The sequence below is a fragment of the Centipeda sp. (in: firmicutes) genome (assembly GCF_057271695.1).
On record NZ_DBHIVL010000008.1, the window covers coordinates 1 to 46,127 of the forward strand.

At 55.8% G+C, this 46,127-nt stretch carries 46 protein-coding genes, 5 tRNA genes and 1 pseudogene; 50 read left to right on the forward strand and 2 right to left on the reverse strand.

Features of this window, described 5'->3' with window-relative positions:
• The 27 genes from ACO6BQ_RS02420 to ACO6BQ_RS02550 all read left to right on the forward strand — a co-directional run.
• The coding region (locus ACO6BQ_RS02420) for a single-stranded DNA-binding protein (protein ID WP_489119345.1) at positions 1 to 188 on the forward strand (188 nt) is incomplete at its 5' end.
• A 227-nt stretch (positions 189 to 415) separates the two neighbouring features.
• Entirely contained in the window at positions 416 to 916 is a 501-nt protein-coding gene (locus tag ACO6BQ_RS02425) for a hypothetical protein (protein ID WP_489119346.1), read from the forward strand.
• Positions 917 to 1,018: 102 nt separating this feature from the next.
• On the forward strand, positions 1,019 to 1,156 hold the full coding sequence (locus tag ACO6BQ_RS02430) for a hypothetical protein (protein WP_489119347.1): 138 nt from the start codon (positions 1,019 to 1,021) through the stop codon (positions 1,154 to 1,156).
• Positions 1,157 to 1,360: 204 nt separating this feature from the next.
• Entirely contained in the window at positions 1,361 to 1,585 is a 225-nt protein-coding gene (locus ACO6BQ_RS02435) for a helix-turn-helix domain-containing protein (protein ID WP_489119348.1), read from the forward strand.
• A 384-nt stretch (positions 1,586 to 1,969) separates the two neighbouring features.
• Positions 1,970 to 3,001, forward strand: a complete 1,032-nt coding sequence (locus tag ACO6BQ_RS02440; protein WP_489119349.1) for a DNA-methyltransferase — start codon at positions 1,970 to 1,972, stop codon at positions 2,999 to 3,001.
• An 83-nt stretch (positions 3,002 to 3,084) separates the two neighbouring features.
• Positions 3,085 to 3,528: a hypothetical protein gene (locus tag ACO6BQ_RS02445; RefSeq protein WP_489119350.1), complete on the forward strand. Its 444-nt coding sequence runs from the start codon at positions 3,085 to 3,087 to the stop codon at positions 3,526 to 3,528.
• Positions 3,529 to 3,623: 95 nt separating this feature from the next.
• Positions 3,624 to 4,094, forward strand: coding sequence for a phage terminase small subunit P27 family (locus tag ACO6BQ_RS02450; RefSeq protein ID WP_489119351.1), 471 nt, complete (start codon positions 3,624 to 3,626; stop codon positions 4,092 to 4,094).
• A 58-nt stretch (positions 4,095 to 4,152) separates the two neighbouring features.
• On the forward strand, positions 4,153 to 5,898 hold the full coding sequence (locus ACO6BQ_RS02455) for a terminase large subunit (protein WP_489119352.1): 1,746 nt from the start codon (positions 4,153 to 4,155) through the stop codon (positions 5,896 to 5,898).
• Between the two features lie 5 nt (positions 5,899 to 5,903).
• On the forward strand, positions 5,904 to 7,124 hold the full coding sequence (locus tag ACO6BQ_RS02460) for a phage portal protein (RefSeq protein ID WP_489119386.1): 1,221 nt from the start codon (positions 5,904 to 5,906) through the stop codon (positions 7,122 to 7,124).
• Positions 7,117 to 7,875 (forward strand): head maturation protease, ClpP-related, encoded by a 759-nt coding sequence (locus ACO6BQ_RS02465; RefSeq protein WP_489119353.1) that lies wholly within the window; start codon positions 7,117 to 7,119, stop codon positions 7,873 to 7,875. The genes ACO6BQ_RS02460 and ACO6BQ_RS02465 overlap by 8 nt, the downstream gene beginning before the upstream one ends.
• Positions 7,875 to 9,002 (forward strand): phage major capsid protein, encoded by a 1,128-nt coding sequence (locus tag ACO6BQ_RS02470; RefSeq protein ID WP_489119354.1) that lies wholly within the window; start codon positions 7,875 to 7,877, stop codon positions 9,000 to 9,002. Before ACO6BQ_RS02465 ends, ACO6BQ_RS02470 begins: the two co-directional genes overlap by 1 nt.
• A 15-nt stretch (positions 9,003 to 9,017) precedes the next feature.
• Positions 9,018 to 9,317 carry a head-tail connector protein gene (locus ACO6BQ_RS02475; protein ID WP_489119355.1) on the forward strand — a complete coding sequence of 100 codons (300 nt, stop codon included), beginning with the start codon at positions 9,018 to 9,020 and terminating at the stop codon, positions 9,315 to 9,317.
• On the forward strand, positions 9,314 to 9,637 hold the full coding sequence (locus ACO6BQ_RS02480) for a head-tail adaptor protein (protein WP_489119356.1): 324 nt from the start codon (positions 9,314 to 9,316) through the stop codon (positions 9,635 to 9,637). The genes ACO6BQ_RS02475 and ACO6BQ_RS02480 overlap by 4 nt, the downstream gene beginning before the upstream one ends.
• Positions 9,630 to 10,076, forward strand: coding sequence for an HK97-gp10 family putative phage morphogenesis protein (locus tag ACO6BQ_RS02485; protein WP_489119357.1), 447 nt, complete (start codon positions 9,630 to 9,632; stop codon positions 10,074 to 10,076). The genes ACO6BQ_RS02480 and ACO6BQ_RS02485 overlap by 8 nt, the downstream gene beginning before the upstream one ends.
• Positions 10,073 to 10,471, forward strand: coding sequence for a DUF3168 domain-containing protein (locus ACO6BQ_RS02490; protein ID WP_485656770.1), 399 nt, complete (start codon positions 10,073 to 10,075; stop codon positions 10,469 to 10,471). Before ACO6BQ_RS02485 ends, ACO6BQ_RS02490 begins: the two co-directional genes overlap by 4 nt.
• A gap of 13 nt (positions 10,472 to 10,484) precedes the next feature.
• The gene (locus ACO6BQ_RS02495) at positions 10,485 to 10,976 is read left to right on the forward strand and encodes a phage tail protein (RefSeq protein ID WP_489119358.1); all 492 of its coding nucleotides are present in this window, start codon (positions 10,485 to 10,487) and stop codon (positions 10,974 to 10,976) included.
• 15 nt (positions 10,977 to 10,991) lie between these two features.
• Positions 10,992 to 11,342: a hypothetical protein gene (locus ACO6BQ_RS02500; protein WP_489119359.1), complete on the forward strand. Its 351-nt coding sequence runs from the start codon at positions 10,992 to 10,994 to the stop codon at positions 11,340 to 11,342.
• Between the two features lie 316 nt (positions 11,343 to 11,658).
• Positions 11,659 to 15,273, forward strand: a complete 3,615-nt coding sequence (locus ACO6BQ_RS02505) for a hypothetical protein (protein WP_489119360.1) — start codon at positions 11,659 to 11,661, stop codon at positions 15,271 to 15,273.
• A gap of 15 nt (positions 15,274 to 15,288) precedes the next feature.
• On the forward strand, positions 15,289 to 15,900 hold the full coding sequence (locus tag ACO6BQ_RS02510; protein ID WP_489119361.1) for a DUF2460 domain-containing protein: 612 nt from the start codon (positions 15,289 to 15,291) through the stop codon (positions 15,898 to 15,900).
• A complete protein-coding gene (locus tag ACO6BQ_RS02515) occupies positions 15,900 to 20,669 on the forward strand; it encodes a baseplate hub domain-containing protein (RefSeq protein ID WP_489119362.1) in 4,770 nt (1,589 codons plus the stop codon). The genes ACO6BQ_RS02510 and ACO6BQ_RS02515 overlap by 1 nt, the downstream gene beginning before the upstream one ends.
• A 14-nt stretch (positions 20,670 to 20,683) precedes the next feature.
• Positions 20,684 to 21,115: a C40 family peptidase gene (locus ACO6BQ_RS02520; protein WP_489119363.1), complete on the forward strand. Its 432-nt coding sequence runs from the start codon at positions 20,684 to 20,686 to the stop codon at positions 21,113 to 21,115.
• Positions 21,115 to 23,370, forward strand: coding sequence for a phage tail protein (locus ACO6BQ_RS02525; RefSeq protein WP_489119364.1), 2,256 nt, complete (start codon positions 21,115 to 21,117; stop codon positions 23,368 to 23,370). The genes ACO6BQ_RS02520 and ACO6BQ_RS02525 overlap by 1 nt, the downstream gene beginning before the upstream one ends.
• Complete coding sequence (locus ACO6BQ_RS02530) at positions 23,370 to 24,239, forward strand: DUF2793 domain-containing protein (RefSeq protein WP_489119365.1); 870 nt, start codon at positions 23,370 to 23,372, stop codon at positions 24,237 to 24,239. Before ACO6BQ_RS02525 ends, ACO6BQ_RS02530 begins: the two co-directional genes overlap by 1 nt.
• A 17-nt stretch (positions 24,240 to 24,256) precedes the next feature.
• A complete protein-coding gene (locus ACO6BQ_RS02535; RefSeq protein ID WP_489119366.1) occupies positions 24,257 to 24,529 on the forward strand; it encodes a hypothetical protein in 273 nt (90 codons plus the stop codon).
• Positions 24,526 to 24,702, forward strand: a complete 177-nt coding sequence (locus ACO6BQ_RS02540) for a hypothetical protein (RefSeq protein ID WP_489119367.1) — start codon at positions 24,526 to 24,528, stop codon at positions 24,700 to 24,702. Before ACO6BQ_RS02535 ends, ACO6BQ_RS02540 begins: the two co-directional genes overlap by 4 nt.
• A complete protein-coding gene (locus ACO6BQ_RS02545; RefSeq protein ID WP_489119368.1) occupies positions 24,702 to 25,346 on the forward strand; it encodes an N-acetylmuramoyl-L-alanine amidase in 645 nt (214 codons plus the stop codon). Before ACO6BQ_RS02540 ends, ACO6BQ_RS02545 begins: the two co-directional genes overlap by 1 nt.
• Positions 25,339 to 25,953 (forward strand): glycoprotease, encoded by a 615-nt coding sequence (locus ACO6BQ_RS02550; RefSeq protein ID WP_489119369.1) that lies wholly within the window; start codon positions 25,339 to 25,341, stop codon positions 25,951 to 25,953. Before ACO6BQ_RS02545 ends, ACO6BQ_RS02550 begins: the two co-directional genes overlap by 8 nt.
• Positions 25,954 to 26,177: 224 nt before the next feature.
• On the opposite strand, the gene ACO6BQ_RS02555 is transcribed toward ACO6BQ_RS02550, so the two are convergent.
• Positions 26,178 to 27,023 carry a polysaccharide deacetylase family protein gene (locus ACO6BQ_RS02555; protein ID WP_489119370.1) on the reverse strand — a complete coding sequence of 282 codons (846 nt, stop codon included), beginning with the start codon at positions 27,021 to 27,023 and terminating at the stop codon, positions 26,178 to 26,180.
• Positions 27,024 to 27,344: 321 nt separating this feature from the next.
• Here ACO6BQ_RS02555 and map point away from each other — a divergent pair, with 321 nt between their 5' ends.
• From map to rplL, 15 genes are all read left to right on the forward strand, one after another.
• The gene (map, locus tag ACO6BQ_RS02560; protein WP_489119371.1) at positions 27,345 to 28,217 is read left to right on the forward strand and encodes a type I methionyl aminopeptidase; all 873 of its coding nucleotides are present in this window, start codon (positions 27,345 to 27,347) and stop codon (positions 28,215 to 28,217) included.
• Complete coding sequence (locus ACO6BQ_RS02565; protein WP_489119372.1) at positions 28,214 to 29,482, forward strand: DEAD/DEAH box helicase; 1,269 nt, start codon at positions 28,214 to 28,216, stop codon at positions 29,480 to 29,482. Before map ends, ACO6BQ_RS02565 begins: the two co-directional genes overlap by 4 nt.
• A 172-nt stretch (positions 29,483 to 29,654) precedes the next feature.
• Complete coding sequence (gene pfp / locus ACO6BQ_RS02570; protein WP_489119373.1) at positions 29,655 to 30,917, forward strand: diphosphate--fructose-6-phosphate 1-phosphotransferase; 1,263 nt, start codon at positions 29,655 to 29,657, stop codon at positions 30,915 to 30,917.
• A gap of 121 nt (positions 30,918 to 31,038) precedes the next feature.
• Positions 31,039 to 31,114, forward strand: a tRNA-Met gene (locus ACO6BQ_RS02575).
• Positions 31,115 to 31,130: 16 nt separating this feature from the next.
• A tRNA-Tyr gene (locus ACO6BQ_RS02580) sits at positions 31,131 to 31,216 on the forward strand.
• A gap of 8 nt (positions 31,217 to 31,224) precedes the next feature.
• Positions 31,225 to 31,300, forward strand: a tRNA-Met gene (locus ACO6BQ_RS02585).
• A 16-nt stretch (positions 31,301 to 31,316) separates the two neighbouring features.
• Positions 31,317 to 31,402: transfer RNA gene (locus ACO6BQ_RS02590), tRNA-Tyr, on the forward strand.
• A gap of 2 nt (positions 31,403 to 31,404) precedes the next feature.
• Positions 31,405 to 31,481: transfer RNA gene (locus ACO6BQ_RS02595), tRNA-Met, on the forward strand.
• Positions 31,482 to 31,629: 148 nt separating this feature from the next.
• The gene (gene rpmG / locus ACO6BQ_RS02600) at positions 31,630 to 31,779 is read left to right on the forward strand and encodes a 50S ribosomal protein L33 (protein ID WP_006693408.1); all 150 of its coding nucleotides are present in this window, start codon (positions 31,630 to 31,632) and stop codon (positions 31,777 to 31,779) included.
• A 12-nt stretch (positions 31,780 to 31,791) separates the two neighbouring features.
• Positions 31,792 to 31,977, forward strand: coding sequence for a preprotein translocase subunit SecE (gene secE / locus ACO6BQ_RS02605; protein WP_489119374.1), 186 nt, complete (start codon positions 31,792 to 31,794; stop codon positions 31,975 to 31,977).
• Between the two features lie 14 nt (positions 31,978 to 31,991).
• Positions 31,992 to 32,543, forward strand: coding sequence for a transcription termination/antitermination protein NusG (gene nusG, locus ACO6BQ_RS02610; protein ID WP_489119375.1), 552 nt, complete (start codon positions 31,992 to 31,994; stop codon positions 32,541 to 32,543).
• Positions 32,544 to 32,579: 36 nt separating this feature from the next.
• A complete protein-coding gene (gene rplK, locus ACO6BQ_RS02615; protein ID WP_273107744.1) occupies positions 32,580 to 33,005 on the forward strand; it encodes a 50S ribosomal protein L11 in 426 nt (141 codons plus the stop codon).
• 54 nt (positions 33,006 to 33,059) lie between these two features.
• On the forward strand, positions 33,060 to 33,743 hold the full coding sequence (rplA, locus tag ACO6BQ_RS02620; RefSeq protein WP_021684286.1) for a 50S ribosomal protein L1: 684 nt from the start codon (positions 33,060 to 33,062) through the stop codon (positions 33,741 to 33,743).
• A gap of 161 nt (positions 33,744 to 33,904) precedes the next feature.
• Positions 33,905 to 34,441 carry a 50S ribosomal protein L10 gene (gene rplJ, locus ACO6BQ_RS02625; RefSeq protein ID WP_489119376.1) on the forward strand — a complete coding sequence of 179 codons (537 nt, stop codon included), beginning with the start codon at positions 33,905 to 33,907 and terminating at the stop codon, positions 34,439 to 34,441.
• Between the two features lie 52 nt (positions 34,442 to 34,493).
• Complete coding sequence (gene rplL, locus ACO6BQ_RS02630; protein WP_489119377.1) at positions 34,494 to 34,868, forward strand: 50S ribosomal protein L7/L12; 375 nt, start codon at positions 34,494 to 34,496, stop codon at positions 34,866 to 34,868.
• An 88-nt stretch (positions 34,869 to 34,956) separates the two neighbouring features.
• Here the strand turns inward: rplL and ACO6BQ_RS02635 are convergent.
• Positions 34,957 to 35,081: pseudogene (locus ACO6BQ_RS02635) on the reverse strand (secretion protein HlyD).
• 174 nt (positions 35,082 to 35,255) lie between these two features.
• Here ACO6BQ_RS02635 and hrcA point away from each other — a divergent pair.
• From hrcA to ACO6BQ_RS02675, 8 genes are all read left to right on the forward strand, one after another.
• On the forward strand, positions 35,256 to 36,290 hold the full coding sequence (gene hrcA / locus ACO6BQ_RS02640; protein ID WP_489119378.1) for a heat-inducible transcriptional repressor HrcA: 1,035 nt from the start codon (positions 35,256 to 35,258) through the stop codon (positions 36,288 to 36,290).
• Positions 36,284 to 36,856 carry a nucleotide exchange factor GrpE gene (grpE, locus tag ACO6BQ_RS02645; RefSeq protein WP_489119379.1) on the forward strand — a complete coding sequence of 191 codons (573 nt, stop codon included), beginning with the start codon at positions 36,284 to 36,286 and terminating at the stop codon, positions 36,854 to 36,856. Before hrcA ends, grpE begins: the two co-directional genes overlap by 7 nt.
• Before the next feature lie 38 nt (positions 36,857 to 36,894).
• Positions 36,895 to 38,754: a molecular chaperone DnaK gene (gene dnaK, locus ACO6BQ_RS02650; protein WP_489119380.1), complete on the forward strand. Its 1,860-nt coding sequence runs from the start codon at positions 36,895 to 36,897 to the stop codon at positions 38,752 to 38,754.
• A 9-nt stretch (positions 38,755 to 38,763) separates the two neighbouring features.
• Positions 38,764 to 39,912, forward strand: a complete 1,149-nt coding sequence (dnaJ, locus tag ACO6BQ_RS02655) for a molecular chaperone DnaJ (protein WP_489119381.1) — start codon at positions 38,764 to 38,766, stop codon at positions 39,910 to 39,912.
• A 129-nt stretch (positions 39,913 to 40,041) separates the two neighbouring features.
• Positions 40,042 to 41,592 carry a hypothetical protein gene (locus ACO6BQ_RS02660; protein ID WP_489119382.1) on the forward strand — a complete coding sequence of 517 codons (1,551 nt, stop codon included), beginning with the start codon at positions 40,042 to 40,044 and terminating at the stop codon, positions 41,590 to 41,592.
• A 13-nt stretch (positions 41,593 to 41,605) separates the two neighbouring features.
• Positions 41,606 to 41,992: a peptidase M48 gene (locus tag ACO6BQ_RS02665; RefSeq protein ID WP_489119383.1), complete on the forward strand. Its 387-nt coding sequence runs from the start codon at positions 41,606 to 41,608 to the stop codon at positions 41,990 to 41,992.
• A gap of 193 nt (positions 41,993 to 42,185) precedes the next feature.
• Complete coding sequence (locus tag ACO6BQ_RS02670; RefSeq protein WP_489119384.1) at positions 42,186 to 45,797, forward strand: autotransporter outer membrane beta-barrel domain-containing protein; 3,612 nt, start codon at positions 42,186 to 42,188, stop codon at positions 45,795 to 45,797.
• 17 nt (positions 45,798 to 45,814) lie between these two features.
• The coding region (locus ACO6BQ_RS02675) for a hypothetical protein (RefSeq protein ID WP_489119385.1) at positions 45,815 to 46,127 on the forward strand (313 nt) is incomplete at its 3' end.

The following is a 46,127-nucleotide window of genomic DNA, read 5'->3' on the forward strand; positions in this document are numbered from 1 at the left end:
GACAGAAGATCGCCGTCGAGGGGCGCATCCAGACGCGCAGCTATGACGCGAAGGACGGGACGAAACGCTATGCGACAGAGGTCGTTGTGCAGAGCATGGAATTCTGTGAGAGCAGAAGAAACAGCAGCGCAGGGGGCGCGGGCGACTATCCCGGGACACCTGTGCCGGATGAGGATATTCCGTTTTGAGGAGACATCTAATGACATCGGATGAACAGACGTTATACTTCTTCGCCTTTCGCTATGCCCTTCCGCGACAATCCTATGCACTGTCTCTTGTGTCTCATCTCATCTTGGAGCGCGGTGTAGCACAGGCGGTATAAGAAAAAAGAGCGGTCATGCGCCGCTCTTTTGGTGCGTTCGGAACATATTGGTGACGACAACAACATGACGTGATTCGGATCGGAGGTAGTGGCGTGAGGGCATACGGCGACTATATCAGGGAGACAAAGCGGCTTCTGCGCAGCTACAACAAAATGAAGGTCGCAGCCCTCAATCTCACGGAGGAGATCGAGGCGATGGAACGCCTTTTAGCGGATGAGGGGATTGCGTCCGTACGGTACGGAGATGATACGACGGGCGGCAGGGGAGAACTCACGGCGACGGAGGCGGCTGCGGCGCGGCGGATTCGGATAGCGGGGCGCATCGCTAGTATGCGAGTACGCAAGGAGGAACTTAGGGCGACATTGCAAGCGATAGACCGCGCTCTTTCATCTTTGGACGAGGTCGAAACAGCAGCGGTGCGGGGTCACTATATCGAAGGGGCGACGTGGAACGATATCGCTCTGCGTCTCTCTTACACAGAGAAATGGACGAAGGAGCGCGGATGGAAAGCCCTGCGCGATGTTGCACTCATGATTTTCGGTGTGCAGATGCGTCCCATACAGCTAAAACTGTATCATGAAAAAAGCCCGTAACCCCTTGCAAATAAAGGAGTTACGGGAAAATATTTTGCATAGAATACTTGACAAAATACCCGAAATAGGGTATAATTAAATCATCGAAAGGGGGTGATATAGATGGACAAAGAAGATATAAAATGGATTGCCCAGTTGGTTGTAACAATCATCGTCGGGTTGATTCAAGCACTGGCAACGATGAAAGGAGGACAAAAGAAAAAGCCTAGCCGCAACAAACGCCATAGCAAGCAGAAATAGCGGTTAGGCTGAACCGGACGAGGGGCGAAAGCCCCTTGTCTCAACCTCATTATACATGATTGGAGGAGGCAAAACAATGAAAATATCAAAAGCCCTGCTCTTGGATGTTGTCGTTTGCGTTCTGTTGCTCTATGGAAATTATCTCGTACTTGATTGGCAGTGGAGCAATGTGAAGTCATTTATTTCGGGAGGAGTGATCGGCGTATGGCTCACCATGCGAATCCACTATTGGAGGTCATGACAACAAAGGAAGCGGCGGAGCGATGGGGTAAGGAACATAGCTCTGTGAAGCATCTTTGCACCGGCATACAGGGCAGACCGCCGCGCCTTACGCCCGATGAGTGCAGGAAGTCCGGCGGGACATGGCTCATTACGCGAGCGGGGATGGAGCGGCTCTATGGAGCAGAGAAAGGAGAAAAATCAGAATAAAAAAAGAATAGAATCGGAATATAAAAAGGATGACACGAAAACCGCCCTGCATTCATGCAAGGCGGTTTTATCATAAAATGTATACAGTTGTGGATAACTCGAACGTTTTTCCAACGGTGTTTTTTGTTCCCTTTTACTTCCTTTTTTTCGCGGAAAAACCTGCTATACTGTTAGTGTGGGTGGTTTGGACGAGCCGCCTACCTCTTCCCTCCTTCCTATACGGATACCTCCTTGCGGATAGCCGTCTCAATCGAGGCGGCTTTTTTGTTGGGGGGAATGAGACGTAAATTTCTGCGATTTTTTATAGATCGTCGGCGGGAGATATAAATTTTTATGGGACACGGCTGCGGCGGTGTCCTTTTTGATTGCAGAGGAGGCGGATGTGTGGACGATATAACCCTGCTCCGTGGGGATTGTTTCGAGCGGATGAAGGAGATAGAGGACGGGAGTGTCGCCCTTGTCATTGCAGACCCGCCGTATAATATCGGTGTTCAAACGGAAACGAAAGGGAAGAGGAGAATAAACGCATGGGACAGGATCGACGACTATCCCGCCTTTATGTGGCGTTTCTTTGAGGAGTCCGCCCGTGTGCTGAAGGAGAACGGCGTTCTCTATATGTGGCACAATGACATGACGCAGATCGCGGAAATTATTCATGATGTGCATGAGCGCGGGCAGTTTCGTCTCGTAAGTTTCTGTATCTGGGACAAGGACAAAGGCTATCGGGCACATTCCTGGCTGAACCGCAAGCCGGGGCAGCTGCGCAGCTGGTTCAACCGTTGCGAGTACTGTCTGCACTTCTTCAAAGTGGGGACGGGGGTATGGGCGCATTCTATAGGAGTAGATCGAATCAACAGCAACCCCGACTGTTACCGTTCGATAAAGGATTGGTACGTTACTGAGAAAAAACGCCTTGACCTCACAGATGATGACATCTCCGCCGCTTATAAGACTACAACGGGGAAAGAAGCATATATGATTTCAAGACATTATTTCAAAGATTCCCAATTTGCAATTCCGACGCGTGCAGTGTGGGAGGCTGTTTATGAGCCGTTGGGCTTCGGCAAGAACTACGAGGAGCTGCGGCAGGAGTATGAGGGACTGCGGCGAGAGTATGAGGGATTGAGGCATACGCACGTAAACGATGCGGCGCACTGCAATGTGTGGGAGCGGGCGGTGATTCCGTCGCAGAAGCGTTTCCACACCTGCGAAAAACCCGTTGATATTCTCTCGCGTACCATCCGTACAAGTTCACGTACGGGTGATACCGTTCTTGACCCATTCATGGGCAGCGGATCAACAGGCGTTGCCTGTGTGCAGGAGGGGCGGCGATTCATCGGGATGGAGAAGGAAGAGAAGTATTTTGAAGTCGCAAAGAAGCGCATAGAGGAAGCGCGGGGCGGGTTATTCGTATAAAAGAAAGATCCGCTCCCTTATGAATTGGAAGGAGAGCGGGATACATTTCATTGTTTCTTGCGTCCTTTTTTGTGGGTGAAATGATGCTGAAACGAATCTGTGATATTTGCGGGCGAACGGTGAAGCAGGGGAAGCCCTGCCCGTGTCGCGTGTCCCGCCATCGGGACTATGACATTATGCGGCGGGACAAGAACAAGGCTGCATTCTACCACGGGAAAGCATGGCAAAGAACCGCCGAGGCGGCGCGGCGGCGTGCGCAGTATGCAGATGAGGTTGTCTTTGCCGAAACAGGGCGATTCGTTCGGGGGAATATCGTGCATCATATTGAGCCGATTGGAGAGAATCCCGCGCGCAAATTGGACATGGAAAATCTTATTTTTGTATCGGCACAAACACATAAGAAAATCCACGATGCCTATAACAAGAATCCACGCGCTAAACGGGAAATGCAGGAAAGACTGACAGCGATCCGTCGGAAAAGAGATGAGGCGGGGGCGGGTCAAAAAAGTTTTGAGCAGGAAATATAAAACCGCGACTGGTCCTTTTTCTTGGAAAAACCCCCTAAATGAAATTTTTAGGGACGATTGAAATAATACAGAACAACGAGAGAGGAGGGGCAGCAATGGCGGGACGCCCGCGAAAATCGGTAACGGTTCACAAAGGGAAAAGGAGCAAGGAAGAGCGACTGAACCGCAAGATACAGGAATCGAAAATCAAGGTCGATCGCCTCCAACTCGAGGCGGGTGCGCCGGATTGGCTTTCGCCTGATGCGGCTGAGGAGTATATGCGTATCGTCCGCGAGGCGGGAAAGATTGACCTCTTGGACAACATTGACCGCGCATTCCTTGCCATCTATGCAGACAACTACGACCGCTATACGAAAGCAAGTGCCGCACTGCAAAGAGAGGGCTTGATCGTTGCAACGGAAAACGGAGCGTATTTGTCCCCATACATCAAGATTGCAAGCGATGCGGCGACGCAGATTCATCGCTGCTCCACGAAGCTGGGGCTTGCGGCGACCGACCGCTTGAAGTTGATTGTACCGACGGCGACGGATGACAAGCCGACGAATAAGTTTTTGGAATATCTGTAGGAGGTGACTACATGGAGAAGAAGCGCCGCCGCTCGCCGCCCGTGGAGGAAGAGAGCAGATGATGACCGACAGAACAACGGCATATGCCCGTATGATTGTCGCGGGGCGGAAGATTTGCGGGCGGGCAGAGTATCAGGCGTGCAAGCGTCATCTTGACGATATGGCGGATAGGGATTTTCCATATATCTTTGACGTGAAAGCGGCAGAACATCACATCGACCTTGCAAATCATCTCACCATCGGCGAAGGACGGACGGCTGCGCGACTCACAACGCGCGGATTTCAGAATTTCATCATCGGAAGTCTGTTCGGATGGCGGAGGAAACGATCAGACCTGCGCCGCTTTCGAGAGGGATATATCCAGCTTGCACGGCAAAACGGGAAGTCATTTCTTGCAGGCGAGATGTGCAATGACTACGCGACCTTTGCGGGTTATCAGCATGGTCGCGTCTATTGCACGGCGACGAAGCAGAAACAGGCAAATATCGTATGGGAGGAGGTTGCCAAATTCATATCCTCCGACCCTGATCTTGCCGAGCTCTACAAGGTACGCGAGTATGACCACACCATCCGCTCTCTTGTTACGAATACGACCATAGAAGCCATTGGCAGAGACACAAAGTCCGCCGATGGCTTTCGCTCGATTCTGGCAATCGTGGACGAATACCATGCGCACCCGACCGACCAGATGTATAAACTCATGCTGGACGGTCAGATTGCCGTGAACAATGCGCTCACGCTTGCCATTACAACGGCGGGATTTAACCTGAACGCACCGTGCTATGCGCAGTATCAATTCTGTAAAAAAATCTTGTCGGGCAACGTCCGCAAGGATTCGCTCTTCATCTTCATCACGGAGATGGATGAGGATGATGATATATGGGAGCCGAAGAACTGGGCAAAGGCGAACCCGCTGAACCTCTGGAATCCCGATGATACGCTAAACGATGAGATGATTGCCCGCATGGCGGAGAAGGCAATCGACGCGCGTGAGAAGCAGGGGAATGACCTTGTGAACTTCCAGACCAAGACACTGAATCGTTGGGTGGAGTACACGGGCGGCGGACTTCTTGATCTTGCAGCGTGGCGTGCGTGCGCGTCGGACGAGACGCTTGCAGATATGCGTGGGCGTTCGTGCTATCTCGGGATTGATTTGTCGAGCGGCGGCGATCTCACCAGTATCGCCCTGCTCTTTCCCGGTGAAGATGAGGAAGTCTATCTATGGTCACACAGTTATCTGCCGGAACTGCGTCTCGCCGAGCATATCCGCACGGATGACGCGCCCTATGGCATCTGGAAAGATGCGGGGCTGATTACCCTTACAAGCGGTATCTATGGGGTAAAGACAGATTACAAATACATCATTGCCGACCTCGTGCGCATCATGGAGGAATACGGGATTGAGATCATCGGTTGTGGCTATGACAATCACAATGCGAGCGCGTTCCTGTCTGATCTTGAGGCGGTTCTTCCCTGTGACATCACAGAGGTCAAGCAGTCGGCGCGTGCACTGAACGATGCAACGAAGGATTTTCAGCTGTCCGTGAAAGCAGGTAAGGTGCGCTATGACCGTCAAAATGCACTCCTCACATGGAGCATGGTGAATGCGGTCATATCCGCACCGAACTCGTTCGGGGAGATCAAGATTGACAAGATGACGCAGACGAACCGCATTGATCCGTGTGATGCAGTCATGGACGCATGGGCGGTGTATTTCCACGGACATAACAACACCGTTGTGGACGCAGAAGAGGCGTTGTCTGTTTGGCTGGATGTAACGGGAGGAGGTGAAGAAGAAGATTGAAATTCATGGAGAATGTGAAGCGTCTCTTTCGCAATGAAGCGGAAGGGGGCGTAAAACTTGTGGATATGCACGATTTTTTCTTTCGCGGCGGCAGCACGGGGGATAGTCCCGACCTTTCAGAGATCACCTATTTTACCTGTCTTAAAACGCTGGGCGAATCCATCGGTAAAATGCCCGTCTACCTCATGGACAGCAACAAAGAGCGTGTCATGGAGCACGAAACGACGCGGCTTCTCAGTGTGCAGCCGAACAGCATCATGACACAGCTCCAATTCTTCACAACACTTGAATATCACCGCAATCACTACGGGAATGCCTATGTGCTGATTGAGCGTGAATGCGCACGTCTCAAGAATCTGCATATCCTGCATCCACAGCGCGTGCAGGTGTGGGTGAACAATACAGACGCCTATACCGACCGCCGCTATTTCTACCGATACGCTGACAACCAAACGGGGAAAGAGTATTGGATTGCGCCCGAAGATATGCTTCATCTGCGGGCATGGATTACGGATGATACGGGGCTGGTCGGTAAGTCCGTGCGGCAGATACTCGCCGAGAATATGGCGGGGAATAAGGCGTCACAGAAGTTTTTGAGTGAACTTTATCGCAAAGGACTGACGGCGAATGCGGTTGTGAAATATGTCGGCGACCTGAAAAAACCGGGACAGGACGCGATGCTCAAACGCATTGACGAACAGGCACGTGACAATTCGCGGCGACTTATCACACTGCCCATCGGGGCGGACATCCAGACGCTTGACCTAAAACTCACGGATGCGCAGTTTTACGAACTGAAACGCTATTCCGCGCTGCAGGTCGCCGCTGCGTTTGGTGTCAACCCCGACCATCTGAATGATTACACGAAGTCCAGCTACAACAACAGCGCCATGCAGAACCTTCAATTCTACGTGAACACCCTGCTCTATAATGTCTCACTCTATGAACAGGAGATGAACCGCAAGCTCCTCACGGAAAAGGAGCAGATGGCGGGGAAGGGCTTCAAGTTCAATGTGTGGGTGATTCTGCGCGGCGACCCGTCACAGCAGGCGGATATCCTGCAAAAGATGGTACAGTCGGCAATCTACAGTCCGAATGAGGCACGGGCAAAATTGGACAGCCCGCCGTGCGCGGGCGGGGATGTGCACATGGTCAACGGTTCGTATGTGCGTCTTGAGGATATCGGAAAGGCATACGCCGGCAGGGGAGGTGATACAAGTGATTGAGATACGAAATGAGACGGCAAAAAGCGCGGAACTCTACATTTCCGGAAACATCATCGACGACGACACAGGCGGGGTGATTGAGGAGTGGTATGAGAACAGTGCGGGCTATCAATGGCCGGATAAAATTCGTCAACAGCTGGACGGCTTGCGCGGGAAAGATCTGACCATCTATATCAATTCGGATGGCGGCAGTGTTCCTGCGGGCGTCGCAATGGCGAACATGATTGCGCGGCATGAGGGGCATACAACAGCAATCGTCGATGGCTGGTGCTGCTCTATTGCAACGCAGATTTTCTTTGCGGCGGATGTGCGCAGGATTCCCGCGAACGCCTATCTGATGCTTCATAAGCCCGCCGTATGGAACACAGGAGGCAATGCGAACGATCTGCGCCGGCAAGCGGATGTGCTGGACACGATCCAGCAGGGGCTTGAAGCGACCTATCGGAGGGCGGCGCATGAGGATGTGACCGATGCGGACATTCATGCGATGGTCAATGAGGAGACGTGGCTGACAGGGGAGCAGGCGGCGGCGTTTTTCCGTGTGGAGGTGTTGGAAGCCGTGCGCATGGCGGCATGTGTCGGCAGCGTGAAATTCATGAAAGATGTTCCCGCCGATGTGCGTCTTGCGCCGCATAAAGAGGACGCTGCCAAAGGGCAGCAGGATGAGGAGAATGGCTGCCAAAAGGCAGCGCATGTAAGCAAGGCAAGGGCGGCAATCGCCCTTGCAATCGCGAAAGGAGCGACAATCTAATGAAAAAGTCGGATGAACTCAAGAAGACCGTGGACGAACTGCGTCGCGAGGTCGAAAATCTCCAGCAGGAAGAGAAGTATGAGGAGGCTGCAGCACGAGCAAAGGAACTGACAAACGCCGTACATCTGTACGAAGCTGCAGTTTCCATGGAGACGGCGCAGCGTACGGACTTTGCGGGCGGTGCCGCGCCGATTCAGACGGCATCTGTGAGCGATGCGGTCATGCGTAACCGTGTGTTCAACAAGCTTGTTCTGGGGCGTACGCTTGACGCACAGGAACGTGAGTTTGTGAATCAGATCGGCTCGCCGGGCATGGTGGAGGGAACGCCGGGCAAGGGCGGATATCTTGTACCTGAGGAGCAGATGACGCAGATTCGCGAATATCGCAAGGCGTACACCGCGCTCAAAGATTTCGCGCATGTCCAGCACGCAAACAGCACGTCGGGCAAGATGCCGACGCTCGGCGATGAGACGGGAAAGCTCGTCGCGTTCGAGGAGCTGAACAGCATCCAGCAGTCGGACTTTGATTTCGGTCAGCTGAAATATGAGATCAAGGACTATGGCGATATCATCCCCGTATCGAACCAGCTGCTTGACGATGCCAATGTGAATATCACGGCGATTATCGGACAGCGGTTCGCACGCAAGGCGGTCAACACGGAAAACGATGAGATTCTGAAACTCCTGAAGAAGCTCACGGCAGTGGACGTGACAGACGCGAAGGGATTCATGAAAATCCTCAATGTGACACTTGACCCTGCCTATTACGCGAATACGCGCATCCTCACGAATCAGGACGGCTTTCAGTGGCTCTCCGAACTCGAAGATGCGCAGAAGCGTCCCCTGCTCGTGCCCGATGTTGCCGCGCCCGACACGTACCGCTTCCGTGGCAAGGAGATCATCGTTGTCTCGAACGGGACGCTTGCGACGACGGCAAATAAGATTCCGTTCTACATCGGCAGCTTCGCGGACTATGTCGCGTTCTTCGAACGTGTGGGCGTTGAGATTGCCGTCTCGCAGGACTTTCTTTTCGACAAGTACGCGACCGCGCTGCGCTGCGTGGAACGGTTCGGTGTCGTTGCAGACGACAAGGATGCCGTAAAGCTGGCACAGGTCACGCTGCCCTAAGGATGGAGGTGTGTTATGGCGGTGACTCTGGAACAGGTCAAGGCGTACCTGCGCGTTGACCTTGACGTGGAAGATGACCTTATCCGGCAGTGCATGAATGGCGCGGAATCGTACCTTGTGAATGCGATTGACAGCTTCAAGGAACACTGCAAAAACGAGGATTTTGAAGCCTCGGCGGATATCCTACGCTTTGCGGTCATCGCTGAGATGTATACCCGACGGGACGGACTCGACGAGAAGGTGCAGGAGTTTCCGTACTTCATCCGTTCGATGATCACGCAGCTCCAGAACTATGTTCCGGCAGGTGCGTCATGATTCGTGCGGCGCGGCTTCGGCATCGCATCGAACTCTTGCGACCTGTCTACGGTGAGGATGCGGGATTCGGCGGGGTGGAGGGCTACGCATCCGAGGGTATGGCGTGGGCGGAGTTTCTGCGCCCGCGCTTTACGCAGTCGGATGCGATGGGCAGCGGGGTCGCGACGGAGATTACGCAGGGGATACGGATTCGCCCGCGTCCGATTGAAAAGGGGTGGAAAGTGCAACGCGGCGCAGATACATTCTATGTTCTCCACGTCGATGACAGCACGGCGGGCGAACTCATCCTGACGACGAAAGGAGTTGACCCGGGTGGCTAAAGAGATTCGGATATACGCAAATATCCGAGAAGAAGTCTTTCGCGTGATGGTCGATGTGAGAAAGTACGACGAAAAAACGCAAGCCGCTATCAAGAAAGCGACGAAGGAAGGCATCCAGGCCGTTCATGCCGCTGCCGTACGAGCCGCGCCAATTCGGGCGACAGGAAATCTCCGCAAGGGAATCAAGCAGAAGTTCGACGAGGCGACGTGCTCGGGCGAAGTGCGGGCGGAAGCACCGCATTCCCATCTCGTGGAGTTCGGCACGATGGAGCGCATAACGGCGCCGACAAAGAAGAAACTGGCGCTGAAAATCAACGAATCCTTTGTGCGCGGCTGGATCTTTACGGGCAAGATGCCGAAGAAGCCGTTCATGCGCCCTGCCATAGAGAAGGAACGCGCAAGGCTTGAAGCGAGCATCGAGAGGGCGATGAAGCCATGAGAGTGATACGCGAAGTGCCGATGGTCGCCCATCATGAAGCTCTTGTGAAACTCCTGCAGAAAGGGCAGGACTGCCCTGTGCACGGCGCAGTTCCTCTCAAGGCGAAACGTCCGTACATCACGGTGGGAGATGCGACCTTCAAGCCAAATGGGACGAAGGACTGCCTGATCTGGCGCATATCCACCGTGATTGACGTGTGGGCGGCGAGAGAGCAGAGGAAAAAACTCAATGAGATCATGAACGACGTTTCGACGCTGCTCACGGGATATTGGAACAAACTCCATGTTGAAGGATTTCGCGTCATGGATTGCGACATCGACTTTTTGGAAACGTTTGAAGAAGCGGAGGGCGGGCATCACGGCATCGTGACGCTCGTGACCGATTTGCAGAAATAAGGAGGCTGAAATTATGTTGACGGAACAGGAACTGAAGAAACTGCCGGACAATCCGGCCAAGGCGACGGCGTCTCCAGGCAAAGACACTATGCTCCACATCAACAAGGGGACGGCGGAGTTGCCTATTTGGGTACTGATTGGCGGTCAGCGCAACACGCCGCTTTCGCGCAAGGCGAACACCCTCGACGCATCGCACAAGGCATCGGGCGGCTGGGGCGCAAAGGTGCCGGGGCTGAAGGATTGGTCGATTGAATACAGCGGGCTGATGATCGAGAGCGATGAAGCCTTGCAGATTCTCGATTACTGCTTTACGCAGGGCAAGCAGGTCAATATCAAGCTCGCGTACCCGAATGGCAGCTACCGTACGGGCTGGGGCTACATCACCGCCTACAATGATGATAACGCACATGATGCCATTTCGACGGTCAAGATCACGATCGAAGGAAACGGTCCGATCAGTGAACTTCAGAAACCTTCGGGCGGCAGTGCACAGTCGGGACCTTGACAAGGAGCATGACACATGAAGAAAACAGTTGAGATGACGGCGGCGGGGAAGAAGTGGGAACTCTGTTTCACGATTCGTTCGCTTGCCGTCTTTGAACGCAAGATTGGCAAATCGGTGATTTCGCTCATTGCGGGCGGCGTTGTCCATATGGTTGAGCGGATGGACATTGACGCGACTGTTGCAGGGCTGCGCTGTGCGCTCTCACTCTCAGAGGATGCGGCGTATGACCTCATTGATGAAGTATGTCAGGGCGGCGGGAATCTGGACTACATCAACGGTTGTATCCTTGAAGCCATTCGTGCCACGGGGCTTTTCGATCCGATGGAACAGGATGCGGAGGCGGAGGACGTGGCGGGAAAGCAGTAAGCTCTTTCGGACAGTGGGTAGAGGCGGCGGAGGAGATAGCCTACGCCGAACTCGCCCTAAAACCGAAAGAGTTTGAGGAACTGCAGCCGCATGAATTTCATGCACTCATCCGAGGGTGGAAACGACGCGAAAAGGCACGGGATTACAAGGAAGCCTATTTCGTCGCGTGGTTGATTTCACCGCACTTGAAAGAACCTGTGGGGGCGGAGAAAATCGCGGCACCGCTCTGGTATGACCCTATAGAGGAACGGCGCAAGCAGGAAGAAGACCGCCGTATCCTGCGTGAAGAGTTCGGACTAGAAGAAAGGAGGTAACGATGGCGACACTATCCGAGATGGTGATAAAGATCGGCGCAGATGCGTCGGGACTGAGCGCGGGGCTGAACAAGGCACAGCAGGATATCAACAAGACATTTTCTGTGAATCCGGTCAATGAGTTCTCAGATGCGCTCACGGGGACGACGGGGAAGGTGGACAAGCTCATCGGCTCGTTCTCTTCGCTTGCGAAAATTGCGGCGACGGGGTTCGGGCTGTCGAGTCTCATATCCGGCGCGGTAGATGCGGGCGAAGCTGCCTACCAGCTCGCGAACCGTCTGAAAATATCCTATGCCGAAGCGGGGAAACTCTCGCGCATTCTAAAACTCACAGGCGGGGATGCCGACACCTGTGGTGCGGCATTTATGCGTCTGGACAAGACACTCATGTCGGATGGTGAGGCGGGCGAACGGGCACGCACAATGCTCGATGCGGTCGGCGTTTCCCTCACAGATAGTGCGGGGAAGATCCTACCGCTGAACGAGCAGCTGAAGAATTTATCAGAGGGCTACAAGAAAGCCGCCGACGCGGGCTATGGGCAAGAGTTCATCATGAACACGCTCGGCGTGCGTGGCATGGCACTCACAAAGACCCTGCAAAACTACACCGAAGCGGCTGAGAATGCTGCAAAAATCAAGAGCATTGGCATTGACCCCGAGGAAATGCACCGCATCAGTCAACAGCTGAAACTTGTCGAAATGCAGGCGGGACAGCTGAAAAACGTCGGCGGTGCGGTCATCGCTCCCATTGCCGCCGATGTTTTCCCTCCGATCATTGCGGGGCTTGCAAAAACGGCACAATACGTCGCGGAGAACAAGAAAGAACTGAAAAGCCTTGCAAAGACGGGGCTGGAAGTTGTCGCAGTCTACAAGACCATGCAGGCGGCGGCGAAAATCAGCGCGGGCGTAGCGGCGGTATGGCGGGCGGCGCAGGTGGCGCAGATGGCGCAGAGTGCTCCACAAGTCGACCTTGCCGCACTCACGGCAACGCAGGAAAAGAGCATCGCACGCCGTATGCGGCGCATTGACCAGCTCACTGAAAAAGAAATCAAGGCGATGGAAAAAACCGTTGCTAAGATGGCGATTTCGGAGGAGGAGAAAGTGCGCATTGCCACAACGTCTGCAATGCGTATCGAACAGGCAGCGGCGCAGCGGGCGGCGCAGGAACAGCTCTACATGACGGAGATGTACCGAAAGACCAACCTGCAAGCGGCACAGAGCGCACAGGCTCAGATTGCGGCGATGCAGACCGTACGCGTGGAATCAGCAGGGGCGGCGGCACAGCTTGTAGGAGATCATACCCGCGCAGGAGCGGCGGCGAAGGCGGCGGGTGCGCAAAGCGTTGTGGCACATGAGGCGGGAGCAGCGGCGGCACGTGTACACGCGAGTGCGGTACAGACCGTTGCGGCGGCAAATGTGACTGCAGGGACAACGGCGATGGGCGCGGGTGCGACAACCGTAACGGCGATGGGAACGGCTTCGCGCATGGTACGCAGTGCGGCATCGGCGGTGTTTGCGCTCGCAGGCGGGTGGATTGGTGTTGCGGCGGCAATAGGATACGCCACCTATAAGCTCTGGGAGTACAACAAAGAGCAGGCTGCCGAGCGCGAAAAAAACACCTACGAAGTCAATGGACAGAAATATCTCGAACGAGATGGAACGTTCTATCGACTGGAACAGGACGTTGACCCCATAGCTGTCGCCAATGGCAATATGATGGGCTCTATGACCCGCGAATATGAGGTACATGAGACCGATGCGCGAACACTGGAAGACCTTAATGCAGCGTGGTACGAGCGGCACAAGAATGATGAGGACTATCTTTTTGAGCTGCAAAAGGAGGCGGCGGAAAAACAGAACGAGGCGGCGGATTTGGCACTGCAAGAAGCGATGCGTCGCCTAAATGACGATGCGGGAGAAAAGAGTGCCGCATTGCAAGAAGAAAAAATTAAGACCTACGAAATCGAGGTGCAGATCGGGGAAGAGGTCTTGGACGAAGCTCGTGCCCGTATCGGTGCGGACTATGAGCTTGGAGCGTTGGGGGACGATGGCGGCGGGCTTGCGTATGATTGCGGAAAGCTCGTATTGGACGCATTCAAGGCGGCGGGCGTTGCTTTTGAGAACCGTTATGTCCCCGACATGATTGAGGAAGCAAAGCGAAAAGGCGCATGGCATGAGGCGGGTGACGGCTATGTGCCGCAGGCGGGAGATGCCGCCGTTGTGCTTGGAGACGATCACGTTGTCCTGTCTAATGGAAAGGGCGGATACGTCGGTGCGAACAGCAGTACGGGGGTTGTCGAAAAAGACAGCATCGCTGCAGATTTCGGCGCGGTGACGGGCTACATCTCTGTATCTGAGCTCACGGGCGGTGCGACGATTAAGAAAACGGTTGGTGAGAGTGACAAGGCGGCGCAGGAGGAAATCAAGAAGCTCAATCAGGCAAAAGCGCAAGCAGTACGGCTCTTTCAGGAGATGGAGAGCGAGATTACAAGCGAGACGAGAACTGCCTATGAATCGGGGATGTCAAAGATTGCAGAGAACGTCCGCGCCAAACAACAGGAAATCAACAAGATTGCACAGGCGGGCATAGATACGACCGAACTGCAAGCCGAGCTTGCGGAATACGAACACGTTCTCAAAGAAAAACTTGTCAATCAGCAGAAAGAGGCGTTGCAAGGGGTACAAAGGGAGGAGAAGAAAATTACCGCCGAGATGGCGGGGGACTATGCGGCTCTTGCAGAGGCACAATATCAAGAGACCGTCGCACGGATTGAAAAAGAGCGCAAGGAGAAATATAAGGCGATTGCCACGGATAAAAACATCTATGAGGAAGAACTTGCGCTGAATCAGTGGTATAACGCCGAACTGCTCCGAGCCGCCAAAGAGCGGGAGGATGCCATGCGCGAGATCAATAAGAAGCGGCTGCAGGATATGCAGGAGCGCGGCGATGTCATGGGTGTGAAGAACTATCTCGCAACGCATGGCAAAGCACAGCAGACGGATATTGACCTCGCAGGACAGCAGGAACTCGCGCGTGCATACGTCAACATCTGGAACGATGCACATGCAAGCGTATACGCAGGTGTCGCATCGGCAATGCAGACGATGAATACATCTATGGCGAAGTCGTTCGAGGAGGTCATTATGGGAACGAAATCTGCGAAAGAGGCAGTCGCGGACTTCGGCAAAAGCGTGATTTCTATGATTGTCCAGATTGCGGCACAGAAGATGGCGGCAAATATTGTCGGTGGACTCTTTGGAAATGCGTTCGGCGGAATCTTCGGCGGCGCAGGTATGGCCGGGGGAACTGCCGCGCTGTCTGCGAGTGCGGGGATGGTCGGATGGGGAAAGAGTCTGCCGGGCATTCAACCGTTTGCCGACGGTGGCATTGTGACCGCGCCGACACTCGGGCTGATCGGCGAGAAGGGCTACCGTGAGGCGGTGATTCCTCTGACGCGCGGGCACATGAAAAAGCTTGGAATCGGTCAGCCACGTGAGACGGCGCGTCCGATTCAGGTCATCGTTCAGACACCCGATGCGGGAAGTTTTCGGCGTTCGGAGGCACAGATCGCAGCGAGTGTGCGCCGTGCCGTAAATGCGGGGCAGAGGTTTTCGTAACGAGGAGGGGACAAAATGGCGGTTGCTTTTCACGAGGTGCGATTTCCCGAAGATATATCCCATGCGAGCTCGGGCGGTCCCGCCTACTCGACGGATATTGTCACCATGAAGAACGGGAGCGAGCAGCGAAATGTCAACTATACGCAGCCGCGCTGTAAGTACAATGCGGCACTGGGGGTGAAGACGGCCGCACAGATGACAAAGGTCATTGCATTCTTTCACGCACGCAAGGGGCGCGGCTTCGGTTTTCGCTATAAGGACTGGTCGGACTACCGCCTCGACCGTGAGCTGATCGCCGTCGGCGACGGCGCAAAGAATCGCTTCCAGATCATCAAGACGTATACGAGCGGCGGGTTTTCAACGGTGCGTAAAATCCGAAAGCCTGTGAGTGAAACCGTCACGGTCTATCTGGATTCCACGCCTGCCACAGACTGGACGGTGGACTACACCAGCGGCGTTATCACCTTCAAGAATCCGCCGCCGCCCGGTAGGGGCATCTATTGCACCTGTGAGTTTGACGTGCCTGTGCGTTTTGACACAGACCATATGGACGTGAATCTGGAGGAGGCGGATCATTTCGCATGGGCAAGCATCCCCCTCATTGAACTTAGAGGGAGTGGCGGCTGATGGCAGAAATCATTGAGCCGTCAGGATTCCTACAGGTATACACAAACCAAACACACGCAGGGTTGAACTACAAGAATCTCAAGGAACAGTATATTCCGGCGGCAGAATTCTCCTATGAGGAGAACTATGTTCATCCGATCACCAAGAAGAAGATCAAAGGCTCGTGGTTCTTCGACGAAGGCTATGAGGTCATGTCTGTCGAGCAGCGTGAACCGCGTCACTACTGCATCAAGGGGCGAGCTACCTTTTCCTTCACAGGAACGAATCTCATTATACGCCTCATGCTGGACAGCGGACAGGGGCGGGCGGATATTCTCATCGACGGAAAGAAGCCGTCAGAGGTTGGCACATACGGTGCTGTGGACGTGCTGGACTGCAACCTCGACCACTACGCATTCGGCGACGGGGCGACGATGCAGTACCACGATGTGACCGTTGCGGAGGGGCTCACGGACGGTACGCATATCTGCGACATTCTGGCGAATAACAAGGCGGGGGTTTACTTCCTCCTTGGCGGCGCGAAAATCCGTAGACATGAGATAGACACGTTCAATATTCACGGCTATCATGCGCGTGCAACCCTGCCACACAATCAGGCAACCATTCGCCTTGTCAACACAGCAAAACATGAGGTGCGGAATCTCGTCATAGACATTCCTGCGCGCTATATCAATCGTGCGAACGGTAAGCCATTTCCACAGCCGTACACCGTCGCGGAGCTCGCAGCAGGCGAACAACTGCCCCTTCTCCTGTCTGTGGATGGCATGGGATATGAGGATGCGGTGGATTTGTCCATCGGTATGACGGCGGACTACGGCATGCCCCTCCGTGAGGGGTATCCGAGCGAGATGCGAGAAGTGACGCTTCTCCCACGCGACAAGCGGCTTGAATATGCAGGGGACTGGATGTTTGAGGAACTTGGTGGTGAGAGCTTGCTTTTCGCACATACGGATACGTGGGGCGACCGCGTAGCCATCCGCACGAATGCAAGCCGCATTGATATGGATATTGAAATAGACTGGGGCTATCATTACATTTGGGTAGACGTGAACGGGAAAGAGGCGGCAGGCTGGAGTCTGCATGCGGAAGAAAGAGCCGTCAGAACATATACGGTGGACAACCTCGGATATGAAGATAAGCTGGTGACATTCTCGAATCAGCGGCAGGGTGTACCCTCTGTTGATTTCCGCTATGACTTCGGCTTTGCGTTTGTTCGCATCATCCTGCGTGAAACAGTAGAAATTGTTGAAACGACGGGAACAGTGCAGAGCGTCAAAACGCAAGAACGTGAAGTAATCCTGACACCCGATAGCGATCGTCTGATCTATGAGGGGGACTGGTCGTTTGGAGCGGTCGGCACAAAAAACATTCATTGTGCGCATACGGTGAAGGAATTCGCTGCACTGACACTGTATACAAACGCAAGAGATATCATCGTGGAGTGCATCGCAAACTGGGGAAGGACGCCGTTCATTATTGAAATCGACGGCAAATATAAGGGAATGCAAGCCACTCCCGAAGCATATGAAACGGAAACCTCGTGGGGGAGTACCGTCAAGCAAGAACGTATTCAGACGTATGAGGGACGGCAGCCACCCGCAGAAGAGCCACCGACGGTCAAGAAAATCAAAATCTATACCGAAAAACGGCGGGCGTGGAATATATATGGTTTTGCTGTGGAAGGTGTGAAGCTGGATGAAAACGGGAAAAACGAGATTCTCCCTGCGAACAGTACGCGCCTTGTATATGAGGGAGACTGGCGCATTGCTCCGATCGGGAAAGAGGGCGCGATCTGTGCACAAACGGAAACAGAGGGCAGCAGTGTGTCTTTTGGGACAACAGCACGAAATGTAGAAGTTCGTCTAAAAGAATCATGGACACTTGATTATTATGATGCATCGCATTTTGTTGCAACGGTCAATGGGGAACCTGCGGGAAAGTGGAATTGGGGCGAGCATATCCTGAAGCTCGAAAATATGCCCGTAGGAAACAAGGCAATCAACATCACTTATAAAGTTGTGCCGTATCAGCAGAGCTATACGTTCGCATTCTCCAAAGTCGTATTGCATGAAGCGGTCTCCTACTTGAAAAAGAGTGAACGCATCCCTATCCGCATGACATTCGACTACATCAAGCCGTTTGGCATTGAGGAACTGACGCTTGTCAAAAATGGTGCATATGTCAGTTATGGCACGGAAAGCACGGATGTGCTGCGTCAAGATGACCGCATCCCACGCAGGAACGAGGGCGCGAAAGAGGTAAAGGTCATGCGCCGCTATCCGACGTTCGCGCTCAACTACAGCGATAAGCACCATGAGAACCTCAAATACTATGACCTCATCGTTGTCGACCCCGGCACGGTGACGCGCAAAGAGGTCGCTGCATGGCAGAAGATGGGTATCAAGGTGTTTGGCTATGTTTCGTTCGGTGAGGAGGATGGTGTTCTCATTGACCCGTGGGATGTGAAGTCTGGCAATCGTCCGCATACGGATGACGGCAAGGGGGTTGGCGGCTACGCCTCTTACTACAACAAGGGGGGCAACGGCTACGCCGAGCTGAACCAATGTCTGCACGACGGCTTGATTGAAACGGGTGAGAAGAAATGTCTGCTGGGCGATGCGCATTATTTCACGGGAACAGGATGCTGTACGCGTGTGTGTCGACATGATAGCCGTACAGGTTATACAACATGGGAGAGCGGCGGCAAATGCGGCGGCGGCTACACGAAAAAGAATCACTGGAAGCGCACGGGTGATGAGGCGTGCACCAATGAGAAGTGCCCGAAATACGCGCCCTATCATGGCGGCTGTCCGCATTATGCGCATCATGACGGCTGGGGGCAGGATCTCAACTACACGACCCCGGATTTCCCCGACCAAAACGGGATCTGGGGCAGCTCCTACATCAATCCGCTCGCCCCGCGCTGGAAGGAAAAGCTAAGTACGTTCTACCTGCGTCGCGTGTTCGGTCTGCCAAAGCTCGTCACGGAAAAGGTCAAACTAAAGGCATACACCTCCGATCTCGTTGGGACAAGCTACATTTTCAGGTCTTCCGAATACCCCATCGACAAGGACGAACCTGTGCATCTCTACTCTGCTGACGGGCGCGAATATCGCAGCCTCGCGTACAACTTCGATCCTACGACGGGGGCGTTTCAGGTAGAGAAGGAAGATGTGGAGGCATTCGGCGATATCGACGCGGAGGTCACAGTCTCTTATCATGTGGTCGGCATGGGTGCGGACGGTGTGTTTATGGATACGCTGGATACGGTGGACGTGTATCCCGGAAAAGCGTTTCAACAGGGCATGGCAAAGATGATTAACGAGCTCAAGGCAGAATACCCGAGCAAACATTTTCTTGCCAATCGTGGCTTTACCATCATGAAGGACATCATCGCGTCCTGCTCCTATGTCATGTTCGAGACGTTCATCTCAGAATACGATTGGGAAACAAAGACCTACTACAAGCTCACCGATCCTGCGACTCTTGCGTTCAATGAGGAGATCAAGGAGCAGCTGCGCGACCTGCGCCGCAATCATGTTTTCGAGGTGTTGGCACTCAACTACTGCGCAGATGGACCCGAAGGAGATGAGCTGCGTGAGCAGATCGCCCAAGAATGCTACGCTGAGGGCTACCTGTCATGGTCGTCAAACATCCTGCTGAACGATGTACTGCCGCCGTATCTTGTGAAGTCTGATGCGTGGAAGAATCACATTAAGCCCGGCAATCCATTCTTTGGTGATGTGCCGGCGGTAGATTCGGGCTGGGTGGTGCGTGTACAGAATGAGGTTGAAATTTGCGGCGACTATGCAGAATCGAACCGTGTATGGCAGCGTCTGCCGGAGGTAGAAAGGGATGATTGGTATGAAATCCTGCGGTTTCCTGTGGTAGGCGGATATCTGGAGCGTGAGGTGACGACGCTCGCGTGGTGCTGGCGGCTGGAACTTACGGACGGGCGTGTTATGGGCTTTACCTCCTGTGACATAGATCTTCTCATTGACGGGGAGACTTACGAATCCTGCACGGGATTCGCCCCGACGGCGGTATCCTCTTCCAATGACCTTGCAACGGACAACCTTGATGTGGATGGGATTGTCTCAAGTGATCGCATCACAGAGGAGGATATTTTTCTGGGGGTTTATGACAATGCGAAGATTCGTATTTTCATTTGCGACTATGAGCACCCCGAGAATCACTTTATCCTACGCGAGGGGACGGTGGGCAAGATCACGGCGGGAAAAACTGCATTCAAGGCGGAGATACGTGGGCTCATGGATGCCTATCAACAACAGGTCGGTCGGACGTACCAGCGCAAATGTCGTGCACAGCTCGGCGACGGTGCGTGCAAATACAACATAGGGCGCGACACGGTCACGGGCAAAGTGACGGCTGTCCGTGACGATGGCTCTGTCTTTACGGACGTTTTTCGTGCAGATGATTTCTTTACCTACGGTGTCATCACCTTTACCTCCGGTTTGAACAAGGGCGCAGCGTATGAGGTTGAAAAGTATGCTTCCCGCAACGGGCAAATCCGCCTTTTTGCACCGCCAACACATGAAATCGTAGTCGGTGATACGTTCCGCATTGTGCCGGGGTGTAACGGGGAACCGAGTACCTGTAAGAAGAGGTTTCATAATTTCATCAATTTCAGGGGTGAGCCGTATATCCCCGGCAATGACTACGCCGTAGGGTATCCGATCAAGACGGGCGGCAACATCGTTCCCGTAGGACACTCAGTACAGCTGCGCAGCTTTGAATTCCAGACGTGAGAGGAGATAGGACAATGACGCGGGAGGAAATTGTAAACGAAGCACGGCAGTGGATCGGGTGCAAGTGGATTCATCAGGCGTGCGTACGCGGCGTGGCGTGCGACTGCGTGGGACTTGTGCGCGGCGTACATGCGCACCTCACGGGGGATGCCTTTGTCGGAGACTATGACTATCCTGCGACATGGCATCTCTTCAAGGAGGATGAAAAACTCTATCAGGAGTGCAGGAAGTATCTTGATGAAATCCCTGTTACGGAGGCAGGGGCGGGGGATATCCTCCTCTTTGGCTTCCGTGAACGATTCCCAGCGCATCACCTTGCCATTCTCACGGGCGATGGGACGATCATTCACTCCTATATGGATGTCGGGGCGGTCGTGGAGACGGCGTACAACGAGGAGTGGCGGCACATGGCACGCTTTGCATTCCGCTATCGGGAGGCACTGTAATGGCGACGATTGCGTTGACCGCAATCGCGGGCAGTCTTGGTGCGAATGCGTTCTGGCTGGGCGTTGCGGGATTTGTCGGAGGGATGCTCGACCAACGATTTTTTGGCGCAAAAATCAACACGCATCAGGAAATCGGCAAACAGAGCGATCTCAAGATGCAGACCGCGAGCATGGGCGCACCGATTATCACAGGCTACGGCAGGGCACGTGTGGCGGGGAATATCATCTGGGGGACGAAATTCACGGAACATGTGCACACGAGCTCCCAAAGCGTTGGCGGCAAGGGAGGTGGCGGAGACGGTGGAACAATCACCACGACAACGTACAGCTACACCGTATCCTTTGCAACGGCAATCTGTGCGGGACCCATCAAGGATGTTTTGCGTGTCTGGGCGGACGGTGCTGAGATCAAGATACGAGGCTCGGATGTACCGATTGACTACACGCTCTATCGCGGGGATGAGGTGCAGCAGCCTGACCCGTTCATGGTAGGTATTGAGGGGGCAGGCAATGTTCCGGCATATCGGGGGCTTGCCTACATCGTCGTGAAGAATCTTGACGTTGGCAAATTCGGCAACCGCATCCCGTCCCTTACCTTTGAGGTGGAGTTTCCTGAGAACAAGGTCACGCAGATCATTCAAAACGTATCTATGGCGGCGGGGCTGGATGCGGCGAAAGTCAAGCTGGAGGGGCTTGCGGATATGCAGGTGGAGGGCTTCACCATTGCAGGGGATAAGACCTTTCGCAGTCAAATCGAAGCCCTTCAGACGGCGTTTCCATTCGACGGTTTTGAATACGATGGAACCGTTATTTTTCGTAAACGTGGGATGGGCGATGTTGTCACAATTGACGCAGATGACCTCGGCGCACAGGAAAACGAGAGTGAAGAATCCGCACTGACCGCCGTACGCACCCCCGATATTGACTTGCCGAAAACGGTCAAGCTCGCCTATATCTCAAAAGACCGCAGCTATCAGGACGGGACTGCCTCCTATACCAAGGCAGTGGCGCATGGTGTCAATGAGGTGAGCCTGGATACAAGCCTCGTTCTAAAAGACAGCGATGCAGTGATGGTCACCGAACAGCGGATGAAGGAATACTGGGCAATCCGTACGTCCTTTTCGTTCAAACTCTCCACCAGATACGCGACGGTACAGGCGGGCACCCTCATCGACCTTCCCTACAACGGCCGCAGCGTCAAGGCGATGGTGACAAACGTCAGCTATGGACAACCAGGGCTGAATGAGATCACGGCACATCTCATTCACGGGCAGACCTTCGCGGCGGTGAAACGTGACCTGGATACGGCAGGCAAGGAGCTCGTGCCGCCCACGCCGACAGAGGTGCGCGTGGAGCTCATTGACACGGCGCAGCTTCCAAACATCGAGGGGGCGGGGGTCGTCTTTATCGCCGCCGCTTCGAAAATCTACTATGGGGCGCATCTGTATCGGAGCGTCGATAACGGCGTATCCTTTTCCCTTATCAAGTCCGACATTCGTGCGGGTATTATCGGAGACACCGTCTCTGCTCTTGGTGTGGGAACACCATACACATGGGACAACCGCAGCAGTGTCGACGTTCGCCTTGTGAGCGGGACGCTTGAGAGTCGGCAGGAGATTGATGTACTGAACGGTGCGAATCTCTGCATCATCGGTGAGGAACTCGTGCAGTACCGCTCGGCGGTGTTGATTGCAGAAAACACCTATCGGTTGTCAGGTCTTTTGCGCGGACGGTTCGGGACGGAGCACCATATCAAAGGGCATATACCGGGGGAGCGGTTTGTACGCATCCATGCGGATTTTGTGGAACAAATTACCGTGCCAAGTGCAGACTGGTTCAAGTCGTATATCTATCGTTACGGTTCGGCGAGCTATGCCGTTACACATGAGAGTTATCGCCAAAACTCTGTTGCAATTCGGGCGCATTCCGGTATGCCGCTCGCCCCGTGCCATTTGGAGGGGCAGCGTGCAAAGGGCGGCGACCTCGTCATCACGTGGGTACGGCGTACACGCGGCGACGGTGATATGAAGGACTACACGGACGTTCCTCTGAATGAAACGGCAGAACGATATGAATGCTGCATTGTGAAGGACGGGAACGAAATACGCACCTTTGCCGTGCACGTGCCGCGTGCGGTCTATACCGCCGCCGAGCAGACGGCGGATTTTGGCGGGATACAGGGGAATGTGCGCGTGCGCGTTTACCAGATCAGTGAGACACGCGGGCGCGGCTTTGTAAGAGAGGAGATTCTGTAATGGCAGATCGGACGGGAAAACTTGAGCTGAAATACATTGTGACGAATCAGTCGCAGAAAGAGGTCACAATCAACGAAGACCTGAACCTGCTGGATATGCTCGTACAGGCGACGGCGAAGGGCATAGCGAACGCACCGCCCGCAAGCCCGGCTGAGGGAGAGATGTATATCATCGGCGACGCGCCGACGGGCGCATGGGAGGGACGGGCAAAACATCTTGCGGGCTTCTTTGCGGGCGCATGGTGTATTCTGCCGCCGCGTGCAGGATGGCGGGTGTGGCTCGAAGAAGGAAAATCCATGCGCTATCAGGCTGGCACATGGGTCGAGGAGAAAAAGGCGGACGCGCCGGGCGCACTCCCACCGGGCGGGACAAAGGGGCAAATCCTCGTAAAACGATCTGACAGCGACTATGACTGTGAATGGCAGGATGCGCCGATGGGCAGCGGTACGGTTACACCGTCCACACCAACTACACCGACGGGCGGGACAACCGCAGAATCCATCATGGACAAGATTGCTCTGTATCAGTCAAATACGGAGTACAGCATCGGCGATATCGTCTATCGCAAGGAAACAAAATTGCGCCGTTGGTACATCTGTACCTATATCGGGGGGGACAAGCAGACCGGAAAATCCGGTGCAACACCGCCGACATGGAAAGATTCTCCCGGAAATGAAACCATTGATAACGATTTGACATGGGAAGCATATGAGGGCGGCGCGGCGATTACGGTGAGCACGGCTGACCACGCAAAAACGGCGGGCAAACTGAAAACTGCCCGCACCATAGAGCTGACAGGCGGAGCACAGGGAAGTGTGTCGTTTGATGGGAGCAAGAACGTGAGCATGGCGGTCACAGTTCCGAAATAAATAGGAAGGCGGTATGTATGGAATACCTCGCCGTCGCCGTATCCTGTGTCACAATTATAAGCTTCATCGCTTCTGCATTTACCTACATTGTTTTGAATCCGCTCAACAAAGCGATTCTTAGCCTGGAGCGCCTGATTCAGGAGATGCGCGACGACCTCAAATATTACGAGGAGAAACGTCAAGACATGGACAAACGTATCGTAAAGACGGAGGAGAGCGTAAAATCCGCGCACCACCGAATCAACCACATTGAAAATTATCTGGACATGGAAAAGAGCGAGGGGAGATGAGAGTATTGAAACAAGAGCGGCTTCCGCCTGTGGATTGGATGGTCGGGACAGGGCTTGTCATCGTGGCAGTCCTGTCCGTTTTTTATGGAACGCCCGAGCTGTCGAGCAACGTCACATCGGGGCTCATCGGATTTCTCGGGCGGTCGGTCATATCGAAGAAGGGAGCAAAATAATGAGCAGCGTACTTCATCCGTCGCAGATGCGGCGCGTATCGCCCGCAGAACTCGAAAGTCTCGCCATGTACTACCGTGAGGCAATCGCGGAGGCGGCGCAGAAGCAGGGACGCGAGACGAAAGTCTATCTCCACTGGTCGGCGGGACATTATGGGCAGTTTTGGAGTGATTACCACGTCCAGATCGATAGGGACGGCGAAATCTATGTCATTGCGGACGGCGAACTCGACGACGTACTCGAGGCGACATATCGACGTAACAGCGGCAGCGTGAGCATTTGTATTCTCGGATGTGTGGGCGCAACGACCAATAACCTTGGCGCGGAGTCGCCAACGCCCCTGCAGATCGAGGGCATGGCCAAGGCAATCGCCGCACTCAGTAACGGGCTCTGGCTGACGATTGACAAGCAGCGTGTCCTCACGCACGGCGAAGCAGCGGACAATGAGGATGGCATCTGCCCGCATGACCCATATGGACCCAAAAACGGCTGCGAGCGTTGGGATTTGGAATATCTCGGTACGATGGAGAGCCCAAAATACCACCCGTGGGCAGAGGACGGAATGCGCGGCGGCGACGTGCTGCGTGGAAAAGCGAACTGGTACCGCAAGGCATGGGAAGCGCAGGGAGGAACCCCGCATGATTGAACGGGCATGGACGGCGGTCACAGCGCATAAGACAGCCTTGCTCGCCATCCTCCTCATTCTGCTTCTCTTGATTCTGGGCATTGCTTTTTCAAAAAAGGAGCAGATGGCAGCCGAGAAACCCGCCGTCATGACGCAAGAGCAGACGCAGGATGCGGAGCAGCTACGGGCGCAGCTGGATATATCACGGGAGAATGCGAACGTCCTCCAAAAGCATCTTGCGGAGGTAGAGGCAGGACAGCGTGCTCCTACAGTGACGTACCATGTCAACGCACCTACCGTCGAGCGTGCCGCGCAGGTCGTTGAGCGTCAAATACGGGAGGACGCACCGACACTGCCACGGGCGGCGCGGGAAAAGAGTGACCGCACCATCGTCACGCCGATTACGAAAGACGTGGACGGGAAAGAACTACCGCAAGATAAGCAGAAAGTTGATGTGTATAAAATTAACCTCCGAAAAGATCACCGCATCAAGGCGGGCGCGTCCGTCATCGACGGCAAGCCGCTCATGAGCATCGGCTATGAGCAGGGGCGTTTTGAGGCACTTGCACATTTTGACGGGTCACGCTATAAAGGTGTGACGGTGATGTATAATATCGCTGAGTGGTGACAAATAAACGAACAGAGGGGACAGCGTATCGTGTGCCGTCCCCTCTGTTTTTGTCTACAATTTGTCTACAAAATGCCATGATTCGCCCTCTATATTGCTATTTCGTCGTTGTGTAAAAATCACGGTGTTATTCCCGTGAATCCTTGTCGCTGTTGGGTTTACGGGTTCGTCATAAAACTTGCTATATCGCCTCCTTGTATATTTCTGTATTCTTCACAAAAATATCAGGGGATGATCAGACAGTCGGCAAGTCCGCCTAGTCCGCACGCGCGAAGGTCAAGGCGCAGATCCTCAAGCGGCGCGATGAGTGGGGCAAAGGCGAGGCGCAGTTTGAAGCGCGTGAGTGTGTGCATATTTGCACCAAAGATGGGGATGCGATCCATCTGGTAACGCCCCTCGGCAGGGGTGGAGAGACCGTAGTGTACGGTGAAGCCGCCGCGATAGCCGGCCGCACGCGTGATCTCCTCGATCTCCTCGTTGACGCGCCCACCGGGGTAGGCGATGTAGTGCATATCGTAGCCAAGCTTTTCCGAGAGGAGGTCATGCGAGTCCGCGATCTCGTGGCGCAGATCGTTGTACGAAGTCAGTTCCGCGAGATTCGCGTGCGTCATCGTGTGGCTCTCAAAGTGGATGAGCCCGGACTCTTTCATCTCGTTGATTTGTTCCCATGTCAGATAGTTCGGATAGGTGTTTGTAAAATCATAGATGAGGAAGATGGTCGCCTTGAATCCGTATTTTTTCAAAATGGGGTAGGCGTACTCGTAGTTGTCCGCATAGCCGTCGTCGAATGTGATGATAACGGGCTTTTCGGGCAGCGGAGTCCCATTTTCGAGAGCATCCATCATCTCGTCGATCGTGATCGTCGTATAGCCCTCGTCGGCGAGATACGCCATCTGCGCCTCGAACTGATCGGGCCAGAGTGTGAGCGGGTTGCCGTGCTTCTCCTCGACCTGATGATAGTTCAAAACGGGAACGCCTTTTGCCGTCTGCATCAGAACAACGCCGCAGACAAGGAGGAGTACGAATAGGGGGAGCAGTATGAACAACAACCGCATACGAGCGAATTTCAATCAGATTACCTTCTTTATGGAACAGAACAAATAACATGACAAGTGTAGCTTATTGCTTCCGTCATGTCAAGTGCGGGGGATTGAATCATGGGAAGCACTGATAAATTCAGCACTGCCATCTTGGCACATCTTTTCCGCCCTCTCTGTGTCGACAAATCCTCCACATAGCCTTTGCTATGCGTCCGGTTTGTCTCCTTGACAGGACAAAAAATCTGTACCAATTTGACAGACTTCATTTTATCAGCGATTCCCATGCGTTGATAAAAATGTGTTTTCGGTCTATAATGCAGAGGTAGCATCAATAGATGAAGGGGCAAAAGAATGAATCGAAACGAACTGTGCTGGTGCGGCAGCGGAAAAAAATACAAGAAATGTCATGCGGACTTCGATGAGCGCATTGCGTCCATCCGCTACGATGTGATCAAGGGGCAGGTGCGTCCGCCGCGCAAGATCATCAACAATGCGGCAGATATTGAGGGCATCCGCAAGGCGGCGGTCATCAACGACGGTGTGCTCGACCTCATGGAGACGCTCGTGCGTCCGGGCGTGGATACGGAGACGCTCGACCGAGCGGCGCATGACTACATCGTGGAGCGCGGCGGGATTCCCGCCTGTCTCGGCTTCGAGGGATTCCCGAAGAGCATCTGTACCTCGATCAACAATGTGGTCTGTCATGGCATTCCGTCAAAGAAGGACGTGCTGAAGGAGGGGGACATCGTCAACGTCGACTCGACGGTCATTCTCGGCGGCTATTATGCAGATGCCTCGCGTATGTACCTCGTCGGCAAAGTTCCCGCAGCAGCGGAGCGTCTGGTGCGGGTGACGAAGGAGTGCATGGAGCGCGGCATTGCGGCGGCGCGTCCGTGGCACTTCCTCGGTGACGTGAGCGCGGCGTGCGGTGACTGGGCGCACGCAAACGGCTACTCCGTCGTCACGGCACTTGGCGGACACGGCGTCGGCAAGGACTTTCACATGGAGCCGTTTGTTCCGCATGTGGGCGAGCCCGGCACGGGCATGCTCATGGTGCCCGGCATGGTGTTCACGGTCGAGCCGATGATCAATGCGGGCGACTACGACGTGACGGTGGATGCCAATGACGGCTGGACCGTGCGGACGAAGGATCGCACCCTCTCGGCGCAGTGGGAAAAGACCATCCTCATCACGGAGACCGGCGCAGAGGTACTTTCATCATGACACATTTCGACCAGCTCGGCATCTCCGAGCAGCTTGTTGCGCTCCTCAAAAAGCAGGGCATCACGACACCGACGCCCGTTCAGGAGCAGGCGATTCCGCCCATGCGTGCGGGACGCGATGTCATCGCACAGGCGCAGACGGGCACGGGAAAGACACTCGCCTTCCTCCTGCCCCTGCTTGAGAAAATCAAACCACAGGGCGAGGTTGCACAGGCTCTTGTCATCGCACCCACGCGTGAGTTGGCGATTCAGATTGCACGGGTCGCCGAGCCGCTCGGTGCGGCACTCGGCATCGGCACAATCGTCATCTACGGCGGCGCGGACATCGAGCGGCAGAAGGAGAAGCTGCGCCGCCGGCCGCAGCTCATCATCGGCACGCCCGGACGACTGCTCGACCATGTGCGGCGCGGAACGCTTGTGCTCGGCAGCGTGAACAAGATCGTCCTCGACGAGGCGGACGAAATGCTCAAGATGGGCTTCATCGAGGACGTGGAGACCCTGCTCGGACACACGGCGCAGGACTACCAGCTCGCGCTCTTCTCCGCGACCATGCCGGAACGGATCGTGCGCCTCACGAAGAGCTTTATGACGAATCCCGCACGTATTCATATTGAGGGCGAGCGGACAACGCTCGAAAATATCGAGCAGATCGTCCTCTCCGTGAGCGAGGGCACAAAGCTCGACCGCCTCTGTGCCTCCATCAACGAGGAAGCACCCTATCTCGCAATGGTCTTCTGCGCGACGAAGGAACGCACACGCGCTCTGATGATGGCACTTGCACAGCACGGCTATCTTGTCGACGCACTCAGCGGCGATCTCACGCAAACGCAGCGTGCGTTTGTCCTGCGGCAGTTCCGCGCGGCAAAGCTGCAAATCCTCTGTGCGACCGACATCGCTGCGCGCGGGCTCGACATCGAGGGCGTGACCCACGTCTACAACTACGATCTGCCGCCGACCGTGACGGACTACATCCATCGCATTGGGCGCACGGGGCGCGCGGGGGCACAGGGGAAGGCAATCACACTTGTTGCGGCGCATCAGCACGAGAAGCTGCGCAAGATGGAGGCGGCACTCAAGGAGCGTTTGCGCCGCACGGCGGTCAAGAAGAAGCCGCGCCCTGCGCGTCTTGACGAGGCGGGCGGACAGGCAGCCGTGCGAAAAGGGGGACAGAAACGGTCTGCGCCGAAAAGCGCAAAGCCAAAACCGCGCAGCAAAAAATCGGGCAAGACCGTGACAAATATTGGGCGGCGCAGTCGGAAACGATGACCCTCACCGTGCATGCTCCACGCGAACACAGAGTTTCGCTTAGCAGCATTACACGGCTGCCACTCATCCCCCTTTCGAGCTGCGACATCAAAAGTTTTCCCGTGGCAGGAAAACAACGTATTTCGTCGAATCCCTTATAGTGTACAGACAATTCCAAAGAGGAGGCATATTCATGATTGGGATCAAGAATGTCATTGCGATTATCTGTGGGGGCGGCCCCGCGCCCGGCATCAACAGCGTCATCTCTGCTGTTGTCAGCGAGTCGACGCGCCACGGCTGGGACGTGCTCGGCATCTATGACGGCTTCTCGCGGCTCGCGCGCGGCGAGAAGAACTATGTGCGTCTTGAGCCCGCGAACATCAGCCGCATCCATCTGACAGGCGGCTGCATCCTCAAGATGTCGCGCTTCAACCCGACGAAAAAGGAATCTGATCTGCGTACCGTCGTCGAGACCCTCACCGAGCTTGGCGTGACCCACGTCGTCACCATCGGCGGCGATGACACGGCATTCAGCTCAATGGCAGTCTCCGAGTTTGCCCGCAAAATGGGGCGTACGATCAACGTCGTCCACGTCCCGAAGACCATCGACAACGACCTGCCGCTGCCCGAGGGAGTTCCGACATTCGGCTTTGAGACCGCGCGCGCGTTCGGTACGATGGAGATCGAGAACCTCATGGAGGACGCGAGCACGACGAACAACCGCTGGTACTTCACCATCGCCATGGGGCGCACGGCGGGGCATCTCGCCCTCGGCATGGGGCGCAGCGCGGGCGCGGCGATCACCGTTATCCCTGAGGAGTTTGCACAGGACAAGATTCCCCTTCAGCAGGTTGTCGACATCATCACCGGCTCGATTGTGAAACGCTACCTCACAGGGCGCAACTACGGTGTCGCCGTTATTGCCGAGGGTGTGATCGAGAAGATTGCCGAGGAGGACTTCGCCAAGCTCGGCAACGTCGTCACGGACGAGCACGGACACATCCGCTACAGCGAGCTTGACTTCGGTGAGATCCTCAAGCAGGCAGTGCTCGCCGAGACGAAGAAACTCGGCATCACGATCTCCGTCATCGACAAGGAGATCGGCTACGAGCTGCGCTGCACGGCACCGATTGCGTACGACATCGACTACTGCCGTTCGCTCGGCTACTCAGCGGTGAAGTTCCTCATGAGCGGCGACTCGGGTGCAATCATCACGATCCAGGATAATCAGGCGGTGCCCATGCGCTTCGATGAGATCCGCGATCCCGAGACGGGCAAGACGAAGGTGCGCAAGGTCAACATCAACTCCGTGCACTATCAGATTGCGCGCGGCTTCATGATGCGCCTCGAAAAGGGCGACCTTGACGATCCGGGTCTTGCAAACGCCTACCGCATGACGCATGATGAGTTCAAGGAGCGGTACTCGTATCTCTTCGACGGCGACGCTGCGGAGTAATACAACACAACGAAAATGATGGAGCAGAAATTTTCTGCTCCATTTTACATTTTGGGTATTGACGTGCCGCAGCCTTTGCCGTATAATACCGTATTGTTAGCGCAAATGCGCGGACACATATCGCGGGGTGGAGCAGTCGGTAGCTCGTCGGGCTCATAACCCGAAGGTCACAGGTTCAAGTCCTGTCCCCGCAACCAATTACATAGCTTTCATGGGTAGGTGGCCGAGTGGTTAAAGGCAACAGACTGTAAATCTGTCATCTTCGGATTACGATGGTTCGAATCCATCCCTGCCCACCACCTTTTATCGCGGGGTGGAGCAGTCGGTAGCTCGTCGGGCTCATAACCCGAAGGTCACAGGTTCAAGTCCTGTCCCCGCAACCAATTACATAGCTTTCATGGGTAGGTGGCCGAGTGGTTAAAGGCAACAGACTGTAAATCTGTCATCTTCGGATTACGATGGTTCGAATCCATCCCTGCCCACCACCGGCGGCATAGCTCAGTTGGCTAGAGCATGCGGTTCATACCCGCAGTGTCCGGAGTTCAAATCTCTGTGCCGCCACCATTTTGCAACACACCCCCACTTCGGGGGTTCTTTTATGCTTTTTTGTGAAAATGCCCTCACAATGCGTTGACAGCATTTTCCAAGTATGATAAATTGGTAAAAGTCATTTTTGATGAAACCAAAGAACGAATGAGGAGAGTGGATATTCATGCGCAACAACATTACGCTTGAGTGCACGGAGTGCCATAGCCGCAACTACCGCACGAACAAGAACAAGAAGAACAACCCGGATCGTCTTGAGTTCAGCAAGTTCTGCAAGTTCTGCCGCAAGCACACGCCGCACAAAGAGACGAAGTAAGCGCCCTCTGTCATGGGAAAAATAGTCAAATTCCTGCGGGAAGTTGTCGCAGAGATGAAAAAAGTCTCGTGGTCCACGAGACGCGAGCTGGCAACCTATACGGGTGTCGTCGGCATCGCCATTGTTGTTGTCTGCGCACTGATCTGGATCTGTGACACGATTTTTGCGCGTATCTTCCAGATCATACTGCATTACTAGACCGGGAGAGGGACATGGCGGATAAGGAAGAACTCTATCTCAGGCAGGCAAACCCGCACCGGGCTTGGTATGTCATCCACACCTATTCGGGCTATGAGAACAAGGTCAAGGCGAACCTTGAGCGGCTCATGCACTCAGCGAGCATGAGCGAGATGATTTTCAACGTCGTCGTTCCCGTGGAGAACGAGATTGAGATGAAGGACGGCAAGGAAAAGGTCGTCCCACGCAAGGTGTTTCCGGGCTACGTGCTGGTCGATATGATTGTCGATGAGCGTTCGTGGTACGTCGTTCGCAACACGACGGGCGTCACGGGCTTTGTTGGCTCGGAGAAGCATCCGATCCCGTTGACGGCAGAGGAGGCGGAGCGCATCCTCTCGGGCTCGGTCGGCGCAGAGCCGAAACGCCGTACGAAGGTGAACGTCGGGGATACCGTCCGCATCGCCTCGGGCGCATTCGAGGACTACGCGGGCAAGATCACCTCCATCGACTCGTCGGGACTGCGCGTGCAGGTCGACGTGGATGGAACGCCCCTTGATGTAGAGATCGATCAGGTCGAACTGATTTGATTCTAAAAACATACACCGAAAGGAGGTGATTTGTCGATGGCAAAGAAGGTTGCGCGTGTCGTAAAGCTGCAGGTTCCTGCGGGCAAGGCGACACCGGCTCCTCCGGTAGGACCTGCGCTTGGTCAGGCGGGCGTGAATATCATGGCGTTCGTCAAGGACTTCAATGAGCGCACGGCAAAACAGGCGGGGCTTATCATTCCGGTTGAGATCACGGTTTTTGAGGATCGTTCCTTTACCTTTATCACGAAGACCCCTCCGGCAGCAGTTCTGCTGAAGAAGGCGGCGGGCATTGAGAAGGCGTCGGGTGAGCCGAACAAGACGAAGGTCGCGAAGCTCCCGCGCTCGAAGGCGCGTGAGATCGCCGAGAGCAAGATGCCGGATCTGAACGCCGCATCGATCGAGGCGGCGACATCCATGATCGAGGGCACTGCCCGCAGCATGGGTATTGTGATCACAGACTAATCTGTGATACAGTGGAAGGGCGTATGCCCGCTATGACCACGAAGGGAGTTATTCATGGCAAAGTTTGGTAAGAAATACCAAGACGCTGCGAAGCTCATCGAGAGCGGCAAGCTCTATGCTTCGCAGGAGGCGATGGAACTCGTAAAGAAGACGGCAACCGCCAAATTCGACGAGACCATCGAACTGCACGTGCGCCTCGGCGTCGATCCGAAGTATGCGGATCAGCAGGTGCGCGGTGCGCTTGTCCTGCCGAACGGCACGGGCAAGACCCAGCGCGTTCTCGTCTTCGCCAAGGGCGAAAAGGTCGCAGAGGCAGAGGCTGCCGGTGCGGACTTCGTCGGCTCGGATGAGATCGTGCAGAAGATCCAGGGCGGCTGGCTCGACTTCGATGTCGCCGTCGCAACGCCCGACATGATGGGCACGGTCGGCCGTCTCGGCAAGGTGCTCGGTCCGCGCGGACTCATGCCGAACCCGAAGCTCGGCACGGTCACGATGGATCTCAAGAAGGCGATTGGCGAGATCAAGGCAGGACAGGTGGAGTACCGCACGGACAAGGCGGGCAACATCCATGTCCCCATCGGCAAGGCGTCGTTCGACGCGGACAAGCTCCGCGAGAACTATCAGGCAGTCATCGACACGCTCATCCGCGTGAAGCCGGCAGCGGCAAAGGGGCAGTACATCCGCTCCATCACCGTTGTGGCGACGATGGGACCTGCCGTCCCCGTTGCGCTCAGCTAAGAGCGCACGGAATTTCCCCGGGCTGTAGACAGCAGGTTTGCGCAAGCATCTAACGACTTTTGTCGCCTGCCGAGGTCGGACGTGAATTTGAACATTCATCTCCGGCAGTAGAGCAGCCGGAGATTTTTATATCCCAAAAATGAAGGGAGGGAAATGATTACATGGCAGATCACAAAAAAGAAGTCATCGTCGAGAAGCTGAAAGAACAGCTCGCCTCGGCGAAGGGTGCGGTCTTTACGACATACAGCGGGCTTACCGTTGCACAGGATACGGAGCTGCGTCGCGAGCTGCGTGCTGCAGGTGTTACCTATCACGTTGTGAAGAACACGATGGTGCGCCGCGCAGCCGACGCACTCGGGCTTGAGGGGCTTGACCCCCACCTTGAGGGTACGACCGCATTTGCATTCTCGGCAGAGGATGCGGTCGCTCCGGCGAAGGTCGTCTGTGACTACATCAAGAAGAACAAGCTCGACGATAAGGGCATTCTGTCCGTCAAGGTCGGTACGGTCGAGGGCAAGGTTATCTCGTCTGACGAGGTAAAGGCTCTGGCATCCCTGCCGTCGCGCGAAGAGCTTATCGCAAAGCTCATGGGCAGCATGAATGCGCCGATCACGAACACGGTGAACGTGCTTCAGGGCGTTATCCGCAATGCCGTCTATGTGCTTGATGCAGTGCGTGCGCAGAAGGCGTCCGCATAAGATATCCGCATAGGACATACAGAGAGAAATTACGTTATTTTGGAGGTATATCATGAACAAGGATCAGATTCTGGAAGCCATTGAGAACATGACCGTTCTCGAACTCTCCGAGCTTGTCAAGGCGATGGAGGAGAAGTTCGGTGTCAGCGCAGCTGCACCGGTTGCTGTTGCTGCGGTTGGTGCTGCTGCACCTGCCGGCGGTGCTGAGGAGGAGAAGACGGAGTTCACGGTCGTTCTCGCATCTGCAGGCGACAAGAAGATCAACGTCATCAAGGCTGTCCGTGAGGCGACGGGTCTCGGCCTGAAGGAAGCGAAGGAGCTCGTTGACGGCGCACCGAAGCCGGTCAAGGAGAACATCGGCAAGGCTGAGGCTGAGGAGCTCAAGGGCAAGCTCGAAGAAGCCGGCGCAACGGTCGAGCTGAAGTAATTCAGACGAAACTGAGTTTGAGGGACCGCTTTCCCATTGGGGGAGGCGGTTTTTTTATTTGCTATGAATGAAAAAATGCGCAGGTATATTAGGGAAGCACTGATAAATTCAGCACTGCCATCTTGACGCATCTTTTTTGCCCGCACTGTGCCCTCGATCCTCCACATAGCCCTTGCTATGCGTCCGGTTTGCCTCCTTGTTCGGACGAAAAATCTACGCCAATCTGGCAGATTTCATTTTATCAGCGATTCCCTAACAACCCTTTTTGACTTTTTGTCATTTCTCTCTTGACTTTTTGCTTTTTCCCGTGTATATTCAGTATAGCTTTTGACTAGCACTCAGTTTTAGAGAGTGCTAACAGTGGTTCAAAGGAGAGGAGAGGGGTGAATGTCGGACGATCTGGACGCACGCAAGAGTCAGATCCTGTGGGCGGTCGTCGATGACTACATCGCATCGGCAGAGCCGGTCGGATCGCGGACACTCGCGCAGAAATACAATCTCGGCATCAGCCCTGCCACCATTCGGAATGAGATGGCGGATCTCGAAATGCTCGGCTATCTGGAGCATCCGCACACCTCTGCCGGACGGATTCCCTCATCAAAGGGCTATCGCTTCTACGTTGACGGACTGCAGCCCGTTGCACCCGTGACGGACGCCGAGAAGAAGAAGATTCACGACTGGTATCGGAGACGCGTGCGGCGGCTTGACGAGGTGTTCCAAGAGACGGCGCGGCTGATTGCGGATGTGACGCACAATGTTTCGCTCGTGCTCGCGCCGCAGGCGGCGCAGTCGACGTTCCGTATGCTGCAGTTCCTGCCGCTCGATATGCGCCACGCAATCGCCGTGCTCATGACGGATGCGGGCTTTGTGGAGAACCGCATTGTCGAGATTCCCGACGGTGCGACATTTGCAGACTTTCAGCGCATGGCGGGGGCGGTCAATACGACGCTCTCGGGTAAGGCACTCAGCGATGTGACGAAGACAGATATGCGCCGTGTGCGCGATGCCATCGGCGACGAATCCATCTTCGTCGCGGCAGTGGAGGTCATGCACCGTGCGCTTGAGGGGCGGTCGGAGGATCGTCTCTACCTCGGCGGCACGGCGCAGCTGCTCGGGAATCCTGAGTTTCAGGATCTCGACCGCGTCCGTGCGATGCTGCTCGTGCTCGAGCGTGAGGATCTCGTCAAAGACATCCTGCATACCCATGCGGGCGAGGGGCTTGCGGTTACGATCGGACGTGAGCACGTGAACAGTACGTTCTGGGACAGCAGTTTCATCACAGCGACGTATCATGTCGACGGCAGACTGCTCGGGACGATTGCCGTGCTCGGTCCGACGCGCATGGAATACGCGAAGGCAATGCGTATCCTGGACTATGTGAACACGAATTTAACAGAGATGATCGATCAGCTGAAATGGTAGGAGAGGTGAACGGCTTGCAGGAAAAGGAAGAAATGACTGCAGAGGAGCAGCCCGTGGAGGAAGTGACAGAAACGGAGGACACTCCCGCAGATGTGACCGTGGAGGATGTCCCCGCAGAGGAGGACAGGGCTGCCGCACTCGAAGCGGAGCTAAAGGAAAAGGGCGACCGCATCCTGCGCTTGCAGGCGGATTTTGAGAATTTTCGCCGCCGCATGGGAAAGGAGAAGGAGGAGCTTTCCGCTGTCATCACGCAGAACATACTCACGGATCTCCTGCCGCTGCTCGACAATTTTGAGCGGGCAATGGCGGTGGAGCAGACGGATGTGGAGGCGTTTCAAAAGGGCGTGGAGATGATCTTTACGCAGCTGCGCGAGGTACTGGATAAGCACGGCCTTGAGAACATCGAGGCGGAGGGGCAGCCCTTTGATCCGAACATCCATCAGGCGGTCATGCGTGTCGAGAATCCCGATGTGGAGGACGGCACGATCACGCAGGTCTTGCAGAAGGGCTATCAGGCAAAGGGCAGAGTCATCCGCCCCGCGATGGTGCAGGTAGCCGGAAATTAAGAAGATAACATCTTATAAGGTTTTTGGAGGAATATAAAATGGCTAAAGTAATTGGTATCGATCTTGGAACGACGAACTCCGTTGTCTCCGTGATGGAGGGCGGCGAGCCGACGGTGATCACGAACCCCGAGGGCAGCCGCATCACGCCGTCCGTCGTGGGCTTTACGAAGGACGGGCAGCGTCTTGTCGGGCGTCTCGCGAAGAACCAGGCGGTCTCGAACCCCGACCGCACGATTTCGTCCATCAAGCGTCACATGGGCGAGGGCAACTATCATGTGACGATTGACGGCAAGAACTACACGCCGCCCGAGATCTCCGCGATGATCCTGCAGAAGCTCAAGAGCGACGCGGAGGCATACCTCGGCGAGACCGTTTCGCAGGCGGTTATCACCGTCCCGGCGTACTTCAACGACAGCCAGCGTCAGGCAACGAAGGATGCGGGCAAGATCGCAGGTCTTGAGGTGCTGCGCATCATCAACGAGCCGACGGCGGCAGCGCTCGCCTATGGTCTCGACAAGGATCAGGACGAGACGGTACTCGTCTTTGACCTCGGCGGCGGCACGTTCGACGTGTCCATTCTCGAACTCAGCGAAGGAGTGTTCGAGGTCAAGGCGACGAACGGCGACACGGTGCTCGGCGGCGACGACTTCGACAAGAAGGTTATGGATTGGATGGTCGCGCAGTTCAAGAAGGAGAACGGCATCGACCTCTCACAGGACAAGATGAGCGCACAGCGTCTCATCGAGGCGGCGGAGAAGGCGAAGATCGAGCTTTCGAGCATGAGCCAGACGAATATCAACCTGCCGTTCATCACGGCAGACGCAACGGGACCGAAGCATCTCGACCTCACGCTCTCGCGTGCGAAGTTCGACGAGCTGACGGCGGATCTCGTGGAGCGCACGATGATCCCGACGCGCAAGGCGATGGAGGATGCAGGACTTTCGGGGAATGAAATCGACAAGATCATCCTTGTCGGCGGTTCGTCCCGCATCCCTGCGGTGCAGGAAGCCATCCGCAAGATCCTCGGCAAGGAGCCCTCGAAGGGCGTCAATCCCGATGAGTGCGTCTCCATCGGCGCGGCGATTCAGGGCGGCGTTCTCGTCGGCGAGGTCAAGGACGTGCTGCTCCTCGATGTCACGCCGCTCTCCCTCGGCATTGAGACGCTCGGCGGTGTCTGCACAAAGATCATCGACCGCAACACCACCATCCCGACATCGAAGAGTCAGGTGTTCTCCACGGCGGCGGACAATCAGCCGGGCGTTGAGATCCACGTCCTGCAGGGCGAGCGCGAGATGGCGGCGGGCAACAAGACGCTTGGACGCTTCCAGCTCACGGACATCCCGCCCGCACCGCGCGGCGTGCCGCAGATCGAGGTCAAGTTCGACATCGACGCGAACGGCATCGTCAACGTGTCGGCGAAGGATCTCGGCACGGGCAAGGAGCAGAAGATCACGATCCAGTCCGACAGCGGCATGAGCAAAGAGGACATCGAGCGCATGGTCAAGGAGGCGGAGTCCCATGCCGCCGAGGACAAGGCGCAGAAGGAAGCCGTCGATGCACGCAATGCGGGCGATTCCCTCGTCTATCAGGCGGAGAAGGCGATCAAGGATCTTGGCGAGAACGGGGATCAGGCACTCGTCCAGAAGACGCAGACTGCCATCGACAAGCTGAAGGAAGCGCTCAAGGGCTCGGACATCGAGGCGATCAAGGCGGCGACCGAGGAGGCACGCCAGCCGCTCTACGAGCTTTCCGCTGCGGCATATCAGCAGGCACAGCAGGCGGCGGGGGCGGCAGGGGCAGCACCGGGCGCAGATGCGAATGCGGGCGCACAGAGCGCACCGCAGGACGACAACGTGGTTGACGCAGAGTTTACCGAAGTCAAGGACGATAAGAAGTAAGGTGGTATCGTGAGCGAGAAACGCGATTACTACGAAGTCCTGGGCGTCCAAAAGGGCGCCTCGGACGATGAGCTTAAAAAGGCATACAAGAAACTCGCGCGCAAGTATCACCCCGACCTCAACCGTGACGACCCCAAGACTGCCGAGGAGAAATTCAAGGAGGTCAACGAAGCGTACGATGTGCTGAAGGATCCGCAGAAGAAGGCGGCGTACGACCAGTTTGGTCACGATGCCTTCGACCCGCGGCGCGGCGGCTCTGCCGGAGGGAATCCCTTCGGCGGTGCCGGCGGATTCGGCGGCTTCGACATGAATGATATCTTCGATATGTTCGGCATGGGCGGCGGTGGACGCCGCGCACGCCGGCAGGGGCCTGAGCGTGGCGCAGATCTGCGCTATGACCTTGAGATTTCGTTTGAGGAGGCGGCATTTGGCAAGGAGGTCGAGCTCTCCATCCCGCGTGAGGAGAACTGTCCTACCTGCGACGGCTCGGGCGCGGCGAAGGGCTCAAGTGCGGAGACCTGCGCGACCTGTCACGGCAGCGGGCAGGAGCAGGTCATGCAGCGGACGATGTTCGGCAGCATGATGACCTCGCGCACCTGCAGCCAGTGCCACGGCACGGGCAAGATCATCAAGAATCCGTGCGGCGACTGCCACGGCACGGGGCGCAAGCGCATCACGAAGACGATCAAGGTCAACATTCCGCGCGGTGTGGACGACGGACAGCGCGTCCGCGTCTCGGGCGGCGGCGAGGCAGGTGTGCGCGGCGGCGCGAGCGGCGACCTCTACGTCTACATCTTCATCCGTCCGCACGAGCTCTTTCAGCGGCGCGGAAACGATGTTCTCATCGAGATTCCGATTACGTTCGTACAGGCATCGCTCGGCGATACGGTGCAGGTGCCGACACTCGACGGTGCAGTTGATCTCAAGGTACCTGCGGGCATCCAGACGGGTACGGTGCTGCGCGTGAAGGGCAAGGGCATTCCGAACCTGCGCGGTGCGGGGCGCGGCGACGAGCACGTTCGCGTCAAGGTCACGACGCCGCAAAAGCTCTCCTCGAAGCAGAAGGAGCTTCTCAAGGAGTTCGCCGCACTCAGCGGCGATGCGGTGAATCCGGAGCAGAAGAGCTTCACGGAGAAGTTCAAGGATCTCTTTGCATGACACAGCAGGCGGCTGCGGCTACACAACCTTGCCACAGCCGTCTTTTTGTGCATTGACATTGGTTCAGACATTTGTTAGGATAAACAGAATTGGTTTTTTGTGTTGGGACGCATGACGGCGGGAGGGCTCATGGAAAATGTCTATACGTTAGTCAAGCGTTTTTATTCGCAGAACGGGCGTGCAAATATCTTTGTCGCACGCACACTGATCGAACGCTATCTGCGTGCGGCAGCATGGCGCGGGCGGAGCAATGAGGAGCTCTGTGCAGACTGGCATTGCATTGAGGATTTCCTCACGGTCATTCAGCGGCGGGACGACTCGCTTGCGCGGCTCTTTATCCGCATTGACTACCTTGCACTCTTTTTCCGCTATGCCGATGCGCATATTGATCGCCGTCCTCTGAAACGTCATGCGGAGGATTATTTCGAGCGCATGCGCTCCTTTTTGACCTATCTCGACGAGACGGGCGACTACGACATCGACCTTGGCGAGCTCGACGCGGATCTCGAGATGTTCTACATCACGGGGCGGTTTCGTCTGCCCGAGCGCGTCGCGTGGGAGGAGATCGACGGACTGACGATCGAGGACATCGAGGAGGACGAACGCATCGAGATGGAGGAGTTGAACATTCGGCTCAATGAGCTCCTCCACCGCATCGGTGAATACTACCGTCGCCCTGAGTATCAGCTCGATATCGGACGCGCTGCGATGATCTACACGGGCGACCTCTACGATATGGAGGAGTACGAACACGCGTCGGAGGAGGAGAAGGAGACCTTTTGGCTGCGGTTCTGGGACTACTTTTTCTTTGACTATCATCTGATCCGCACGGATGAAACGCCGATCTCCCGCTACAGCGAGATGGAGTGGGACAATCTCAGCTACGATGACCGCGAGATCATCCGCGACCTGCTTGCGGCGCGGTTTGCCGTGCTCGCTGTGACGGAGGAATACGACGATCACGTTGTCTGCCGCGATATCCTGCGCGATGAGGAGGTCGTTCTGCCGCATCCGGATATCCCGGGGACGCTCACGAAGAGCATCCTCTTTGGACACATCTGTGATGAGGGCATGATGATGCTCAACTACATCACGGCGATTCCCGCGAGCAAGCGTCTGCAAAAGCGGATCAGCGACACCCTGCATCGGGCGTATGAGCTCTTTCAGATGCAGTCGCCCGAGGGGACGATGGATGATTTTCTCGCGCGCGAGGCGGCACTCGTACGCCACACGATCCATGTGCTCTCGACACTGGCACAGCTCAACGTGCTGCCGCGCCATGCGCTGCCCGATCCCATCGAGCGGACGATCGCTCCGCGCACCTGTGCGGAGGAGCTGGGGGTGCTTCATATCATTGCGGAGAAGATCGGCTTCAGCCGTTACGCACAGCTGCTCATGTGCGAGCTCTTTCTCGACTACGCGCAGACCGATCTCAAGCGCGCGCGTACGGCGGAGGCACTGACCGCGACGATCTTTCTCTTTGCCGAGATCAACAACATCGACCTCTCGCCGATCACGGAGCTCTATCATGTGGTCGGCTCGGATCAGAAAACAGTGCGTGCCGCGCAGAAGCGTATGCGCGAAGCACTGTGCTGTGTGCCCTATGACCCCCGCTATCTCGGGGAGGAGGGCTTTGTGACAATGCTCTACAGCGTTGTCCACGGGAAAGCAAACTTTTAGGGAGGAGGCTCTCATGGATCAGAACTCGCGTGTGCGGCCGATGAGCCGTGAGGAGAGTGCCGCCTATCGCGGCGTAACGGTGGATGAGAGCGGCGCAGAACCGCGTGCGGACGAGGGGCAGGCGCAGTATGGCGGTGCGCACGGCGACGGTGCATATGGGAGTGCGCCGCGCGGTTCCTCCGTACGCTATATCCGCATCGGCGGAGGACAGCAGAGATCGCTCCTCACGAGCCTTCTCTGGGCGGCGGTCGTCGGGACACTGCTCGCGCTCTTCATCTTTGTCGCATTGCCCGCCATCGTTATGGTCGTCGTGGGCGTGTTCGTTCTCGGCGCAGTTGTCAGCCTCCTCGGGCGCGGACGTATCCTGTCATGGTTCGTGCGTCGGCTGTATGGGCGGTGAGTATAGGGGAAACACGGTCGATTACGAAAAAAAGATTGACATACCGTATGGAAAAGTAGTATGGTTGGGACAAAAGAGCTAACCATCATTTTGCGATAATCAAATCCAAAGGTGTGTGATTGTGATGAATGGAATATGGTTGCGGCGACGGCTGTCCCTATTGGCTGCATTTTCTCTGTGCGGGGGGGGGCAGATGTTCTTTCATGATGCACATGCTGCTGATGTCTCCCATCAGCACGTGGCGTATGGCCCCGGCGACACGCTTCCGTCGTTCATCGCGGGCGGTGTGATCGACTCATCGACAGATACCGGCAATGTATATGGGAACACAGTGACCCTCACGGATGTACCGATTGGCTTTGTATCGGTGTACGGCGGGTATACCTCCGGTATTGGGAAGGCGACCGGCAACGAGGTCATTCTAAAGAATCCGAAGAGGCTTCCACCACGTTGGCCGACGATTTACGGCGGCTGGGCGAAAAAAAACGACGCGACCGGCAATACGGTCACGCTTTTAGGCGGGGTGGGAAACTATGGCGGAGCATGGTTGGATCTGTACGGCGGCGGCGGCGAAGACCCCACAAAAGACCGGATCACCGGGAATGTGCTGCAGGTCAAGGGGACGAAAAACGAAGTCAGCAGCATTAACAACTTTGAAAAGATAAGGTTTTTTCTGGACGACGGCATTGTGTCCCGGGATGCTATGATGAAGAACTTCGCCATACCCGGTGGCTTTGACTGGACGAAGATCGAGGTGGTCGGTGCGAAGACATGGGGAGAAAAGAGCAAAAAATCACAGTATGTCACGCTTGCCGTCGCCTCCACAACCTTTCGCGTGGTGAACTACGGCACCTCGTCCATCAACGGCACAACATCCGACGGCTATGAATATGGCATTCGTGATCAGAGGGACTTTTTTTACCCCGACCGTGTCTGGAAGATTTATTTTGAGCGGCATCCGTATCGGGACGCAAGGGTTATCTATGAGCCGGAGTCCGCGCCGCTCCCCCCGGATGCGGATACCGACTACGAACAGACGGTTTACGGGAATACCGTCTTTGCGGGGCTCTCGACACTGGGGCATACGACGACGCGCAACGTCCTGACCGTTGAGGGGCGTGAAATTGGCGGACTGACTCTGTTCGGCGGCAGAACGCTGTCGGATGTGGGCGACTCCACAGAAAACGAGGTGGTGCTCAAGAATGTGCGGGTACGGGGATGGCTGAACGTCCTCGGCGGATTCTCGGCGAAGAACAACGCAACGGGCAACATCGTAACGTTGGCAGGCGTGACAGGAAACGCGACAGACAATCTGACGCTGTACGGCGGATGGGGAGATGATCCCACAAAAGACCAGACCACCGGGAACCTGCTGCAGGTCAGAAGCATGGAAAACGAAGTCTATGATATTCATAACTTTGAGAAGATGAAATTCGTCTTGGATCAGGAAGATGTCACACCTGGGAGGACGATGCTCCATATAAGGAGGGATCTAGACTTTGACTGGAACAAGATCACGGTCAAAGGTCTCGACGGATGGACGGCACTGCACAAAACGAAGGAGACCGATCATCTGGCGGTCACTCTTTTCCAGGGACGGGCTAATCTGAACAACTACCGCCCGCGTTTTGTCGGGAATGCGGACGACTATGAGTTCGGCAGGACAGGGGATACCGATGCGGTCGGCACGGTCACTGTCGAGAAATTCATGCTGGATGGCGATCGCTTCCAAAACGCAGGAAAAGAGAGGAACGTCACAGCCCCCGGTACGACGGCACGCGGCACGTACGCAGGGCTGTCCATCTATGGCAATACGACGAATCACAACGAGCTGAACCTTACGGGCGGCAGCCATGCAGATGCCCGTGCGGGCTATACCGATGCAAAAAACGGCGGAGCGGATGCGAATACGCTGAACCTGTACGAGGGCGCATCGGTGACCAATGGCTATGCCGGCTATACGACCGGCGTTCACCTGCTGGTCAACCCGTGGGACAAGGACCATCCGGATCTTGTCGATGAGGCGAAGCACGCCGATGCGACACACAACATCATTAACATCAAGGGCGGTACGCTGAATGTGGGCGGCAGACTCTACGGCGGCTATATCGCGTCGAACACGGCACTCTCTGCTGTCTCGGCGGGCAACGCAGCAGACAACATCATCAACATCGAAAAAGGCACGTTCGGCATAGGTGCTGAAATCTATGGCGGCTATACGAACGGCACGGGCAAAGCGACGGGCAATACCGTCAACCTCGGTGTGGGGAGTCATGAGTTTTCTGCGCCCACACTCGCGCATGTCACCATTTACGGCGGCGCTTCGCCCGGCAGTGCGGCGGATGTCGTCACGGGCAACACGCTGAACGTCAACAGCCGAAATGCGCGTGCTGTGGATGTCAAGAACTTCGAAAACGTCAACTTCGACGTGGCGCACAACGTCAGCGTGGGCGACACCCTCCTGACGCTCACGAACGGCGGGGGCACCACGATTGACTGGTCGAAGATGACGCTCAAGAACCTTGACACCATCACGGCAAGCCCCACGACGGATCGTATCCTCACCCTCCTGCACAGCACGAACAACGTCACCTTTACGAACTACGATGCGGTACGCGCGCGGAATGCAAAGACAGAGGGCGACTATGAGTATGTTTTGAATACAGACAACAAAACAGCACAGGATAAACACGTCAATGTCACAGGCTACCGCTTTGCGAACAACCATCCGACCTACAGCGCGGGCTCTGACCCCGAGGCATGGGGCGGACGCAGCAAAATTGGCAACAACGTCGAAAAGAACGTGCTCACTGTGACAGGCGGCAGTATCACTGCGGCGGCCTACGGCGGCATTGCACAGAACCTTGCAGCGGGCGACGGCATAGACGGCTACAAGAAGACGGGCGATGCGGCAGAGAACAAACTCATTCTCGAAGGCGGCACGGTCAAGTACGGCTACGGCGCAGATGTCCGCACCGAGGCAGGAAACGCCACCAAGAATATCATTGATCTCAAGGGTGCAAGCGTGACGCACGATCTCAAGGGCGGCGCACTGACCCACGCCTCCGCAAGCGGCGCAGCCACGGGCAACACCGTCAACCTCCTCAGCGGCAGCGTTGGGGGAAGCGTCTACGGCGGCTTTGCCAACCATAACGGTACGACCACGGGCAACACCATCGCCATCGGCGACGGCACGAACAACGCCGCCGTCACCGTCACGGGTGATCTCGTCGGCGGCAACAAGGCAGCCACGGGCAACGTCCTTGCCATCAAGAGCAAGGGTGCTCACGTCGGCAGCCTCAGGAACTTCGGCACGATCAAGTTCAACCTTGGACCGAGCGTTGGCGACGGGGATACCGTCCTCACCCTGAATCAGGATACTACACTCACCTACAGCACCATCGAGAAGCCGACGAACACCACGGTCTCCGCATGGCTCGGCAACGTCATGGAAAAGAACGTACACCTCTTCCGGATGGCAGCGGGCAAAACCCTCACACTGAACGGCTACACCCCTGCAACGGGCAGCGAGCGTTCGGACGATGTCGAATACAGCCTTGTCACCGACAACAACCTGGCGGCAACCACCGGCGGCAGCCTTGACCTCTCGGCGTACAAGTGGCAGAAGGCCAACGTCGAGGTGAACGGCGGCACACATACGGACGTATTCGGCGGCAAGACCGTCTACCAAACGGACGGCAAAACCCTGCACAACAACCTCACCCTCAAAGCGGGCGCAACGTCACCAATGCCATCGGCGGCGACACACAGACCGCAAACGGCACGGCAGAGGAGAACACCCTAACGATCGACGGCGCAACGGTGACGAATGCCTACGGTGCCAAGACGAAGCACGGCAAGGCATACAAGAACCATGCCATCGCTGCGGGCGGCAGCGTCACCACCCTGGTCGGAGCACAGAGCGCGACGGGTGCAGCCGAAGAGAACGATGTGCTCATCAGCGGCGGCAGCGTCACCGGCAAACTCGTCGGCGCACAGAGCGCAGCAACGGCGACGAAAAACACCGTCGCGATCGAGGGCGGGGATATCAGCGACGCGAAGGTCATGGGTGCAGAATCCGCCGGCACTGCCGAGAAGAATGTCGTCACCATCACCAAGACCCCCACATCGAATG

Bases quoted from the DNA above. Each gene is read 5' to 3' on its own strand.
- ACO6BQ_RS02660 (WP_489119382.1), top strand. From the start codon at position 40,042: ATGGAAAATGTCTATACGTTAGTCAAGCGTTTTTATTCGCAGAACGGG.
- rpmG (WP_006693408.1), top strand. From the start codon at position 31,630: ATGCGCAACAACATTACGCTTGAGTGCACGGAGTGCCATAGCCGCAAC.
- ACO6BQ_RS02455 (WP_489119352.1), top strand. From the start codon at position 4,153: ATGATGACCGACAGAACAACGGCATATGCCCGTATGATTGTCGCGGGG.
- ACO6BQ_RS02530 (WP_489119365.1), top strand. From the start codon at position 23,370: ATGGCAGATCGGACGGGAAAACTTGAGCTGAAATACATTGTGACGAAT.
- ACO6BQ_RS02495 (WP_489119358.1), top strand. From the start codon at position 10,485: ATGTTGACGGAACAGGAACTGAAGAAACTGCCGGACAATCCGGCCAAG.
- ACO6BQ_RS02500 (WP_489119359.1), top strand. From the start codon at position 10,992: ATGAAGAAAACAGTTGAGATGACGGCGGCGGGGAAGAAGTGGGAACTC.
- ACO6BQ_RS02525 (WP_489119364.1), top strand. From the start codon at position 21,115: ATGGCGACGATTGCGTTGACCGCAATCGCGGGCAGTCTTGGTGCGAAT.
- ACO6BQ_RS02670 (WP_489119384.1), top strand. From the start codon at position 42,186: ATGTTCTTTCATGATGCACATGCTGCTGATGTCTCCCATCAGCACGTG.
- grpE (WP_489119379.1), top strand. From the start codon at position 36,284: ATGGTAGGAGAGGTGAACGGCTTGCAGGAAAAGGAAGAAATGACTGCA.
- ACO6BQ_RS02665 (WP_489119383.1), top strand. From the start codon at position 41,606: ATGGATCAGAACTCGCGTGTGCGGCCGATGAGCCGTGAGGAGAGTGCC.
- ACO6BQ_RS02475 (WP_489119355.1), top strand. From the start codon at position 9,018: ATGGCGGTGACTCTGGAACAGGTCAAGGCGTACCTGCGCGTTGACCTT.
- ACO6BQ_RS02550 (WP_489119369.1), top strand. From the start codon at position 25,339: ATGATTGAACGGGCATGGACGGCGGTCACAGCGCATAAGACAGCCTTG.
- ACO6BQ_RS02490 (WP_485656770.1), top strand. From the start codon at position 10,073: ATGAGAGTGATACGCGAAGTGCCGATGGTCGCCCATCATGAAGCTCTT.
- ACO6BQ_RS02435 (WP_489119348.1), top strand. From the start codon at position 1,361: ATGGCTCACCATGCGAATCCACTATTGGAGGTCATGACAACAAAGGAA.
- ACO6BQ_RS02445 (WP_489119350.1), top strand. From the start codon at position 3,085: ATGCTGAAACGAATCTGTGATATTTGCGGGCGAACGGTGAAGCAGGGG.
- ACO6BQ_RS02505 (WP_489119360.1), top strand. From the start codon at position 11,659: ATGGCGACACTATCCGAGATGGTGATAAAGATCGGCGCAGATGCGTCG.
- hrcA (WP_489119378.1), top strand. From the start codon at position 35,256: ATGTCGGACGATCTGGACGCACGCAAGAGTCAGATCCTGTGGGCGGTC.
- ACO6BQ_RS02430 (WP_489119347.1), top strand. From the start codon at position 1,019: ATGGACAAAGAAGATATAAAATGGATTGCCCAGTTGGTTGTAACAATC.
- ACO6BQ_RS02535 (WP_489119366.1), top strand. From the start codon at position 24,257: ATGGAATACCTCGCCGTCGCCGTATCCTGTGTCACAATTATAAGCTTC.
- pfp (WP_489119373.1), top strand. From the start codon at position 29,655: ATGATTGGGATCAAGAATGTCATTGCGATTATCTGTGGGGGCGGCCCC.
- map (WP_489119371.1), top strand. From the start codon at position 27,345: ATGAATCGAAACGAACTGTGCTGGTGCGGCAGCGGAAAAAAATACAAG.
- rplK (WP_273107744.1), top strand. From the start codon at position 32,580: ATGGCAAAGAAGGTTGCGCGTGTCGTAAAGCTGCAGGTTCCTGCGGGC.
- ACO6BQ_RS02510 (WP_489119361.1), top strand. From the start codon at position 15,289: ATGGCGGTTGCTTTTCACGAGGTGCGATTTCCCGAAGATATATCCCAT.
- ACO6BQ_RS02480 (WP_489119356.1), top strand. From the start codon at position 9,314: ATGATTCGTGCGGCGCGGCTTCGGCATCGCATCGAACTCTTGCGACCT.
- ACO6BQ_RS02540 (WP_489119367.1), top strand. From the start codon at position 24,526: ATGAGAGTATTGAAACAAGAGCGGCTTCCGCCTGTGGATTGGATGGTC.
- ACO6BQ_RS02545 (WP_489119368.1), top strand. From the start codon at position 24,702: ATGAGCAGCGTACTTCATCCGTCGCAGATGCGGCGCGTATCGCCCGCA.
- dnaK (WP_489119380.1), top strand. From the start codon at position 36,895: ATGGCTAAAGTAATTGGTATCGATCTTGGAACGACGAACTCCGTTGTC.
- rplA (WP_021684286.1), top strand. From the start codon at position 33,060: ATGGCAAAGTTTGGTAAGAAATACCAAGACGCTGCGAAGCTCATCGAG.
- ACO6BQ_RS02460 (WP_489119386.1), top strand. From the start codon at position 5,904: ATGGAGAATGTGAAGCGTCTCTTTCGCAATGAAGCGGAAGGGGGCGTA.
- ACO6BQ_RS02515 (WP_489119362.1), top strand. From the start codon at position 15,900: ATGGCAGAAATCATTGAGCCGTCAGGATTCCTACAGGTATACACAAAC.
- ACO6BQ_RS02565 (WP_489119372.1), top strand. From the start codon at position 28,214: ATGACACATTTCGACCAGCTCGGCATCTCCGAGCAGCTTGTTGCGCTC.
- ACO6BQ_RS02520 (WP_489119363.1), top strand. From the start codon at position 20,684: ATGACGCGGGAGGAAATTGTAAACGAAGCACGGCAGTGGATCGGGTGC.
- ACO6BQ_RS02450 (WP_489119351.1), top strand. From the start codon at position 3,624: ATGGCGGGACGCCCGCGAAAATCGGTAACGGTTCACAAAGGGAAAAGG.
- secE (WP_489119374.1), top strand. From the start codon at position 31,792: ATGGGAAAAATAGTCAAATTCCTGCGGGAAGTTGTCGCAGAGATGAAA.
- rplL (WP_489119377.1), top strand. From the start codon at position 34,494: ATGAACAAGGATCAGATTCTGGAAGCCATTGAGAACATGACCGTTCTC.
- rplJ (WP_489119376.1), top strand. From the start codon at position 33,905: ATGGCAGATCACAAAAAAGAAGTCATCGTCGAGAAGCTGAAAGAACAG.
- ACO6BQ_RS02470 (WP_489119354.1), top strand. From the start codon at position 7,875: ATGAAAAAGTCGGATGAACTCAAGAAGACCGTGGACGAACTGCGTCGC.
- nusG (WP_489119375.1), top strand. From the start codon at position 31,992: ATGGCGGATAAGGAAGAACTCTATCTCAGGCAGGCAAACCCGCACCGG.